The sequence below is a fragment of the Bradyrhizobium sp. Tv2a-2 genome (genome assembly GCF_000472425.1).
In the GTDB taxonomy this organism is placed as follows: domain Bacteria; phylum Pseudomonadota; class Alphaproteobacteria; order Rhizobiales; family Xanthobacteraceae; genus Bradyrhizobium.
The window spans coordinates 56,685-113,545 of the sequence record NZ_AXAI01000015.1 but is presented as its reverse complement, the minus strand read 5'-3'; the positions used below and the strand labels follow the sequence as shown (position 1 = coordinate 113,545).

The following is a 56,861-nucleotide window of genomic DNA, read 5'->3' as shown; positions in this document are numbered from 1 at the left end:
CTGGGCGGCCGCCGCCTTCTTCTCGACGATGCTGACCGCGATGATCGAGCCCTCGTAGAGCGCGAGCAAGGGAATCGCCAGCGAAGATTGGCTCAGCACGTCGGGCGGGGTCAGGACAGCCGCGATCACGAAGGCGATCACGATGAAATAGCGTCGCTTTTCGCGCAGCATTTTCGAGGTGATGATGCCGACGCGCCCGAGCAGGGTCAGAATCACGGGCAGCTGAAAGGCGATGCCGAACGCAAAGATCAGGGACATCATCAACGACAGATATTCGCCGACCTTGGGCAAAAGCGCGATCTGCGCGGTCTCGGGTCCGGCCATCTGCTGCATGCCGAGCGAGAAGCGCACCAGCATCGGCAGCACCACGAAATAGACCAGCGCAGCCCCCATCACGAAGAACACGGGGGTTGCGACCAGATAAGGCAGGAAAGCGTTACGCTCGTGCCGGTACAGGCCGGGCGCCACGAATTTATAGATCTGGGTCGCAATGATTGGAAACGAGATGAAGCCGGCACCAAACAGCGCGAGCTTGAGCTGGGTGATGAAGTATTCCAGCAGCGCGGTGTAGATGAATTTCGAATTCTCCGGCCCCGCCACCCAGACGAAGGGCCAGACCAGCACGTTGTAGATCTGCTTGGCGAAGAAGAAGCAGAAGATGAAAGCGATGCCAAAGCCGAGCAGCGACTTGATCAGCCGCGCGCGCAGCTCGATCAGATGGTCGAGCAGCGGGGCCTTGCTCGCTTCGATGTCGGCGTCGGTCATGACGCTTTGGCGTCCTTGAGGCCGTCAGGCGTGGGCGCAATCTCCTCCGCAACGGCCGCCGGTTGATTCTCGCTGACGACAGCCAGCGGCTCGGCCGCCACATGGGTCTCGGCTTCCACGAACGTCTGCGGCGTCGGCGCTTCAGGCTCGGTTGGCGTCGCCGGCGGCTCGATCGCTGGCGCCGCAGGTGTCTCCGCCGGCTTGTTGATGTCGTCGATGCGCAGCGAGTTGGTGACGTCCCTCTGCAGCGACGAGATCAGATTGCCGCCGGAAAGGCCGGATGCCGCCTCTCGCACGTCGTCAAAGCTCTTCTTCAGGTCAGCCATCTCGGCTTCGCGCATGGCTTCCTGGAATTGGCTCTGAAATTCGGCGGCCATCTTGCGCGCCTTGCCCATCCATTGCCCAACCGTGCGCAACACGCCCGGCAGCTCCTTCGGGCCGATGGCAATCAGCGCGACAACCGCGATGAGGACGAATTCACTCCACCCGATGTCGAACATTCATATTTCCGCTTACGCGAAACCGTCTCGCGCCCTGCGTCAGAACAGGATGGGACCGGCTTATGGTCGCGTGGTGGCCTTTAGACCGCCTTGCTGCCGACGTCCGACCGCGCAGCCGGTGCCTGCGAGGCGGTGTGATCGATGCTCTTCACCGGCTCGGACTTGTTGTCGGCGACCTTGTCGTCGTCCTGCATGCCCTTCTTGAAGGCCTTGATGCCCTGCGCGACGTCGCCCATCAGGTCGGAAATCTTGCCGCGGCCGAACAGCAGCAGGACGACTGCGATCACCACGATCCAGTGCCAAATGCTAAGTGAACCCATCCTGCAACCTCCAAAACACGAAATGGCCTGATATGGCCTGATCTTGCCGCAAACGTAGGCTTGGCGGATGTCAAAAACAAGGACTTGGCCTACGTCAAATCGCGGTTGACGCTCACCTATTTGGCCTACCGTTAATCTACGGGAACGGCTTCCTTGATGCCCTGTCATCCTGAAGCGCGCGCAGCCGGCCCGGAAGGATGAACGATCCCGGTCGCGCCGTCTCCGTCGAGATAGCCGCTTTGCGGCCTCTACAGAATGACGGTTCGAGGTCGGCGTGTGCTTCGCCTTAGCTCTCGCCGCCCGATTCCGGCTCAGGGTCCGGCGTGGGCGCCAGCGTGAGTTCCAGATCGCCCGGCTCAAGCGGGTCCTCGTCCTCGCGCAAGGTCGGGTCATCCGAGGGCGTTGGAACGGTGAAACCGGTCGGCAGCCGCGTATCCAGCATGCCGGTGCCCTTGAGTTCCTCCAGGCCCGGCAGGTCGCCGAGCGCCTCCAGGCTGAATTGCCCCAGGAAGCCCTCGGTGGTGCCGAAGGTCAGAGGACGCCCCGGCGTCTTGCGCCGGCCACGCGGACGGATCCAGCCTGTTTCCAGCAGCACGTCGAGGGTCCCCTTGGAGGTGACGACGCCACGGATCTCCTCGATCTCGGCGCGCGTCACCGGCTGGTGGTAGGCGATGATCGCCAGGACCTCGATCGCCGCGCGCGACAGCCGCCGCGTCTCGGTGCTCTCCCGCGTCATCAGCCAGGCAAGGTCGCCGGCGGTCCGAAAGGTCCATTTGTTGGCGATGCGGACGAGATTGACCCCGCGCGACGCGTAATCCGCTTGCAGTTGGACCAGAGCCGCCTTGACGTCAACGCCCTCGGGCATGCGCTTTGCCAGTGTTGCGGTGTCGAGTGGTTCTGCGGAGGCGAACAGCAGCGCTTCGAGCAGCCGCAATTCTTCCGGCCGCGCCGCCGGATCGGCCGCCGCCGGCTCCTCGGCGATGGCTTCGCGTTTTTCCGCCAAGCTTGCCATGGCTGGGTCTCCTTCTTCGAACACTTCAACTACTCGACTGTCACATCGCCCGCAGGAGCCGCAGACGGCGGCTGTGGCGGGCGCTTACGGAAGTAGATCGGCGCGAACGCCTGTTTCTGGTTCAGTTCGAGTTCGCCTTCACGCACCAGTTCCAGCGCGGCTGCGAAGCTCGATGCAAAAACGGTGGCGCGTTGCGACGGTTCGGCGACATAGCGCACCAGATAATCGTCGAGGCAGCCCCAATCCTCGGATTCGGGCAGGCCGATCAGCCGTTCCAACGAGGCGCGCGCCTCCGCGAGTGACCACACTGTGCGTCTGGCAAGGTGGACCGAGGCCAGCACGCGCGACTGGCGCTGCGCGGCGTAGGCGGTCAACAGATCGTAGAGCGTTGCGGTATATTTGGGATGGCGAATCTCGGCGATCTGCTCCGGCTCGCCGCGCGGAAAGATGTCGCGCTGCAATTGCGCCCGGTTCATCAGCCGGTTGGCCGCCTCGCGGATCGCTTCCAGCCGGCGCAGCCGGTTGGCGAGCGCGGTTGCCATTTCCTCGGCGCTCGGACCCTCCTGGGACGGCGGCTCCGGCAGAAGCAGCCGTGATTTCAGGAAGGCTAGCCAAGCCGCCATGACGAGATAGTCGGCGGCTAGCTCAAGCCGGATCTTTCGCGCAGCTTCGATGAACTGCAGATACTGGTCGGCGAGCGCCAGGATCGAGATCTTGGCGAGATCGACCTTCTGCTGCCGCGCGAGCGCGAGCAGAAGATCGAGCGGCCCCTCATAGCCCTCGACGTCGACCACCAATGCCGGTTCACTGTCGGACAGCTCGGCAGGGCGTCCGGTTTCAAAGGACAGGATTTCCGCAGTCATACGCCAGCCGTTCCTGCTTGCACGATCAGTCCGTCGAGTTCAGTCCACGCTTTGCCTCGATCGAACGGCTTTGGCGAACGGCGCGCGGCAAGCGCAGCATCGGCGCGGGTCTTCGCCAAGCCTGACAGTTCGGGCGTGTTGGCGGCCACGTCGCGCATCTCATTGAGCTTGCCATTGCAATGCAGGACCATGTCGCAGCCGGCGGCGACAATAGCTCGCGTCCGCTCGGCCAACGATCCCGCCAGCGCATTCATGGACACGTCGTCACTCATCAATAGACCTTGGAACCCGATTACACCGCGAATCACCCGTTCGATCATTGTCGCAGAAGTCGTCGCCGGATGGGCGGGGTCGAAGGCGCTAAACACAACATGTGCAGTCATCGCCATCGGCAGGTCGTTGAGCGGCCGAAACGCTGCAAAATCGGTGCGTTCGAGCTCGTCTTTGCCCGTATCGACCACCGGAAGGCGAAAATGGGTGTCCGCAGTCGCCCGGCCATGGCCGGGAATATGCTTCAGGACCGGTAAAATACCGCCCTCCTCCAGCCCCTCGGTCACAGCGCTGGCGATGCCCGCTACCTTATCCGGCTCCGTACCGTAGGCGCGGTTGCCGATGACCGCGTCGGCGCCGGCGACGGGCACGTCGGCGAGCGGCAGGCAGTCCACCGTTACGCCGAGCTTCGCCAGGTCATCGGCGATCAGGCGCGCGCTCAAATGCGCCGCTCGCAGCCCCAAAGCCGAATCGATGTCGTAGAGCTGACCGAATACGGCCCCCGACGGATAGACCGGCCAATGCGGCGGCCCGAAGCGCTGCACCCGGCCGCCTTCCTGGTCGACCAGCACGGGAGCGTCCGGCGCATCCGCAGCTTTACGCAATTCCTCAATCAACGAAACAACTTGAGCCGGGGTTTCAATGTTCCGTTTGAACAGGATGAATCCCCAAGGGCGCTCAGCCGCGATGAAGGCGCGTTCGTCGTCGCTCAGCGTGAGCCCGGCAACTCCTGTGATGAAGGCCTTGGTCATATCAGGCCGAATAGCCCGCCCTGGATCGAGGGGTCAAGAAAGGGCTGTCAGTTCTTCACCCTTAAGCACTGGCCGCCAGCGCTCCTGTAGTTGTTGCAGAACTGGTCGGCCTCCTCCTGTGAACCGAATGGGCCTACCATCGCGCGGTAGACGGTGCCCTTCTCGCCCAGATCGGCGCGCCGGATCACCGGCGTCTGCGAGCCCAGGACCGTCGGGAACTTGCTCTGCAGCGCCCGGAACGAAGACTGTGCATCCGCTTCGCTTCGCTGCGAGGAGACCTGGATCAAGTAGCCGCCGCTACCGCTCGCCGGTGCGCTCGGCACGACCTGGGCCGGGTTGGTCGCGGCGATCTGGGTGCCGGTTTCCACCGGCTGCCCCTGCGGCGACAGCGACAGCGGCCCGTTGGCGCTGGCATTGGCCTGGCTGGGCGGCGTCCGGGCCGCCTTCGCATTCTTGGCTGCCGTCGCAGGCGGGGCAGCTTGTGGCTGGGCGTTGACTGGCAAGGCGGACGGATCGGGCTGGTCGCCCTTCACCGAAAAGGTCTTGATCTTGCGCGGCTCGCCGTTCGGCAACGTGCCGCCCGGAGCCGCCCCGGCCGAGCCAGGCGGTGGCGCGGCCGGCATGGCGGTCGGCGCCACGCTCGCGACCGGCGGCGGATTGGCGTTCTGGTTCAAGGGCGGAAACACCACGCGCGGACCGACATTGCGGGAGTTTACGTCGACCGGCTGCTCCTCGCGCGACACCATCTTCTCTGTGCCGTCGCCCGTCACCATGCGGTCCGGCACCTTGGCGCCCGAATCCGATTGCTGGGGCACGATCTTGGTCGGACTGTTGTCGGCCTTGATGATCGGGATCTCGCTGGAGCGGGTCGAGCCGACATAGCTGTGGTAGCCGTAGGCCGCTGCCACCCCAAACACGCCGAGCGCCAAAACTGCGGCAACCTTGAGCGGCAGGCCGCGGCGCTTTTGGGGCTCGTCCAGTTCCTCGTCATACTCGCCCTGATAGGCGTAAGGGTCGTCCGGATAGGCCGGATCGCGCTGGAAGTCCTGTGCGCCGTTCTCGATCTGGCCATAGAGCGCATCGTCATAGCGCGACGCATCGGTTTCCTGTTCGGCCTCCACATAAGCCTGTGGATCGTGCTGATAAGCCTGCTGGTGATAGGCTTGGTGCTGATGGGCCGGCTGCTCGTCGTAATAATCGTCCGGCTGCGGCGGCGCGACCTGCGGCTGCTGTGCATAGCGGTGCAGCGGGTGTACGGCGCTGCGGTAGTCATCGCGTTCCGGCTCAGGCTCCGGCGGCAGAGCGCGCGGGTTATCTCGCGCGACCACTCTCGGTGCCTCACGCGGCATATCGCGCCGTATATTGGCGCGCTGCATCCAGGCAGGCGGCCCCGCAGGCACAGGCGGCGGCTCCGGTTCCGGCTGCCTGTAATCGTCTTCGCTGTAGTAGTCCTGCTGGTGCGGCTCGTGTCGCGGCACAGGCTGCTGTGCCGATCCGCCTTTGCCCAAATTGCCGAGCGAATCGGTCTGACCGATCAGCCGCGCGAGTTCGGCCAACGGATCGCTCTCGCCGCGGTCAGAATCATGTTGGTCGCCGCTGCGACTGTGGCCTGCGTAAGCTCTGTCCTGATATCGATCAGCCATCGTGATGCTGCATTTCCCTCGAGAAGGCCGCCCCCGTCTCGTAACTAAATGCTGGCCGGCTTGTGTCGTGATACGTCCACCGGTCGCCCAACCCAACCTGGGCGCACTCCACCAGAACTAACGCATTTCGTCCGGTGCGTGGACGCCCAAAATGGCAAGCCCCGATGCCAGTACCGAGACGACCCCCTGGACCATGGCCAGCCGTGCCATGGTCAACCCTGCATCATCAGGGATAATGAAGCGTAAATACGGCAAATCGCGCCCCTTCGTCCAGAGCGCGTGGAACTCGGATGCTAAATCATAGAGGTAAAACGCAATTCGGTGCGGCTCATGGCTGGCCGCCGCCGATTCGACGGTGCGGGGGTAAAGCGCGAGCTGCTTGAGCAGGCTGAGCTCGGCCGAGTCGGTCAGCCGCTCGACCGGCGCTTTGGCCAGATTGGCCAGGCGCGCGGCGCTCTCCTCGGGGCGCACCGGCAGGTCAGGAACCACCTCCCGCGCGTTGCGGAAGATCGAGTAGCCGCGAGCGTGCCCGTACTGCACATAGAACACCGGATTGTCGCGCGACTGCTCGATCACCTTGGCGAGGTCGAAATCCAGCACCGCATCGTTCTTGCGATAGAGCATCATGAAGCGCACGGCGTCGCGGCCGACCTCGTCGACCACCTCGCGCAAGGTGACGAAGTCGCCTGAACGCTTCGACATCTTCACCGGCTCGCCGTTGCGGAGCAGCTTCACGAGCTGCACGATCTTGACGTCGAGCACGGCCTGCCCGGCGGTCACAGCCTTCACCGCTGCCTGCATGCGCTTGATGTAGCCGCCATGGTCGGCGCCGAACACGTCGATCAGATCGGCAAAGCCGCGATCGAACTTGCTCTTGTGGTTAGCGATGTCGGAGGCGAAATAGGTGTAGGAACCATCCGACTTGATCAACGGACGATCGACATCGTCGCCGTAAGCGGTGGCGCGGAACAGAAGCTGCTCGCGGTCTTCCCAATCCTCCACCGGCGCGCCCTTCGGCGGCGGCAGGCGGCCCTCATAGACATCGCCGCGCTCGCGCAAGAAATCGATGGTCTCGGCGACCTTGTTACTGCCGCCGGAGACAAGCGAGCGCTCGGAGAAGAAAACGTCGTGATGGATGTTGAGCGCGGCGAGATCGCCCTTGATCATCTCCATCATCATCGCGATCGCCTCGTCGCGCGCGATCGGCAGCCATTCGGCTTCGCTCATCGTGCGCAAGCGATCGCCATATTCGGCGGCCAGGGCCTGCCCGACCGGCTTCAGATAGTCGCCGGGATAGAGGCCTTCGGGAATGCTGATCGTTTCGCCCAGCGCCTCGCGATAGCGCAGGAAAGCGGAGCGGCCGAGCACATCGACCTGGGCGCCGGCGTCGTTGATGTAATACTCGCGCGTGACATCGTGACCGCCGAAGGCGAGCAAATTGGAGAGCGCATCGCCAAACACCGCGCCCCGGCAATGGCCGACATGCATCGGCCCGGTCGGATTGGCCGAGACATATTCGACGTTCACTCTTGCGCCTCCGCGCGGCGTGCTGCGGCCATACGCCTCACCCTCGGACAGCACGGTGCGCAGTGCATCGGCCCAGGCTTCCGGCTTCAGCGTCAGATTGATGAAGCCGGGACCGGCGACGTCGACCCTGGTGACCAGCGGATCGGCGGAGAGCCGCGCGGCGATCTTCTCGGCGAGCTCCCGCGGCTTGTTCTTCGCCTCCTTGGCCAGCACCATCGCGGCATTGGTCGCCATGTCGCCATGGCTGGTCTCGCGCGGCGGTTCCACCACCACACGCGAGAAGTCGATGTCCTCAGGCCAATTCCCCTCCTTGGCCAGCGCAGCACAAATTGCGTGCACGCGAGCGAGCATGTCGGCGAAAAGATGTGGGGTTGCGGGGGTCTCGGCCATGGCCGCCGCCTAACGCAAATCCGGTGTCGAGTCAAAAAGCCTTTGGTGCTCGGTCAGCGCGAAACGATCGGTCATGCCGGCAATGAAATTACCGATCCGCCTCGCCCGGGCCGCGCCGGTCACGCCCCGTGTGCCTTCCCGCCATTCCTCAGGCAAATCATCGGGGTCCTGCGCATAGCGGGCAAAGAGGTCTAAGACGATCCGCTCGGCATCCCCCATGATGCGCATCACCCGCTCATGGCGGTACATGTGCTCCCAAAGAAAGGCCTTGATGGCGGCCTCAGTGCTTGCGACCTCCGGCGTGAACGCGATCAGCTGCCGGCCGGCGTTGCGGACCTCATCGACCGAAGCGGGCCTCACTTCGGCCAAAAGCCGCTCGGCCTCCGTCACCACCGCATTGATGAAATAGGAAATCAGCTCACGCACCAGCTCTGCGCCGCGGCGATCCGCATCGAGGCCGGGATAGCGGCGGTCGATCGCAGCGATCATGGCCTCGGGCACGGGCATCGACCTGAGGTCGTCGATCGAGAACAGCCCGGCGCGCAGGCCGTCGTCGATGTCATGCGCATCATAGGCGATATCGTCGGCAACCGCTGCAACCTGTGCCTCCAGCGAGGCAAAGCTCCAGAGCTCGAGATCGAGGATTTTAACGAAATCGGCGATCCCGACCGGGATGCCGCGCTCGCGGTAGCGCGGCAGCGGCGTGTCGTCGTGCGCAGTCAGTGGGCCGTTGTGCTTGACGATGCCCTCCAGCGATTCCCAGGTCAGATTGAGCCCATCGAAGCCGGGATAGCGGTGCTCCAGCGCGGTGACGACGCGGAGCGACTGCGCGTTATGGTCGAAGCCGCCATGGTCCTTCAGGCAGGCGTCCAGCGCCCGCTCGCCGGCATGGCCGAACGGCGGATGGCCGAGGTCGTGGGCCAGTGCCAGCGTCTCCGTGAGATCCTCGTCCAGGCCGAGCTGGCGGGCCAGCGCGCGGGCAATTTGGGCGACCTCGAGGGAATGGGTGAGCCTGGTGCGGTAATGATCGCCCTCGTGGAACACGAAGACCTGGGTTTTATGCTTCAACCGCCGGAATCCGGTGGAGTGAATCACCCGGTCGCAATCCCTGCGGAAGGCACTGCGGGTGCGGCTCGGCCGCTCGTCATAAAGCCGCCCCCGGCTTTTCTCGGGATCGCAGGCATATAGCGCGCGGGGGGCAGCCATTCCGACTGACACGGGTTTTTAGTCCCTATCCATTTGATTCCTTGGGTCTCTGTACTTAACTATGGCGGGCGCGGGATACCAATGAATTGGTCATGACGCGCAGAGAGCCGAGAGAGATATGAAGATGAAAGCAGCCGTGACCATCAGCGAGCGCGCCGCCCGCCGTATCGGCGAGATCCTGAAGGGCGAAGGCGCCGGTGCCATGTTGCGCATCTCGGTGGAAGGCGGCGGCTGCTCCGGGTTCCAGTATAAATTCGACGTTGACCGCGCCAGGGCCGAGGATGATCTCGTGATCGAGCGCGAGAATGCAGTGGTGCTGGTCGATTCGGCCTCGGTGCCGTTTCTGGCAGGCTCGGAGGTCGATTTCGTCGACGACCTGATTGGCGCGTCATTTCGCGTGCATAACCCCAACGCCACCGCGTCCTGCGGCTGCGGCACTAGTTTTTCGATCTGATAATTCTGGCTATAAAATCGCTTAGCCGCTGCGAACTCGGTTGACTCTCCCCGTGGGAGAGGTCGGATCGCATCGAAAGATGCGATCCCGGTGAGGGGTTATGTCCCTCGATCGAACTGCGGCTCCTCACCCGGCGCTTCGCGCCACCTCGTCCCTCGTTTTTTTGCTCATCCAGCGGCTGGAATTCTCATGCGCATCGCCACCTGGAACGTCAATTCGATCAGACAGCGTATCGAGCACCTCACGACCTGGCTGACCGAGTGCGAGCCCGACATCGTCTGCCTGCAGGAAATCAAATGCACCGACGACGCCTTCCCGCGGCTGGAGGTCGAGGCGCTCGGCTATAACGTCGTCACCCACGGCCAGAAGACCTTCAACGGCGTGGCGCTACTCTCGAAGCTGCCATTCGATGAGACCAAGTCGGGGCTCGCCGGTGACGACGAGGACGCCCATGCCCGCTTCCTCGAGGGCGTCGTGACCCACAAGGGCGGCGCGCTGCGCATCGCCTGCCTCTATCTGCCCAACGGCAACCCGGCCGACAGCGACAAATACCCCTACAAACTCAAATGGATGTCGCGCCTTCTCGAGTACTCTCGGGAGCGCCTCAAGGCAGAGGAGCCGCTGATCCTCGCAGGCGACTTTAACGTGATCCCGGCGGCCGCCGACGTCTATAATCCGCCCGCCTGGGTCAACGATGCCCTGTTCCGGCCCACGACCCGCGAGGCCTTTCAGTCCCTGCTCGGCCTTGGGCTGACTGATGCGGTGCGCGCCGTGACCGATGCACCCGGCCAATACACCTTCTGGGACTATCAGGCCGGCGCCTGGCAGAAGAACTGGGGCCTGCGTATCGACCACCTCCTGCTCTCGCCACAGGCCAGCGACCGCCTGATCGATGTCGGCATCGACAGTTATGTGCGCGGCTGGGACAAGCCGTCGGACCATGTGCCGGTGTGGGCCGATCTGGATCTGGAGACGGCGTGAGGCGCGGTTAGGAGCGCAAAGTGAAAATTCGCGACGCAAGTCCGGCGGATGCCGACGCCGCCTGTGCGGTTTTGCGGGCGTCGACCCCGTACTGCTGGAGCGGTGGCTCGCCAACAAGCAGCCGGACATCGTCGCGGGCTGGATCCTACCCCGTCGGCCTCAATCCCGCTTGCCCTGGACCCAGTGCTCAAGCATCTGCAGCGCCATGGCGCGGTCGTCGTCGTTCGCCTTGGCAAAAGCGCGGTTGTAGCTTTCCTTGATCCAGGTCTCATCGGGACCGGCGCTGTCGCGGGCAAGCGTCAGCCACATCAGGCCGCGCGCGGCCTGCTTCGGCAGGCGGTCGCCGTTGAACAGCATCTGCCCGAGCAGTGCCTGCGCCTCGTGCTGGCCCTTCTGCGCAGCGAGGCCAAGCCAGCGCGCGCCGTAGCGGAAATTGTCGGGCGAAGCGTCAGGCGCCTTCAGATAAAGCCGCGCAAGATCGTATTGCGCGTCAGCATTGCCGAAGTAGGACGCCGCGTAGGAGAACATCTCGCGCGCCCGGTCCGGGTCCGCCTTGACCTTGGAGTTCGGGATGCCGTTCAGATAGTAGCGCCCGAGTGCGACAAAGGCATTGGCCACGATCTGGGCCTGCGGTGCCGACGGGCTGTCCTCGGCATGCGCGTTGGCGATCTTGCTGAAATAGTCGAAGGCGCGCACATCGTCCTGTACGACGCCGTCGCCATTGGCATACATGCGGCCCAGCTTCCACTGCGCGATGGGATGCCCGCCCTCTGCAGCATATTGCAGCGCGGTGAGCGTGGTATCCTGCGCCTGGGCCGCGGCTGCGCCCTTCTTCAGCGCAGCAGCCGCGCCGGGCTGGCCCGACGCTACAGGAAGGACGGGGTCCTGGTTGACCGGTGCGCCATCGAAGGCGAACGCCGGCAGGGCGATCCACCACGCCCCGACCATGAATGCGATGATGATACGCTCAGATGTTCGCATAGCATTGCTTCTCGTGCGCACCACCCGGATGGGTTACGGCCCCTCCGATTGCCGGCCCAACCTGCTGGGCATACTTCCAGAGAGCCCCTGATGTGTGATTCGTCTCTCGGGGGCGCCACTTGGTTTTGCGATTGGCAAGCTCTTCGTCGCTCAATTTCACGTTAAGAGTCCCGACCACTGCGTCGATCTCGATGATGTCGCCGTCCTGCAACAGTCCGATCGGTCCACCTACCGCCGCCTCCGGGCCGACATGGCCGATGCAGAAGCCGCGGGTGGCGCCGGAGAAGCGGCCATCCGTTATCAGTGCGATTTTACCGCCCATGCCCTGCCCGGTCAGTGCCGCAGTCGTCTGCAGCATTTCGCGCATGCCGGGGCCGCCGCGCGGCCCCTCGTAGCGGATGACGATGACTTCGCCTTCTTTGTAGGTGCGCTTCTGGACGGCCTCGAAAGCGTCCTCCTCGCGGTCGAAGCAGCGGGCCGGCCCGGTAAAACGTAGGTTCGACATGCCCGCGACTTTCACGATCGCCCCTTCTGGCGCGAGGTTTCCCTTCAGCCCGACCACACCGCCAGTGACGGTGATCGGGTTGTTCGCTTCCCGCACGACATCCTGGTGCGGATTCCATTTCACGCTTTTGAGATTGTCGGCGATCGTACGGCCTGTGACGGTCAAGCAATCGCCGTGCAGATGGCCATGGTCGAGCAATGTTTTCATCAGAAGCGGAATGCCGCCAGCTTCAAACATGTCTTTGGCGACATAACGACCGCCGGGCTTCAAATCCGCGACATATGGTGTCTTTTTGAAGATTTCGGCGACGTCGAACAGATCGAACTTGATGCCCGCCTCGTGGGCGATCGCCGGCAGGTGCAGTGCGGCATTGGTCGAGCCTCCGGATGCTGCAACGACGGCCGCAGCATTTTCCAGCGCTCTGCGGGTGACGATGTCGCGCGGACGAATGTTGGCCTTGACCAGCTCCATGACCTGCTCGCCGGCAGTCATGCAGAAAGCGTCTCGGATCTCATAAGGTGCCGGCGCGCCGGCCGAGTAAGGCAGCGCAAGGCCCATCGCCTCGGAGACCGTCGCCATGGTGTTGGCGGTGAATTGTGCACCGCACGCACCCGCAGACGGGCATGCCACGCGCTCGATCTCGTCAAGATCGGCGTCCGACATGGCGCCGACCGAGTGCTTGCCGACGGCCTCGAACATGTCTTGGACCGTGACCTGCTGGCCCCGGAAATTACCCGGCAGGATCGAGCCGCCATAGATGAAAATCGACGGCACGTTCAGACGGATCATGGCCATCATCATGCCCGGCAGCGACTTGTCGCAGCCGGCTAGCCCGACCAGCGCGTCATAGGCGTGGCCGCGTACGGTCAATTCGACCGAATCGGCGATGCATTCGCGCGACGGCAGCGAGGAGCGCATCCCGTCATGGCCCATGGCCATGCCGTCGGTGACGGTAATGGTGCAGAACTCGCGCGGCGTGCCGCCGCCGGCCGAGACGCCCTTCTTCACGGCCTGGGCCTGGCGCATCAGCGCGATGTTGCAAGGGGCGGCTTCATTCCAGCAAGAGGCAACGCCAATCAGAGGCTGGTGAATCTGCTCGGTGGTCAGCCCCATGGCGTAGAGGTAGGAGCGATGGGGCGCGCGCGCAGGACCTTCCGTCACATGACGGCTCGGAAGCCTGTCCTTGATATTGGTCTTGGCGTCCATCGCGAAGCCTGCTCCATCAGGCCCCGCAGTCCCGAACAGCAAACCTCAAGAGCTGGGGTTTGGTTCCGCCTCTGCCGTGGCCATCAGCCTACAAACTCATCATTACATGGAGGGGTGTGGCTAAAAAGCGGCGGGGGCAAGAGCGGACTGCGGCGCGAGCCAAATGTTCGAAAAATGTTGCCCGAGCGCAACAAACGTGGCCTGCAGGCAACCTTTTTAAACAAAGTTCGAACGCTGAAAGGCCAAAAGAGCTATTTGGCTCTCAGTCAACACTCACATGGGCGGCCTTGATCATCGGCCACCATTTCGCGATTTCGGCCTTCTGCCAGTCGCCAAGCGACTCAGGGGTCAATTTTTCAGCAGGCGGCATCTGCAACCCGAGGTTCTCGAGCGCCTTGCGAACGTTCGAATCGTTCAGCGCCTCGACCGCCGCGACGTTCAGCTTGGCCACGATCTCCTTCGGCGTGCCCTTCGGCACCCACAGCCCGGACCACAAGGTCATGTGCAGGCCAGGCACGCCGGCCTCGTCGGTGGTCGGGATTTCCGGCGCGGATTCGGCCCGCTTGTCGTCGGTGACGGCATAGCCGCGGATAGTCCCGGCGCGAACCTGGTTGATGGAGTTGGAGAGCTGATCGACGATGATGTCGATCTGGCCGGCGACCAGGTCGTTCATGGCAGGCCCCGTGCCGCGATATGGCACGTATTGCAGCTTCACACCCGTGGTGCTCTCGAAATAGAGCCCGGCGATATGACTGCCGGAGCCGGCACCTGCTGTCCCGGCCGCGGCCGGCTCGGGTCGCGATTTCAGCCAGGCAATCAGCTCGGGAAGCGTCTTCGCCGGCACCGCGTTCTTCGAGACGATGATCATCGGGTTGCTCGGCAGCAGCACCACCGGCTCGAGATCGGCGACGAGATCGTAATTCAGCTTGTAGATGGCGCCATTGGCAACATGGGTTCCGAGATGGCCGAAGCCGACTGTGTAGCCATCAGGCGCCGCGTGCACGACGCGGGCGACGCCGATCGAGCCGCCGGCGCCAGTGGTGTTCTCGATCAGCACGGGTTGGCCGAGCGACAGCTTCATGCGCTCGGCCAGAATCCGCGACATCGCATCCGATGGTCCGCCGGCCGCGAACGGCACCACGATGGTGATGGGACGCGAGGGATAGCTGTCGGCGAAAGCGCTGCCGCAGAATGCCAGCAGCGCGAAGATGGCGACCAGAACTGTCCTGCGCATTACCACTTCCTCACGCCGCTGGAGCGAGTCAGAACTGCGTATAATCGATCGGCTTCAGGCGATCGAGCGTGCGATGAACCGCCGGCAACGGGTATTTAAGACCCGTCGCGCAATTGAACAGCATCACGCGATCATTTTTGCTGACGCGCCCATCTGCAAGGCTTTGCTGATAGGCGGCATAGGTCGCGGCCCCTTCGGGGCACAACAGCAAGCCCTCCTCGCGCGCCACGTCGTTGAGCGCAACGGAAATCTTCTCGTCGGACACCGCGATCGCAAAGCCCTTGCTCTCGCGCACCGCGCGCAGAATAAGAAAATCTCCGATCGCCTGCGGCACGCGAATCCCCGATGCGATGGTGTGCGCATCCTCCCAGCGCGGCGCATGCTCCACGCCATTCTCGAAGGCCCGCACCATCGGCGCGCAGCCCTCCGCCTGCACCGCGACCATGCGCGGCCGCTTGGAGCCGATAAAGCCGATGGCCTCGAGCTCGGCAAAGGCCTTCCACATGCCGATCAGGCCGGTCCCGCCGCCGGTCGGATAGAAGATCACGTCTGGTACGTCCCAGCCGAGCTGCTCGGCGAGCTCCAGCCCCATCGTCTTCTTGCCCTCGATCCGATAGGGTTCCTTCAGGGTCGAGGTATCGAACCAGCCGACCTTCGCCTTACCCTCGCCGACGATCTTGCCGCAATCGTCGATCAGGCCGTTGACGCGGTAGACGGTCGCGCCCTGCAGCTCGATCTCGCTGACATTCACTTCAGGCGTATCGGCCGGGCAGAAGATGGTGGTCTTGATGCCGCAGGAGGTCGCATAGGCCGCAAGCGCTGCGCCTGCATTGCCGTTGGTCGGCATCGCCATGTGCTTGATGCCGAGCGCCTTGCCCATCGACACCGCCATCACGAGCCCGCGCGCCTTGAACGAGCCGGTCGGCAGCCGGCCCTCGTCCTTTACAATGATCTCGCCGCCGCCGAGCTTTTTCGCAAGCTTGGGCAGGCGGATCAGCGGCGTGGTGACTTCGCCAAGGCTAACAATGTCCTTGCATTTGCGCACCGGCAAGAGCTCACGATAGCGCCACATGTCGGCAGGGCGCGCAGCCAGTGCCTCCTTGCTCAGCGCCTTCCTGACGCCCGCGAGGTCGTAGCGGACCAGCAACGGCTTGCCGGCCTTGGACAGGTTATGGACCTGGTCGGCGGCATAATGGTCGCCTTCCATCGCGCATTCGAGATGGGTAACGAATGTTGGGCGTTCGATGGTGAGATTGTCGTTGTCTTTCAAAGGCGTTTCTTTCCGGCTTCTTGTTGTTCTCAGATGTTGAGCACGCGCCCATAGGCGTCGAGCACCGCTTCCTTCATCATTTCCGACAAGGTCGGATGCGGGAACACGGTGTGCATCAGCTCTTCCTCCGTCGTCTCCAGGTTCATGGCGACGACATAGCCCTGGATCAGCTCGGTGACCTCGGCCCCGATCATGTGCGCGCCGAGCAGTTGTCCGGTCTTCTTGTCGAAGACCACCTTCACCAAGCCCTGGTCCTCCCCAAGCGCGATCGCCTTGCCATTCCCGACAAAGGGGAAGCGGCCGACGCGGATCTCGCGGCCGCCTTCTTTTGCCCTGGCCTCGGTGAGACCAACGGAGGCCACCTGCGGGTTGCAATAGGTGCAGCCCGGAATGAGATTCTTGTCCATTGGATGCGGGTGCAGGCCCTTGATGCCCTCGACGCAGATCACGCCCTCATGCTCGGCCTTGTGCGCGAGCATCGGGGGACCTGCGACGTCGCCGATGGCGTAGATGCCGGGAACATTGGTCTTGCAGAGACCGTCGATCACGACGCAGCCGCGGTCGGTTTTGACGCCGAGCTTTTCCAGGCCGAGATTCTCGATATTGCCGACCACGCCAACCGCCGAAATCACCCGCTCGAACTCGACCGCCTGCGGCTGCTTGCCGTCATCGATGGTCGCGACGACGCTGTCCGCCTTCTTTTCAAGCTTGGTCACCTTGGCGCTCGTGATGATCTTGATGCCCTGCTTTTCGAAACGTTTGCGCGCAAGGCCAGCGATCTCGACGTCTTCCACGGGGAGAATCTGCGGCAATACCTCGACCACAGTGACGTCGCTTCCCATGGTGTGGAAGAAAGAAGCGAACTCGATGCCGATCGCGCCCGAGCCGACCACCAGCAGCGATTCCGGAATCCGCTCCGGTACCATGGCCTCGAAATAGGTCCAGACCAACTTCTTGTCCGGCTCTAGCCCCGGCAACACGCGCGGCCGCGCGCCGGTCGCGACGATGATGTGCTTTGCCTGATAGGCGCCCTCGCCCAGCGCGCCCTTCGGCCCCTCGACCGCGGACTTCTTCACCGTGACCTTGCCGGGCGCGTCGATCGATGCATCGCCCCAGATTACCGTGACCTTGTTCTTCTTCATCAGGAAGCCGACGCCGTCATTGAGGCGTTTTGACACCCCGCGCGAGCGCTGCACCACGGCCTTGGCATCGAAGCCGACCTTCTCGGCGGAGAGGCCGTAATCCTTCGCATGCTGCATGTAGTGATAGATTTCAGCTGAGCGCAAAAGCGCCTTGGTCGGGATACAGCCCCAATTCAGGCAGATGCCGCCGAGATAGGATTTTTCGACGATCGCCGTCTTGAACCCGAGCTGCGCTGCGCGGATCGCGGTGACATAGCCTCCGGGTCCGGAACCGATGATGATGATGTCGAAGGATGTGTCGGCCATTCTTGTTTCCGCCTCACTCAACCAGCTCTCATGCCGCGGGAGCGGCGTTCTGCAAGATCGGCACCGTATCCGTGCCGCCTACACCATCATCATCACGGGGTTCTCGATCAGCCGCCTGAAGGCGCCGATTAGTTCCGCTCCCAGCGCACCGTCGATGGCGCGGTGATCGCAGGAGAGCGTCACGCTCATGATATGGGCGATCTCGATCTTGCCCTCACGCACGACCGGCCGCTCCTCGCTGGTGCCGACCGCGAGGATCGTCGCATGCGGCGGGTTGATGACGGCGGTGAAATCCTTGATGCCGTACATGCCGAGATTGGACACCGCGGTGGTGCCGCCCTGATATTCCTCGGGCTTGAGCTTGCGGGCACGAGCGCGTGCGGCAAAATCCTTCATCTCGTTGGAGATCATCGAAAGCGATTTGGTCTCAGCCTTGCGGATGATCGGCGTGATCAGGCCGCCAGGCATCGCCACCGCCACGCCGACGTCGGAATGCTTGTGCTTGACCATGCCGCCGTCGGTCCAGCTCACATTGCAGTTCGGGATCTGCTGCAACGCGACCGCCATCGCCTTGATGACGAAGTCGTTGACCGAAAGCTTGTAGAGCGGCTTCTTCTCCTTGTCCTTCGGCGCGGCCGCATTGATCTGCTCGCGCGCGTCGAGCAGGCGGCCAATGTCGCAATCGATGGTGAGATAGAAATGCGGCACGTTCTGCACGGAGGCCGTCAGGCGCTGCGCGATGGTGCGACGCATGCCGTCATGCGGGATGATGTCGTAGGAGCCCGGCTCGAACAGCGCCAGAATCTGCTTGTCGGACATCGACGGCGCCAGCGCAGGTCCGGCAGCAGGTGCAGCCGCCGGTGCCTTCAGGCCCTTGCCGGACTTCGCCTCTTCGACGTCGCGCGCAATGATACGGCCATGCGGCCCCGTGCCCATGACGCGCGAGATATCGATGCCGGCGTCCTTGGCGAGACGGCGTGCGAGCGGCGACGAGAAGATGCGGCCATGGCCGTTGGCCTGCGCCGCAGACGCGGCGGCCGGCTGCGGCGGCGGTGCTGCGGCGGGCGCAGGAGCTGGGGCCGCGGGAGCCGGCGCAGCGGCGGCGGTCGCCGGAGCCGGTTTCGGCGCGGACGCCTCCGCAGCGGGCTTGGGCGGCGCGGTGGCACCGGCCGCAGCGCCGGCCGCCTTCACGTCCTCGCCGTCACCGGCGAGCACCGCGATGACATTGTTGACCGGCACGTCCTGCGTGCCCTCCGGTACCAGGATTTTCGCGAGCGTGCCTTCATCAACCGCCTCGACCTCCATGGTCGCCTTGTCGGTCTCGATTTCGGCAATGACGTCGCCGGACTTGACCTTGTCGCCCTCTTTCTTGAGCCACTTGGCCAGGTTGCCCTTCTCCATCGTCGGCGACAGCGCAGGCATCAGGATGTTGATGGGCATGCTGACCTCACAAAGCTAACTCTCAAGTTGTAATGATCTTGCTCGACGGCCAAGGTCAGTGACCCTTTTGCGAGCGCGGTGTGGTGGTGCCCATATCCGTGGGACGTTCGAGCTCAGCACTGAACATCTCGAGGATCCGGTCCAGCGCCTCTTCCTCGCTGTAGTCGCTCTCGCGGGAATAGGCGCGCGCGGCGTGACGAGCGATGTCGACCAGCAAGAGCCCCCACATCTCCGGCTCCTCAAAGGCGCGGGTGAACGCGATGGATAGCCCGCCGTCGAGCACGAAAGCGCGCAGCACCTCGGTTGCGTCCTCGCGGCCAATCACATCAGGCGGTAGCGGCTGCTCCTTGGGACCTGCCATGGCTTTACCGGTAGCATACTGCTTTGACAGCCTGCACCACCTCGGCAACGGAGGGCAGCGCGAGCTTTTCCAGATTCGCCGCATAGGGCATCGGCACGTCCTTGCCAGACACACGCAGCACCGGCGCGTCGAGATAGTCGAAGGCGTGCTCCATGATGCGCGCGGCGACTTCGGCGCCGACACCGCTCTGCTGCCAGCCCTCTTCCACCGTGACCGCACGCCCGGTCTTCTTCACCGATGCAATGATGGTCTCGCTATCCATCGGGCGTATCGTGCGCAGGTCGATCACCTCGGCCTCGATGCCTTCCTTGGCAAGCTCATCGGCGGCCTTGAGTGCATAGGACATGCCCATCGACCAGGAGACGAGTGTTACATGGCTGCCCGGCCGCGCGATGCGCGCCTTGCCGATCGGCACGATGAAATCGTTGAGCTTTGGTACCTCACCGGTGTGGCCGTACAGCATCTCGTTCTCGAGGAAGATCACCGGATTGGGATCGCGGATCGCGGCTTTCAGCAGACCCTTGTAGTCGGCGGCCGAGTACGGCGCGATCACCTTCAGGCCAGGTATCTGCGAATACCAGGCGGAATAATCCTGGCTGTGCTGGGCGGCAACGCGCGCGGCGGCGCCGTTGGGGCCGCGGAACACGATCGCGCAGCCCATCTGGCCTCCGGACATATAGAGCGTCTTCGCCGCCGAATTGATGATCTGGTCGATCGCCTGCATGGCGAAGTTGAAGGTCATGAACTCGACGATCGGCTTCAGCCCCGTCATCGCCGCACCGACACCGACGCCGGCAAAGCCGTGCTCGGTGATCGGCGTATCGATCACGCGCCGGTCGCCAAACTCCTGTAACAGACCCTGCGTGACCTTATAGGCACCCTGATATTCCGCGACCTCTTCGCCCATGATGAACACATCGGGATCACGTCGCATCTCCTCGGCCATGGCGTCGCGCAGCGCTTCGCGGATGGTCTGAGTAATCATCTCGGTTCCCGCTGGCACCTCTGGATCGGGCGCAGCGACAGCCTGAGGTGCCGCAGGCGCTGCCGGCGCAGGCGCTGGGCCCTTGGCCTCGACAGGCGGCGCGGACTCCGCGGGCTTCTCCTGTTTTGCGGGCGCAGGCGGCACTTTGGCGAGGTCGGCAGCGCTCTCGCCGTCAGCGAGGATGGTGGCGATCGGCGTGTTGACGGCAACGTCGGCTGTGCCTTCGGGAATCAGGATCTTGCCGAGCGTGCCTTCATCGGTCGCCTCGACCTCCATGGTCGCCTTATCGGTCTCGATTTCGGCAATGACGTCGCCCGACTTGATCGGCTCGCCTTCCTTTTTCAGCCATTTCGCAAGGTTGCCCTTTTCCATGGTGGGCGACAGCGCAGGCATCAGCACTTGAATGGGCATGGGAACTCCGAAAAATGCAGCTTGCGTGCGCTAGTGGCGGTAGACGTCGGTGTAGAGCTCGGACGGATCGGGCTCGGCATCGTGCTGGGCGAAGTCGGCCGCGGCGTTCACGATCTCGCGAACCTCGGCGTCGATCTTCTTCAGATCCTCTTCGGTGATCTTGGCCGCCAGGAGACGATTGCGCACCTGCTCGATCGGGTCGCTGTCGTGACGAACCTTTTCCACCTCCTCGCGGGTGCGGTACTTCGCCGGATCCGACATCGAATGGCCGCGATAGCGATAGGTCTGCATCTCCAGAATGTAGGGGCCCTTGCCGGCGCGGCACCAGGCGATTGCCTTGTCGCCCGCGGCCTTGACGGCGCGGACGTCCATGCCGTCAACCTGCTCGCCCGGAATGTTGAAGGAAACGCCGCGCTTGGAGAAATCCTGCTGCGCCGAGGCACGGGTCACCGCGGTGCCCATGGCGTAACGGTTGTTCTCGATCACATAGACCACCGGGAGTTTCCAGAGCTCGGCCATGTTGAAGCTCTCATAGACCTGGCCCTGGTTGGCCGCGCCATCGCCGAAATAAGTCAAGCTGACGAAATCGTTACCGCGATAGCGGTTGGCGAACGCAAGCCCGGTGCCGAGCGAGACCTGCGCGCCGACGATGCCGTGACCGCCGTAGAAATTCTCGGCCCTGCTGAACATGTGCATGGAGCCGCCCTTGCCCTTGGAATAGCCACCGCGGCGGCCTGTCAGTTCGGCCATCACGCCCTTGGGGTCCATGCCGCAAGCGAGCATGTGGCCATGGTCCCGGTACCCGGTTATGACCTCATCGCCCTTCTTCAGGGCCATCTGCATGCCGACCACAACGGCTTCCTGGCCGATGTAGAGATGACAGAAGCCACCGATGGCACCCATGCCGTAGAGCTGGCCGGCCTTTTCCTCAAAACGCCGGATCAGGAGCATGTCGCGCAGCGCCTTCAGCTCCTGCTCTTTCGTGAACTCCGCTATCGAACCGTTGCCCGTCTCTGCAGTGGGTTCTTTCGCTGCGCTTTTTTTGGGTGCGGCCATGACAATTCCGGCTTCAGGAGGGGTTATCGAGCCCTCTCTAACCCAACTCAATCCGGCGTGGAAGGATTGGCTTGATGCTACGGATGTTTTTGCAATGCCGCAATGCAGCGCTGGTGAAAGTTTCGCAAAGCGCGGCACCTGATCCAATTACTCAAATTACGCGGGCACCCCGCCCACAAAAAGAAAGGCGGCACCGCGCTCGCCGCGCCGTGCCGCCAACTGCGTGGTCGACTTTCAAGTCCTCAGAAGAAGCCGAGCTTCTTCGGACTGTAACTGACCAGGATATTCTTGGTCTGCTTGCCGCTCCATGAAGCGGTCGTAGATCGCCGCGATTGCGCGGCTGACGCGAGCACCTTGGCCGCGGCAGAGACATTGCCGTAGGGCACCCTGCCCAGCCCCGTTTGATCTCGGTCAAATCTGGAGGCACCGACTTCCCTGAACGCATGCGCTCGCCAGCGCCGCCGGAGTTTCTCGAAGGTAGCTTACTTCGGATGGACCATCCGCACCAGATCATGCGGATTGACATAATCAAGCTGGAACCGGGCGCGCTCGTCCAGGATGTCCGGATCGACCCGGTCGGAGCGGAGCAGCGAGACGCGCTTTTCACCTTCGGCCCGCTCCTGCTTGAGCCGGGCGAGCTCGGAGGTCAGCGCGACGATTTCCTGGTCGAGCTCCTGCTGCGCATTGAGGCCGTAGCGGCCGGTGTAGGCGTTGACTCCAAAATAACCGATCATGGCCGCCGCCATGGTGTAGAGGGCAAGGCCGGTCAGGAAGGATTTGAGACGCGAACGCGTAACCATGCGCCGCAGCATGCGCGGTTCGAGTTAACGGACCGCTAAGGATGCGACCGCGCCGATTTCGGCCTCGACCTACTTGCTGTATTGCTCGACGTGGGCTGCGAAGGCGTTGAGATATTGCTGGAGCACCGTCTTGAGTGTCTCCTTGCTGCAATCGCCACTGGGGTCGAAGGCGTCGCCAACGGCGTTCAGATAGGTCTCCGGCTGCTGCATGATCGGCCCGGCAATTCCCGGGAGGATGTTCTGCAGATGCTTGGCCGCGCTGACGCCGCCGAGCGGGCCTGGTGAGTTGGAGATGATGCCGACCGGCCTGCCAATGAACGAGCTCTTGCCATAGGGACGCGAGGCCACGTCGATGGCGTTCTTGAGGGCGCCCGGGATCGAGCGGTTGTATTCGGGCGTGACGAAGATGACGCCGTTGGATTTTTGGACCTTTTCTCGGAAAGCGACCCAGTCCGCCGGCGGGTTCGCCTCGAGATCCTGGTTGAAGAAGGAGATACCGGCTGGAGTGACCACCTCAAGCTTGAGCGAAGATGGCGCGAGCTTCGCCAGCGTATTGGCGATCTTGAGCGAGAAGCTCTCCTTGCGCAGGCTGCCGACGAGGGTGAGAACGTTGTAGGCCATAGGATGTCCTTCTGGGAGGTGGAACGGGTTGCGGCGGCACTTAAACTGCGGCCCGATAAACATGCAAGTGCATGGACCGCGCGAATTGGGAAACGCAGCGTTCGCAAAAACGATCGCTTCTAACGCAAAACGGGCCGCCCCGGGAGGCGGCCCGTCCGCAAGCGCTTCAATTGCGCGGTCAGATGGTCGGATTCCACGCCGACGGAATCAGCCGGTACTTGGCGCCGTCCTTCTCGACATGACCGATCGAGGGGAAGGTGAAGTGGAAGCCGACAACCGTCGCCTTCTCGGCCGCCGCCATATCGTAGAACTTGTGGCGGGTCTGTTGCGCGAGGTCCGGCTCGGTGTCGTAGACGACATGCCAATCCGGATTGCGCAGGAAGAACTCGGGAATGTTGGTGACGTCGGCCTGCAGCAGCACCTTCGAATTGCCTGACGCGACCACGAATGAGGTGTGCCCCGGCGTATGGCCAGGTGTTGCGATCGAGGTGATGCCGGGCGCGACCTCCTTGTCCCAGTCGTATTTGGTCACCTTGGATTCGATGCCGGCATAGATCTTCCGCACATTCGCAAAGTAGTTCTTCATCATGTCGTTCGGCGCCTTGGCGGCGTTCTCGTCGCTCATCCAGAACGCCCAATCCTTGGCCGGCACCATGATCTCGGCATTCGGAAACGCCATCGAGCCGTCGGCCGCACGGATGCCGTTGGTGTGATCAGGATGCAGATGCGACATCAGGACGATGTCGATGCTCTTGGGATCGACGCCAGCGGCCTGCAGGTTCATCAAGGTCCGCCCGACGGCGCCCTTGGTCGGCTCATAAGTGGCAATGCCGTTGCCGCAGTCGATCAGGATCAGCTTGCTGCCGGTGTTGATGAGCTGAGGATTGAACGGCACCGTCACCATGCCCTGCGGCATGTAGGCGGCCTCCGCCGCTGCCGTGGCCTCAGCCTTCGGGACGTTGGTCACGAAATTATCCGGCATCGGAAAGGAGCGCGCACCATCATTGATGGAGGTGCATTCATAAGCGCCGACCTTGTACCGGTAGAAGCCGGGCGCCTGCGCGCCTGCAGGCGCTACGCCGGCCTCGGCGCCGGGTATTTCACATTGTGAGATGGCGGCGGCGGCAGCGACGGTGGCAGCGCCTGCAAAAAGCTGGCGGCGATTGAGTTCAATCATGGCGAGGTCTCCCCTACTCCTTGAGAGCCGGCTGGCGCCGGCGCGCGGATCATCTTCACCCACGCGGACCGGCGCAACCCTGCTTTGGTCGGTGAAACCCCGCTTCGCCTTGCTTCATCCCGCCTTGTGTGGGTCGATCAGGAATTTTTCGCCGGTGGCACGCCTGGCATAGACGGCGAGATTTGAAGGATCGAGCACTTCGGCTAAGGACACGACCTTGGTGTAGTGACTGGCGAAGGTGGTCTTGAGCTCGCTCGCAACGCGCTCGCGCAGGCGCTGCCGGTCAGCTGCGCTGATCTTCATCAGGAACGGAGTCAGCAGCCAGCCGCCGACGCCCCAGATCATGCCGAAGGCGCGGGTGAGCTCGAGCGGTCCCGGATCGAGGCTGCCATAGATATAGACCTGCTTGTGCACGCTGGAGCCGTAGCGGCTGTAGACCTTGGCGTCACGATTGATCGCGACTTCCATGCAGGTGAGAATTTGGCTTGCGAGCTTGCCGCCGCCGATCGCATCGAAAGCAATCGTCGCGCCCGTTTCGGCCAGCGCATTGGTCAGATCATCCATGAATGCGGGCGAGGACGAATCCACCACATATTTTGCGCCGATCTTGCGCAGTATCTCCGCCTGCTCCGGCTTGCGGACGATATTGACCAGCGCAATGCCGTCCTTGATGCAGATCTTGTTCAGCATCTGCCCGAGATTAGAGGCGGCAGCCGTGTGCACCAGCGCCTTGTGGCCTTCGCGGCGCATCGTCTCCGTCATACCGAGCGCTGTGAGGGGATTGACGAACCAGGAGGCGCCCTCGGCCGCGGTCGTTCCCGCCGGCAGCGCCAGGCAGTCGGACGCCTTGACGGTGCGATATTGCGAATACATCGCGCCACCGATCATCGAGACGGTCCTGCCCATCAGCGCCTTCGCAGCTTCCGATGAGCCGGTTTTGACAACGACGCCGGCGCCCTCATTGCCGACAGGCAGCGACTGATCGAGCCGTGCCGCCATTGCCTTCATCGCGGTTTGCGGCACCTTGGCGGTGATAACCGGCATCTGCTTGCTGCCTGAGGCCTTGGCGGTTGAGAGATCGGCGGGGCCCGTGAGCAGGCCGAGATCGGACGGGTTGATCGGGCTCGCCTCGACGCGGACCACCACCTCGTCATCGGCCGGCTCAGGCGTCGGCACGATCTGGAGTGAAATCTCAAGTTCGCCGCCGCCCTTGATGAGCGAGCGCAGTTGCAGCCCGGTCGCGCTTTCGGAAGCCATTATCAATCCTCCCTGCTTTACATCTGGTCGCCCTCAATTAGGTTCCTTGACGACCACGAGCAAGGGTCTGCAGCAGCGCGAGCTGCGGAACATCGCGGTGCTTGAAACAAAAAAGCGGTCGCGTGGCGCGACCGCTTTAAGTTGGAGAGATCAGGCCAGAAGGTGGAGAGATCAGGCCAGCGCCTTCAGCGCTGCCTTGCCTGCATATTTCGCCTGTTTGCCGAGCTCCTGCTCGATGCGCAGGAGCTGATTGTACTTCGCGGTGCGATCCGAGCGCGCCAGCGAACCCGTCTTGATCTGTCCGCAATTGGTGGCAACTGCGAGGTCGGCAATCGTGGAATCTTCCGTCTCGCCGGACCGATGCGACATCACGGCGGTGTAGCCGGCCTTGTAGGCCATCTCGACCGCGGCGAGCGTCTCGGTGAGCGAGCCGATCTGGTTGACCTTGATCAGAATGGAATTGGCGCGGCCGTTCTTGATGCCATCGGCAAGCCGCGTCACATTCGTGACAAAGAGATCGTCGCCGACCAGCTGGCACTTGCCACCAATCATGTCGGTCAGTTCCTTCCAGCCCTCCATGTCGTCCTCGGACATGCCGTCCTCGATCGAGACGATCGGATAGCGGGATACGAGATCGGCGAGATATTTGGCCTGCTCGGAGCGCGAGCGGGTCTTGTTCTCGCCGCCATAGACATAGTTGCCGTCCTTGAAGAACTCGGTCGCGGCGCAGTCCAGCGCCAGCATGACATCGCCGCCCGCCTTGTAGCCAGCTTTGCCGACGGCGCTCATCACGAACTCCAGCGCGGCATCTGCCGACGGCAAATTCGGTGCAAAGCCGCCCTCGTCGCCGACATTGGTGTTGTGGCCGGCCTTCTTCAATTCGCCGCGCAGGGTATGGAAGATTTCCGAGCCGCAGCGCAGCGCCTCGGCAAAGGTCGGCGCACCGACCGGCATGATCATGAACTCCTGGAAATCGATCGGGTTGTCGGCATGTACGCCGCCATTGACGATGTTCATCATCGGCACCGGTAGCGTGCGCGCCGAAGTGCCGCCGACATAGCGGTAGAGCGGCATGTCAAGGGAAACCGCCGCCGCCTTGGCGCAGGCCAGCGACACGCCGAGAATGGCGTTCGCGCCCAGTCGGCTCTTGTTCGGCGTGCCATCGAGATCGATCATGGTCTGGTCGATCAGGACCTGCTGCTCGACCTCCATATCGGCCAGCGCCTCGTAAATCTCGCCATTGACGGCCGAGACGGCCTTATGCACCCCCTTGCCGAGATAGCGGGTCTTGTCGCCGTCGCGCAGTTCGACCGCCTCATGGGCACCGGTGGAGGCGCCCGACGGCACGGCGGCGCGACCCAATGAGCCGTCCTCCAGCACCACGTCGACCTCGACGGTCGGATTGCCGCGGCTGTCGAGAATTTCACGGCCGATGATGTCGACGATGGCGGTCATGACTACCTCATTGAGTGCTGGACTTTTGGGATCGCGAGCTTCTACCGCACTGCGGGGAAACGGAAAAGGCCGGGTGACGGAAAGAATTGGATTGGGTAAGAGGCCCGCCAAGGAGAGACCCATGTTGAAGCGAACTGAGCCGAAGAAACCCCGGAAGCCGGCACGATCGGGCGAACTGCAGCTTGGCCGGGCCGTGGAATGGCCCCAGACGCCCGAAACCGCCCAGCTCGACCGCGTGCCCAATCCGCAAAGCGACACCGATTACCTGGTGCGTTTTACCGTGCCGGAGTTCACCTCGATCTGCCCGGTCACGGGCCAGCCGGACTTTGCTCATCTCGTGATCGACTACGCACCCGGCCAGTGGCTGCTGGAGTCGAAATCGCTCAAGCTCTATGTCGCGAGCTTCCGCAACCATGGCGCCTTCCACGAGGACTGCACGGTCATGATCGGCAAGCGGATTTCGGCCGAGATCAAGCCGAAATGGCTCCGCATCGGCGGCTATTGGTATCCGCGCGGCGGCATCCCGATCGACGTGTTCTGGCAGACCGGCAAGCTGCCGAAGGGGCTGTGGGTTCCTGAGCAGGCCGTGGCCCCATATCGGGGACGAGGTTAGCGCCTGCGCCCAATTACGGTTTTACGTCCGGCCGCGCGGCCGCATCTGCCGGCGGCCGCGGCCGCAGGAACTGGGCGCAGACGAGACCGAGCGCGACCATCACCGCTGCCGCGGCAAACAGCGTTGGTGCCTTGCCGGCGTGCGAGAGGCCAAAGCCGTAGGCAATGGGCCCTGCCGTCTGCCCCATGAAAAAGAAGAAGGAATGCAGTGAGAGCGCCGTCGCGCGGGCTTCCACCGACAGCTCGCTGGCAAACACCTGCAGGCAGCCGTGGCACATGTAGAAGCCCCAGCCCATCAACAGCAGGACGAAAAACTGGACTTTCCACCCAGGTCCAAAGCCGATCGCAACCAGCTGCAGTCCGACCAGCGTCGCGCCTGTGATCATCATGCCGCTCATGCCGAGCGCGGGCAGAAAGCGCGATACGGTGAGGGTGTAGAACAATCCACCAATGGCAAAGCCAGCGATCACGATGCCCGCGACCGACAGCGAGGTTTCGCCGAGATCGAACAGGAACGAGGCGATATAGGGAAACAGCCCGAGCACGCAGCAGCCCTCGACGAACACGGCCGAGTAACAGAAGCGCGAATTGGGATTGCTGAAGATGGTGCGGTAGCCGGTCTTCAGCGCCGCAAGATTGGTGCGCGGCGGACGCTTGAGCTCCGCGCCGCGGAAGCCCGCGGCAACCGCGACGGCGGCGATCACCACCAACATGCCGAGCGTCGCCAGCACGCCACGCCAGCCCAGGAAATCGCCGATCAGGCCGGAGGCCGACGCGCCCAGGAGGTTTCCGGTCATGGAGCCCGCCAGCGTCCGCCCGATCGCGATCTGGCGTTTTTCAGGGCCGACAAGATCGCTAGTCAGGCCGAGCGCCACCGGAAACACCCCGCCCGAGCCGATGCCGGCCAGGATGCGCGTTGCAAACAGCAGCGGAAACGAGCCTGAGAGCGAGCCGAGGATATTGGCAAAGCCGAGCAGCACGAGGCAGGCAATCATCAACCGCGCCTTGCCGAAGAGATCGGCGGCCGCGCCGATCAGCGGCTGGATGGCGGCAAAAGTAAAGGCGAACACCGCCGCAAAGCTCGCGGCGGTCGCGATGCTGATCGCAAAATCCTCCGCAACATGCGGCAGCACCGGATCGAGCGCGCGAGCCGAGAGGCTGGCCGCGAAGGTTGCAAGCGTGACGATGTTGAGCGCCGGGGGCAGACGCGCGTCTTGCGGCCGCGACACGATCTGGTGCATCAGTCGGCTTTGGTTTTGGCGAGCGCGTCGAACGCCATCAGTTTTCGCACCAGGCCCTCGAACGTATCGAGCGGCACCATGTTCGGACCATCGGATGGCGCGTGATCAGGATCGGGATGCGTCTCGATGAAGACGCCGGCGACACCGACCGCAACCGCGGCACGTGCAAGAACGGGCACGAACTCGCGCTCGCCGCCCGACGAAGTCCCCTTCCCGCCTGGCTGCTGCACCGAATGGGTGGCGTCGAAGATGACTGGCGCGCCGGTGGTGCGCGCCAGGATCGGCAGCGCGCGCATGTCGGAGACCAGGGTGTTGTAGCCGAAGGACGCGCCGCGCTCGGTCACGAGCACATTGGCGTTGCCCGCGGCGGTGATTTTCGCGACCACATTGGCCATGTCCCACGGCGCCAGGAACTGGCCCTTCTTCACATTGACGATCTTTCCGGTCGCCGCGGCCGCGAGCAACAGGTCGGTCTGGCGGCACAGAAAGGCCGGGATCTGCAGCACATCGACCGCTTGCGCGACCTCGGCACATTGCGAGGCCTCGTGCACGTCGGTGAGTACGGGCAGACCAAGCGACGAGCGGATTTCGGCAAAGATCGGTAGCGATTGCGCAAGACCAAGACCGCGCGCGGCCGATGCACTGGTGCGGTTGGCCTTGTCGAAGGACGTCTTGTAGACGAGCCCGATCTTCAGCCGTCCTGCGATCTCCTTCAGCGCGGAAGCCACCTCCAGCGCGTGCGCACGGCTCTCGAGCTGGCACGGGCCGGCAATGACCGAGATCGGCAGGTCATTGCCGAATTTGACCGGCCCTGCACTCACCACCGGGTTAGCGGAATTTTTGGCGTCCACGATATTCGCTTCCTTTCGGAGGGGACCATACGGCCCCTCCGCGGCGGATCAACCCCATTTCGACGGGCGTTCGAATATCAGCCCAGCTGCCCACGCCGCCGGGTGCTGAACTCACTTTACGGCGGAGAACGGCGTTGGCGTGAGCAATTGGCTCGTGATGTTGTCCACGATCTGGCCATCGGCTTCGGTCTGTGCCCGCGCCGATATCCAATCCGGATCGGCCTGGAAGGCGGTCCATTTCCTGTCGCGGTCGGCAAGCGAGTCCCAGGCCAGGAAATAGGTCAACTCCTGGTTGGACTGCCCGATCAAAGTGGTGAAGAAGCCGGCCTGCTTGATCCCGTGCTTTTCCCAAAGCTTCAAAGTGATGGTGTCGAAGCGCTTGAGCAGCGCCGGCAGGCGACCAGGCACACAACGATAAACGCGCATTTCGTAGATCATCAACATCTCTCCCCTGTTCTTGTTGTCGCTCAAGGCGGGGAGGTTTTGTCGCAACAATTTCAGCCGCCGTCAAAGGCAGCTGGCGCAGATCACACCAGCCGGCTCTGCACAACCGCGGCCTGAACAAAGGACGCGAACAGCGGATGCGGTTCGAAGGGCCGAGATTTCAGCTCGGGGTGGAACTGCACACCGACGAACCAGGGATGGTCCTCATATTCGACGATCTCCGGTAGCACGCCGTCGGGCGACAACCCTGAGAACTTCAGGCCGTGCTGCTCGAGGCGGTTCTTGTAGGCCATGTTCACCTCGTAGCGGTGACGGTGGCGCTCGGAAATCTCGGTCGCATCGCCATAGACCTGCGACACCCGGCTGCCGCGCTTGAGCATCGCAGGATAGGCGCCGAGCCGCATGGTGCCGCCGAGGTCGCCGCTCTCTCTGCGCTTCTCCAATTCATTGCCGCGCAGCCATTCCGTCATCAGACCGACCACCGGCTCGGCGGTCGGGCCGAACTCGGTCGAGTTGGCCATCTCGATGCCGACCAGATTGCGCGCGGCCTCGATCACCGCCATCTGCATGCCGAAGCAGATCCCGAAATACGGCACGTCGCGCTCGCGAGCGAACTGCGCCGCCTTGATCTTGCCTTCCGCGCCGCGCTGGCCGAAACCGCCGGGCACCAGGATGCCGTTGACATGTTCGAGGAACGGCGCGGGATCCTCGTTTTCGAACACCTCGCTCTCGATCCAGTCGAGATTGACCTTCACCTTGTTGGCGATGCCGCCATGCGACAGCGCCTCGATCAGCGACTTATAGGCATCCTTCATCCCGGTATATTTGCCGACGATGGCAATGGTGACATTGCCTTCGGGATTGCGGACGCGCTCATTGATGGTGTGCCAGCTCTGCAGCGCCGGCGGAATCCGCGGCTCGATGCCGAACGCCGCCAGCACCTCGTCGTCGAGGCCGGCGTCGTGATAGGCCTCAGGCACAGCGTAGATGTTGTCGGCGTCGCGCGCCTCGATCACCGCGCTCTCGCGCACATTGCAGAACAGGCCGAGCTTGCGCCGCTCCTCCTTCGGGATCGGCCGGTCGGTGCGGCACAACAGAATGTCCGGCTGGATGCCGATCGAGCGCAGCTCCTTGACGGAATGCTGCGTCGGCTTTGTTTTCAGCTCGCCCGCGCTCGGGATGTAGGGCAACAGCGTCAGGTGGATGTAGATGGCGTGATCGCGCGGCAGCTCGTTCTTCAGCTGCCGGATTGCCTCGAAGAACGGCAGGCCCTCGATATCGCCGACCGTGCCGCCGATCTCGACCAGCACGAAATCATACGCCTCGTTGCCGTCGAGGATGAACTCCTTGATCGCGTTGGTGACGTGCGGCACGACCTGGATGGTCGCGCCGAGATAGTCGCCGCGCCGCTCCTTGGTGAGGATGTCCTGGTAGATGCGCCCGGTGGTGATGTTGTCGGCCCTGGTGGCCGGACGCCCGGTGAAGCGCTCATAATGGCCGAGATCGAGATCGGTCTCGGCGCCGTCATCGGTTACGAACACTTCGCCGTGCTGATACGGCGACATCGTTCCCGGATCGAGGTTGAGATAGGGGTCGAGCTTGCGAAGCCGGACCTTGTAACCGCGAGCCTGCAACAGCGCGCCCAATGCTGCTGAAGCCAGACCCTTACCGAGCGATGAAACCACGCCGCCGGTGATGAAGATATACCGCGCCATGGGACTCAACCTTTAACGCCGTTAACGCGATTCGCAAAACGAATCGCGGCTCGCGGCCAATTTCCGCCGCGGCTGTGGGTGAATTAAAAAACGAGAGTGCAGTCAGTACCTTGATGGCGATTTCGGATGCCGGATAGTAGCCGTCATCCTGCATGGCCACCCTGCTTTATTGCGAGCGCGGTGGCTGCGGCACGGCCGGGGCCTGGTTCTGCTGCTCGTCGGCCTTCTTCAACGTATCGAGCACGCCACCGCCGCCGCTGGTCGGCGGCACGACTGGCGCCGCCCCACCCGGCTGGCTCTGCGATGCGGGCTGGCTGCCGATGATCGAGGTCGGCTTGCGGTCGAGGCTTGCAAGCCATGACAGGAGCAGGCTGGTGGCAAAGAAGCCGACCGCCAGGATCGCCGTCGTACGGGTCAGGAGATTGGCGGTGCCGCGGCTCGACATGAAGCCGGCGCCGCCGCCCATGCCGAGGCCCCCGCCTTCGGATTTCTGCAGCAGGACCGCACCGATCAGCACGATGACAATCATGAGATGAATGACAACAACGACAGTCTGCATCTTAACCTTCCGTCACGGGCACAGTTCGCGGCCCGGCGCGGGCTCAAGCAAGGCGGCTTGCGGGGTTCAATGGAGTTGCGCGGGTGTTACACGAACGGAGGCGGCAAAGCCACCCCGAACCGCTGCACCTTTTAGCTAGGGACACCCTTGCGCAATCGCAAGGAAATCGGCCGCCTTCAGGCTGGCGCCGCCCACCAGGGCACCATTGACGTTCGCCACCGCCATCAACTCAGCCGCGTTGGAAGGCTTGACCGAGCCGCCATAGAGGATGCGTACCCTGGCTCCCTCCCCCTTGAACCGCTCGCTGAGAAAATCCCGGATAAACTTATGAATTTGCTCAACATCTGAGGCGGTAGGCGTGCGGCCGGTGCCGATCGCCCAGATCGGCTCATAGGCTACGACCAGATTATCGGCCTTTGAGCCCTCCGGGAGCGACAGCTCGAGCTGGCCGCGCAGGATATCCAGGGTTTGGCCCGCGTTGCGCTGCCCCTCGCTTTCGCCGACGCAAACGATGGCCACGAGGCCAGCGCGCCACACGGCTTCTGCCTTCTGGCGGACCAAATGGTCGCTTTCGCCGTGATCAGCCCGGCGTTCGGAATGGCCTACAATGACGGCTTTGGCGCCGGCATCGGCCAGCATCTCGGCCGAAATGTCGCCGGTATGCGCCCCCGACGGCTTGGGGTGGCAGTCCTGCGCGCCCACCGCAACCGCTGTCCCGCGGGCCTTCTCGGCAAAGGCTGCAACCAAGGTCGCAGGTGGGCAGACCAGCAGATCCGCCTTGGCTGCAACGCCAGGAGCACCCGCCATCATGGCCTCGAGCTCCCCCATGGAGGCCTTCAGCCCGTTCATTTTCCAGTTTCCGGCGATCAGCGGCCGGATGGCATTGGTCATGGCGGTGTCCCCAAAAACGATTTTCTCATGCGCTAGCAGAGGAGCAAGCCCAGTTCCAGATCGCAAGCTGACCCAAATCGAATTCTCAAGGACTTAACGCGGATCATCCACCTTGAGCCCCAAGGTTGCAGCAGCCGCCTCACGTCTTTATTATGCCTCATCAATTCGGTGACGCCCTTTTGCAGCATCCGCTATAAGCGGGGCCACCGGTTCCCCTTTAAGACAAGTTGGATCTCATGCTTCGAGGATTGCGTAAGGCCTCATCAAACTGGCTCGGCAAAACCATTATGACGGTCGCGATGGGGGCGCTGATCGTCAGTTTTGGCATTTGGGGCATTGCCGACATCTTCAGGGGCTTTGGGCAATCAACGCTCGCCACGGTGGGCAGCACCGAAATCTCGGTCAACGAATTCCGCCAGCTCTACACCGACCGGCTGCAGCAGCTTGGGCGTCAGTTCGGCCGTCCGCTGACCCAGGAGCAGGCCCGCGCGTTCGGCTTCGACCGCCAGCTGCTGGAGCAGACGCTTGCGGAAGCTGCCCTGGATGAGGAGGTGCGCCGGCTCGGGCTCGGACAGTCCGATGCCGAGACCATGCGCGTGATCCTGTCGGATCCGAACTTCAAGGGCGTCGGCGGAAAATTCGATCCGCAGCGCTTCCAGTACATGATCCGCCAGTTCGGCTTCACCGAAGCGCGGTATATCGCCGATCAGCGGCGCGTATCGTTGCGGCGCCAGCTCGCGGGCACCCTCTCGGCCGGCCTCGAACCATCGAAGACACTCCTGGAAGCAACGACCCGTTTCCAGAATGAGCAGCGCACGATCGAGTACATCAAGCTCGGTGCCGCACAGGCCGGCACCATCGATCCGCCGTCGCCGGAGGCGCTGGCCGACTTTTTCGACAAGCACAAGGCGCAATTCCGGGCGCCCGAGTATCGCAAGATCGTTTTCGTCGTGCTGACGCCGGAAGAAATCAGCAAATGGTCTGATGTCTCCGACGAGGATGCCAGGAAGCTCTTTGACCAGCGCAAGGAGCACCTGGGAACACCGGAGAAGCGGGAAGTGTCACAGATGGTGTTCCCGAACATGGACGAGGCGACGGCCGCCCGCTCCCGCATTGCCTCGGGCACACCGTTCGACGACCTCGTCAAGGAGCGCAAGCTCGCTCCTGCCGATGTCGATCTTGGCCTGGTGAGCAAATCCGGCATTCTTGATCCCGCCTTTGCGGACGCCGCTTTCTCGTTGCCTTCGGGCGAGGTCAGCCAGCCGGTGCAGGGTCAATTCGGCGTGGCGCTGATCATGGTCGGCAAGATCCAGCCGGCCGAGCAGCCGAGCTATGAGAGCCTCGCGCCTCAGATCAAGCGGGAGATCGCAACCGCCCGCGCACGCGACCAGGTTGCGAGCCTGCGTGACAAGTTCGAGGACGAGCGCGGCGGCGGCGCGAGCGTGACCGAGGCGGCCCAGAAACTCGGGCTAACCGCAACCACGATCGACGCGGTCGATCGCTCGGGCAACCAGCCCAATGGCCAGCCAGCCAACGTCCCACAAGGCCTCAACGTCGTTGCCCAGGCTTTTAGCAGCGATGTCGGCGTCGACAACGAGCCGATCTCCTACCACGGCGGCTATGTCTGGTACGACGTGCTCGGCATTACCCCGCCACGCGACCGTAGCCTCGACGAGGTGAAAGACCAGGTCGAGGCGCGCTGGCGCGAGGATCAGGTCGCAAGCCGGCTGCGCACCAAGGCGGCCGAGCTCGTGCAGAAGCTCGGCCAGGCGGGCAACCTCGCCGACGAAGCGACAAGCCTGAGTGTGAAGGTAGAGACGGCCAGCGGATTGACGCGCGGCGGCTCGGCCGCCGGCCTGCCCTCCAACGTGGTCGCGGCGGTCTTCAAGACCGCCAAGGACGGCGTTGGCCAGGCGACAGGTAACAGTGATAGCGAATGGGTGGTGTTCCGCGTCACCGACATCACGGTGCCACCGGTCGATTTCGCCTCTGACGAGATCAAGAAGCTGAAGGACACCCTGCAGCGCAGCTTGGGCGACGAGCAGCTTGCAGCTTACGTCACCAAGCTGGAGAAGGACATCGGCACCAAGGTCAACGAGGAAGCCTTCGCCCAGGCGACCGGCGCCAGCAGCAACAACTAGGTCATGTTTGAGTTACGCGATGGACGACTTTAAATCGATTATTGGCAAAGTCGCCACCGGCGCCACCCTGACTCGCAAGGAAGCCGCTAGCGCTTTTGACAGCATGATGTCGGGCGAGGCTACGCCATCGCAGATGGGCGGCTTGCTGATGGCACTGCGGGTGCGCGGCGAAACGGTGGAGGAAATCACCGGTGCGGTTTCGGCGATGCGCGGCAAGATGCTTGGTGTCACCGCCCCGGCCGAGGCCATCGACATCGTCGGCACCGGCGGTGACGGCTCTGGCTCGGTCAACGTCTCGACCTGCGCCGCTTTCATCGTCGCCGGTACCGGCATCCCCGTTGCCAAGCACGGCAATCGCGCCCTCTCCTCCCGCTCGGGGGCAGCCGACGTGCTTGCATCGCTCGGGGTGAAGATCGACCTTAAGCCGGAAGACGTCGGCCGCTGCGTGCACGAAGCCGGGATCGGCTTCATGTTCGCGCCCGCGCACCACCCCGCCATGAAGAATGTCGGCCCGACCCGGGTCGAGCTCGCCACCCGTACCATTTTCAACCTGCTGGGACCCTTGTCCAATCCGGCCGGGGTGAGGCGGCAGATGGTTGGAGTGTTCTCGCGGCAATGGGTGCAGCCTTTGGCGCAGGTGCTGCAAAACCTCGGCTCTGAATCCGTCTGGGTGGTGCACGGCTCCGATGGCCTGGACGAGATCACGCTGACCGGCCCGACCTTTGTTGCGGCACTGGAGAACGGTGATATCCGAACCTTCGAGGTCACGCCGGAACAAGCCGGTCTCACCCGTTGCGGCAGCGAGGGTTTAAAGGGCGGCGATGCCGACGCCAATGCGGTGGCGCTGCAAAGCGTGCTCGACGGCAAGCCAAGCCCCTACCGTGATGTCGCGCTGTTGAATGCAGCGGCGGCCCTGGTCGTGGCCAGCCGTGCCAAAACTCTCAAGGAAGGCGTCGAGATCGGCAAGAAGTCGCTCGACAGTGGGGCAGCGGCGGCGCGGCTGAAGCACCTGGTCGCGGTCTCCAACAGCTGAGCCGAGGCATCGCGATGTCCGATATCCTGACCAAGATCGAAGCCTATAAGCGCGAGGAGATCGCGAGCGCCAGGCGCGCACTACCACTTTCCGAAGTCGAGGCACGCGCACGAAGCGCTCCGCCCCCTCGCGGCTTTCTCAGCGCCATCCGCAGGAAAACAGCGGCCGGCGATTATGCTTTGATCGCTGAAATCAAGAAGGCCTCCCCTTCCAAGGGCCTCATCCGCGCCGACTTCGATCCGCCGTCGCTCGCCAAGGCCTATGAGGCCGGCGGCGCGGCCTGCCTGTCGGTGCTGACGGATACACCGTCGTTCCAGGGCCATCTGGATTTCATGGTGGCCGCGCGCGCGGCTACCAACCTGCCAGTGCTGCGCAAGGATTTCATGTTCGACCCCTATCAAGTGGCGGAAGCCCGTGCGCATGGGGCCGACTGTATCCTGATCATCATGGCCGCTCTCGTCGATGGCGCGGCGCGCGACCTCGAAGCTGCGGCGCTCGCCCATGGCATGGACGTGCTGATCGAGATCCATGACCGGAACGAGCTCGAGCGCGCACTCAGGCTCCGCTCGCCGATGATCGGAATCAACAATCGCAACCTGCGCACCTTCGAGACGACATTGGGGACCAGCGAGGCGCTGGCGCCGTTGATTCCGAACGACCGCGTGATCGTCGGCGAGAGCGGCGTATTCACGCCTGCCGACATGGCGCGGCTCGCCCGCGTCGGCATCTCGACCTTCCTGGTCGGCGAAAGCCTGATGCGGCAGGCCGATGTGACGACGGCAACGCAGGCGCTGCTCGCGCGTGCGCCGGCGGTTACGACCGGAACTCAGTGATGACCCGCAAAGCCTCGCCATTGCCCGCCCTCACCCATATCGACGCCGCCGGTGAGGCGCGCATGGTCGACGTGTCGGAAAAGCCGGCTACCGAACGGCAGGCCGTGGCGGAAGGTCGTGTCGTCATGAGCCAGTCGACGCTGGACTTGATCGTCTCGGGCAACGCCAAGAAGGGCGACGTTCTGGGCACCGCGCGGATAGCCGGGATCATGGCCGCGAAGCGAACGGCGGAGCTTATTCCGCTATGCCATCCGCTAACGCTCTCGAAAGTCACCGTCGACATTGCCCCCGACGCCGCCCTGCCCGGCTGTCTTGTGCGCGCCAGCGTCAAGGTGACCGGGCCGACCGGCGTCGAGATGGAGGCGCTGACGGCGGTATCTGTCGCGTGTCTGACGATCTACGACATGATCAAGGCCGTCGAACGCGGCGTCCACATCGAAGGCATCCATCTCGTGGAGAAGATCGGGGGCAAGTCCGGCCATTACCGAGCCTGACTTCACCGCGGCCTCAGGATTTCCCACCGATTGATCGGAAGAAGATCGCATGTGCGGTGTTGTTCTCGCAGGCGCTCGGCACTTTTCCATCACGGAGATGACGTCATGTCGCTGCTCAGGCCACTCGGCGCGCTTGCGGTACTCTCGACCTCCGTCCTGATGCCTGCACAGGCGCAACAGGCGATGTCCGAACCCGCCTATTGCGCGTTTTTCTATCCAGGCGCGAACTGCCAGAACAAGGGTCCCGGCAATCCCTATACGGACCCCAACTACCGGCGCTACGGCGGACAAAGCTCGGGACAATGGTCCAACAATGAGACCGTCGGCGTCGCTCCGAAGCGGACACGCCATCCCCAAAGGAGGATGCAGTGAACGCCGCTCAACGCAGCGAGGCGTTGACCGACGTGAGCTAGCTGATGAGCTTGGTCGCGATTCCGTTGATGACAGCGATGATCGGCAGCGAAAAACAAGTTTCCAGCACAGCCGTATGAAGCCGGCAATTTTTCCTATTCCGATGCTGGAACCCGTCGTCACTGTGTGGCGCGTTGTCGCGCGCGGTAAGCCCTGGTCTTGATGCGGTTGCCGCACAGCGACGACATGCACCAGCGCCGCGTCGCGGGTTTCGATCGGTCGAAGAATAGCCGCCGACACTCCTCAGCCGCACACATCTTGAGCCGGTCAAGCGAACCACTCTGCATCCCGTCGTAGAGGTCAGCGACCAGCGTTGAAATTCCCGCCAGCGCATCATTGCGCGCAGGGCGCAGCAGCGCCTTGCCCGTGCCGCCGAGCTCGGCAACCAGAGGAAACGCCGCAATGGCCTCGTTCAACGCGCGCGCGACGCTGCGCTGGCGCCGGCTTGGCGGGTCATGCTGCAGATAATCGCGCAAGGCCCTGCGAAAGCCCACCGCCGTATCGAACATCGCAGGCGTGATTTTCGTATCCGCCTGCAGCATCCCGCGCGCAGCCATCCAGGATGCGAGATCCTGCGGAGCCTTCAACTCATCCCCTTGCGGATGCGCCACCCCGTGATGGGTGAAATGCCTGAGATCGAGCGTGTTGGCGAAATCGTACAGATTCGCCAGCGCGTCGGGGACCTGGAACTTGCGCGACTCTTTCGACATGCAACACCATTTAATCACCTTTACCGGTTGACGACAATAGACACCATTATAATATCTTTAGAAGTGTCGCTAAAAAATGGAGGTCGTCATGCCTGGGCAAGCGACAGAGGCCCCCCGCATCTTCTACGGCTGGCTTGTGGTCGCCGCCGCATTCGCGATTACTTTCATCGGCTTCGGCTGCGCCTATACTTTCAGCGCGTTTCTCGAGCAGCTCCAGCATGATTTCGGCGCCTCGCGCGGCTCGGTGTCGTTGGTCTTCTCTCTTGCCGGCTTTCTCTATTTCGGGCTCGGCATCATCAGCGGTCCCCTTGCCGACCGCTTCGGCGCGCGACCGCTTGTGGTGACCGGCATGGTTCTGCTCGGCGTCGGGCTCGCATTGGCAAGCGTCGCCCGCAGCCTTCTCGAGGTTTATGCGGCCTATAGCCTGGGCGTAGGACTTGGTGTCGGCTGCGCCTATGTTCCGGCGATCGGCGCGGTTCAGCGCTGGTTCGTGCGACGTCGCGGCTTTGCCTCAGGCCTTGCCGTCAGTGGCATTGGGGTCGGCACGCTGGTGATGCCACCGGTGGCCTCGTTGCTGATTGCCGGCGTCGGCTGGCGCGGCGCTTACCTCGCGCTCGGTGCGTTTGCACTCGTGCTCGGCGGAGGGATGGCGCTGCTTGCCGACAACGATCTGCGGACTCGCGGGCTTTACCCTGATGGCGAGGCTCAGCCGCCTCAAGGCGGAGGCGCCAGCGGCGAAGGCTCCAGCGTTCGCGAGGCCGTCCGCTCCGGCCGTTTCGTCGGCCTCTATGCGGCCTGCCTGATCTGCTCGTTTGGCGTGTTCGTGCCCTTCGTCCACCTCGTGCCATTCGCGCGCGATCACGGCATCGCCACAGCACAGGCGACGCTGCTGTTGGGCGTGATCGGCATCGGAAGCACCGCCGGCCGCTTTTTCCTGGGCGGTATCGCCGATCGCATGGGCCGCGAGCGCTCGCTGCTTCTGATGTTCGCAGGAATGGCGGTGTCACTCGTGCTCTGGGCCGTCTCCGACCACCTGTGGTCGCTGGCGGGCTTTGCATTCATCTATGGCATCTTCTATGGCGGCTGGGTTGCCGTGCTACCGTCCGTGGTGATGGATTATTTCGGTGGACGCAACGTCAGCGGCATCATCGGCGTGCTCTATACCAGCGTCGCCTTCGGCACGCTGATCGGCCCGAGCGCTGCGGGCTTCGCCTTCGATCTCAGCCACAGCTACGAGCTGCCGATCATCGCCAGCGCGGCGACCAATATCGTCGCCGCAGCCATCGTGGCCCTAAGCTCGAGATCGGCCGGGCGCAGCGCCGGGCCGCTGTTCCAGCAGTGACTCGGCAGGGTCGCCACCTATTCCGGAGGCGGCGCGTTGCAGCAACAACAAGGGCGGCCGCAAGGCCGCCCTTTGATCTCACTTATATAGCCTCTGTATATAGCCTCTCCTGGCCCGTTCCGAGCCGGCTAGTTTGGCACCGCCTTGGCGGCGGCGGGCGCATCGGCATTGACGGTGACGCCGCGCAGCAGGTCGTAGGCCGCGTGCAATGCCTTGTCGTCCTTCTCATCCGGCGGCACGTAGGACTGCGAGCCGGACTGCTCCTTGCCTTCGGCCGACAGATGCCCACGCATCGAGGCTTCGCCCTTGGTGTCGGTGCGGCCTTTCAGCTCATCCGGCACGCTCTGCAAAACTTCAATGTCGGGCGTGATGCCCTGGGCCTGAATCGAGTGCCCCGACGGCGTGAAGTAGCGCGCCGTGGTCAGGGCCAGCGCGCCATTGCCGGCGCCGAGCGGAATGATGGTCTGCACCGAGCCCTTCCCGAAGGAGCGCGTGCCGATCAGGGTCGCGCGCTTGTGATCATGCAGGGCGCCGGCGACGATTTCCGACGCCGAGGCCGAGCCGCCATTGATCAGTACCACCAGCGGCTTGTTCTTGATGAGGTCGCCACCGCGCGCGGTGAAGCGCTGGGTTTCCTCCGGATTGCGGCCGCGGGTGGACACCACCTCGCCATATTTCATGAACGAGCTTGACACCGAAACGGCCTGGTCGAGCAGGCCGCCCGGATTGTTGCGCAGGTCGACCACAAAACCGGCGAGCTTTTCGGCCGGGATCTGCTTCTCGATATCACTGATCGCCTTATGCAGGCCGTCGGTGGTCTGTTCGTTGAAAGAGGTGATGCGGATATAGCCGATATCGCCGCCCTCGGTGTGGTAGCGCACCGGCTTCACGCGGATGATCTCGCGGGTGATGGAGACGTCGAACGGCGCCTCCTTGCCCTTGCGGATGATGGTGAGCTTGGTCTTGGTATCGGCCGCGCCCTTCATCTTGTTGACAGCCTGCTCCAGCGTCAGGCCCTGCACCTGCTCGCCGTCGATTTGCGCAATGAAGTCGCCGGACAGAAGCCCCGCGCGCGCTGCCGGCGTGTCGTCGATTGGCGCTACGACCTTGACCAGGCCGTCTTCCATCGTGACCTCGATGCCGAGCCCGCCGAACTCGCCGGACGTGGTCTCCTGCATCTCGCGCCAGGCCTTGTCGTTCATGTAGCGCGAATGCGGATCGAGCGCGGTGACCATGCCGTTGATCGCACCCTCGACCAGCTTGGAGTCGTCGGGCTTCTCGACATAGTCCGCGCGCACGCGCTCAAAGACCTCGCCGAACAGGTTGAGCTGCGAATAGGTGTCCGAGCCGGCCGCCGTCGCACGCGCGATTAGGTGCGCGCTCTGCGGACCCGTCACCAGCAGGGTCACGCATACGCCGGTCAGAGAACCCATCAAGAAAAGCCAATTCTTCCGCATTGCCGCCGCCGCCTTCCGCGCTTGAGCTGATCCTGTGCCGCCCGGTGGGATCAAATATGATCGAAGTTCGATCCTCACAATACCTTTCTGGTTTCTTCAAGGCCGATCTGCCAAGTTGACGGTTTTGTGCCAAAGCCGCGCCGTGCCCGCACCCCCAGCCAATAGCCGAATTGCGGGGGCACGTTCCGGAACACGCTTCCATCGCCCAATTTCAGGGCAGCATCCATCGCCCAATTGGGATTGTTGAGGATTTCCCGCCCGACGGCGATCAGATCCGCCTTTCCATTTTGTAAGATTTCCTCGGCCTGGTCGCCATGGATGATTAGGCCGACCGCCATGGTCATGATGTCGGCATGCTTCCGGACATGGTCCGACAGCGGTACCTGGTAGCTGTATTTGATCTCGTTGCCGAGAATCGGCGCCTGGTCGGTAATCCCCCCCGAGGAGCAATCGATGACGTCGACGCCCCTGGCTTTGAGGATCTTGGCAAGGCGCGCGCTGCTCTCCGGCCCCCAGCCGGCGTGATCCTCCACCGACAACCGGACGAACAACGGCTTGGTTTCCGGCCAGCGGGCGCGGACGGCCTCCGTCACCTCGATCAGGAAGCGCATCCGGTTCGGTTCCGAGCCGCCATATTCGTCGGTGCGCTGGTTGGACAGCTCCGAGAGGAACTCGTGTACGAGGTATCCGTGCGCGCCGTGCAACTCCAGCACCTCGAACCCGGCTGCATGAGCGCGCCGCGCCGCCTCGCCCCACGCCTGCACCAGATCCTTGACCTCGCCCCGTTCCAGCGCCCGCGGCACCGGCCATTTGTCGCTATGGGCGATGGCGCTGGGCGCGACCGGCGTCCATGCGTCCCAATCCGTAACCTCTGCTTCGATCTCCGGCGTGTGCCGCAGCGGGCCACCGCCTTCCCATGGCCGGGAGGCGCGCGCCTTGCGCCCGGAATGGCCGAGCTGGATGCCCGGCACTGCGTTCTGCTGCTTGATGAAGTCGGTGATCCGCTTGAGCGGCACCACGAACGCGTCGTCCCAGATGCCGAGATCGCCGATCGTACCGCAACCGCGCCGTTCGACCTTGGTCGATTCGACGATCACGAGCCCCGCGCCGCCGGCTGCGAACTTGCCGGCATTGACCGTGTGCCAGTCGGTCGGGAAGCCCTTCACGGCCGAATATTGATGCATCGGCGGCACCACCACCCGGTTCCGCAAGGTGACGTCCCGGATCGACAGCGGCGTGAACAAGAGTGGCTCGGTCATCAAGTCTCCTTGCGGTCTCTTGGAGGCCCCGTCGCGGCGCTTTTCTGAGTCAGCTGCAAGCCCGCAAGAACCTTACGCCCGGCTTCGCGCGCAAGCCATGCAAAATTGGGATGGCACGAAGCCTCCCGACGCGATACGCGAGAGGTACAAGCATGCAGCACAAATCCGGGAGGAAATTCATGAACGACGCGACCCCGCAGCCGCCAACCCGGAATGTCGAGCTCGGGGCGAGCAACGAACCCTTCCAGAACCTGCACGAGTTCATCGGCAAGGCCCGCGCCAATCTCAACCAGAATGCGTGGGACTACATTATTGGCGCTGCGGAGACCGAGACCACGCTGCGCCGTAACCGGATGGCGCTGGACGAGATCGCCTTCCGGCCGCGGGTGCTGCGTGATGTCTCCAGGGTCGATGCGTCGGTGGAGAGATTCGGCCGCAAGATGCGGCTGCCGGTGATGATGGCGCCGGTCGGTGCGCTGGAAATCTTCGAGCCCAATGTAGCCGCCGCCGCGGTCACCAGGGCGGCCGGCCGGTTTGGTGCTGCGCATATGCTGAGCTCGGTCTCCGAGCCGGGCCTTGAGAAGGTCGCCGAGGCCGCGCCCGATGCGCTGCGCATCTTTCAGCTCTATGTCCGCGGCGACGACGCCTTTGTCGAGGATATCGTCAGCCGCAGCATCGCCAACCGCTACACCGCGTTCTGCCTGACCGTCGACACCGCGCATTACAGCCGCCGAGAGCGCGACATCGCCAAGCGTTATGTGCGCGAGAGCCGGCTGCGCTCCACCGGCGGCGATTACCAGAAGGCGCTGAACTGGAAGACGGTGAAGCTGATCAAGGACAAGTACAAGATCCCGCTGATCATCAAGGGCATCGCCACAGCCGAGGATGCGCAGATCGCGATCGATCACGGCGTCGAGTGGATCTACGTTTCCAACCATGGCGGCCGCCAGCTCGATCACGGCCGCGGCGCCATGCATGTGCTGCCGGAGATCGTGGACGCGGTGAAGGGCCGCGCGAAAATCATGGTCGATGGCGGCTTCTGCCGCGGCTCGGACGTGGTGAAGGCGATTGCGCTCGGCGCGGACATCGTCGGCATCGGCCGCCTGCAATGCTGGGCGCTGGCGGCTGCCGGCGAGGCAGGCGTGCTGCGCATGCTGGAACTGCTGGAGGACGAGGTGATCCGCACCCTCGGCCTGCTCGGCGTCACGTCTTTTGCCGAGCTCAACAAGTCCTACCTGCATGCGGCCATCGCGGCCAATGCGCCCAGCGTGTTCAGCGCGTACCCGCTGCTCGACATCGAACCGTATCGCTATTGAGCTATAAGGGCGGGCATTCGCCAGTCTCCTAGACGAGCCGTCATGACCCTTGCCCGCCCTGTTGCCCGCCTCTCGCCCGGCGCCGCCGATGCGCTCCTGTTCGATCTCGGCCGCGTCGTGATCAATATCGACTTCGGCAAGGCGTTCGCCTGCTGGGCCGGCCACGCCGGCTGCGCGGTCTCCGATCTTGCCACGCGCTTTGCGCCAGACGACTCTTATCGGCACCATGAGACCGGCAAACTGAGCGACGCCGAATATTTCGCGGCGCTGCGCACTTCGCTTGGCATCAGCATTTCGGATGCGCAGTTCCTGGAAGGCTGGAACGCCATCTTCGCAGGCGAAATGCCGGATATCGCCAACCAGCTCGCACGCGCGGGCAAGCATCTGCCGCTTTACGCCTTCTCCAACACCAACCGGCCGCATGTCGAATATTTCTCGTCTGCCTATGCCGACGTGCTCAAGCATTTCCGCGAGGTGTTTTTGTCCTCCAGCATCGGCCTGCGCAAACCCGATGCAGCCGCCTACGATCATGTCGTGAAGGCGATCGGCGTCCCCGCCTCGCGCATCGTGTTCTTCGATGACGTCGCCGATAATGTCGAAGGCGCCCGCGCCGTCGGCATTCATGCGGTGCAGGTGAAGTCGCCGGCGGATATTGCGGATGCGCTAACGGCGTTGGGGATCTGACGCCATACTGCCTCGTCGTCCCGAAGCAAATAGCTCTGAATTGTTTCGTCGTTGACGCTTCTCGCAATGACGGCCGAGACGTCACTTCGCATTCTCGCGACCGAATTCGCCCGAGCCGCGCATATCTTCACCCTCAGCGAGGGTGCAGGGAAGGCCGGGTGGCCGCACGCACCCGAGGCTCCCCGCGCAAAAGAAATTTGCGCGAGCGCGCGACGGGCACGTAACGCAGAATTTCAACAACAGCTTCTTCGACCATTGAGCGAGGGGCGGTCATGGAGAAACTGCAATCGCTTTGAGCGGGCTCCTATTCGCTCAACGTCTGGCAGAGAAAGCGGTAGCGAGCCGTATTGATTTAAATCAATAGCGGCCCGAAGGAGTCTCTCACATTATCCGTTGCAAAGCCGGTGCCCATCCGAGGGAGGGTCTGATGACCGTTCGCGAATTCGTTGCGGCACTGCTGTTGGCCTCAGCCTTGACGTCGTCCGCGATGGCGCAGCAGACGCAACAGGCTACGCCACCCCCCGGTTCACCGGCCGCAACGACTACCATTCCCGGCGATCAGCTCCCGCCGGCGCCGCAGAAATTTGAGGGCAAGATCGAGCGCGACGCCAAGGATTCCAGGCCATTTTGGCCGGCGCGCATCGTGCCACCGAAAGGCGCGCCGAATGTTTTGCTGATAATTACTGATGATGCCGGATATGGCGTGGCAAGCACGTTCGGCGGCGTTATTCCGACACCGGCGCTTGATCGCATTGCCAACAATGGCTTGCGCTATACGAATTTCCATTCGACTGCGTTATGTTCGCCGACTCGAGCAGCGTTGATCACCGGTCGCAATCATCATTCCGTTGGCTACGGTGTCATCGCGGAGCAAGCGACCGGATATCCGGGCTACGACAGCATCATCACCAAGGATAAGGCGACGATCGGCCGTATCCTGACGGACAACGGCTACCACACCGCATGGTTCGGCAAGAACCACAACACGCCGGAATACCAGGCGAGCCAGGCCGGTCCGTTCGACCAGTGGCCGACCGGCATGGGCTTCGAATACTTCTACGGCTTCATGGGCGGCGACACCAACCAGTGGGAGCCGGGGAATCTCGTTCGCAACACCACGCCGATCTACCCCTATGAGGGAAAGCCCGGCTGGAATCTCATGACCGCAATGGCGGATGATGCGATCGAATACATGAATCGCATCAATGCACTCTCCCCCGACACGCCGTTCTTGATCAAGTTCGCGCCAGGCGCAACGCATGCGCCGCATCATCCGACTCCCGAATGGGTCAAGAAGATCAGCGACATGCATCTGTTCGATCAGGGCTGGAATAAGCTGCGTGACCAGATCTTCGCAAATCAGAAGCGCCTCGGGGTCATCCCGCAGACGGCCAAGCTGACACCCTGGCCGGATGATCTCATCAAGAGCTGGGACAAACTCACGGACGATGAAAAGAAGCTTTTCATCCGGCAAGCGGAGGTGTTCGCGGCCTACGCTGCCTATGCCGATCATGAGATCGGTCGCGTGATCCAGGCAGTCGAGGATATGGGAAAACTCGACAACACGCTGATCATCTATATCGAAGGCGACAACGGTACCAGCGCCGAGGGCCAGCCGAACGGCACGCCCAATGAAGTCGCAATGTTCAACCAGGCCAATCCGTCTGTAGAAACGCAGCTAAAGTATTTCTACGACCTATGGGGTACGGACCGCACTTACAACCACATGTCGATCGGTTGGGCCTGGGCATTCGACACCCCGTTTTCCTGGACCAAGCAGATCGCATCCCATTTTGGAGGAACGCGGCAGGGAATGGCGATCTCGTGGCCTGCCGTCATCAAAGACATGGGCGGCATCCGCAGCCAATTTCACCACGTCATTGACGTGGTGCCAACCATCCTGGAAGCAGCCCACATCCAGCAGCCAAAGGTGGTCGACGGCATTCCGCAAAGCCCGATTGAGGGCGTCAGCATGATGTACACGTTCGACGCGAAGAATGCCAATGCACCCTCGACACATACGACGCAGTATTTCGAGATGTTCGCCGATCGCGCGATCTATCACGACGGCTGGATTGCCAGCACCAAGGTGCTGCGGGCCCCGTGGGTGACGGTCGCCAAGCTGCCGGATCCGTTCGATTACCCGTGGGAGCTATATGATCTCGGCAGTGACTGGACCCAGTCGGATGACGTCGCGGCGAAATATCCGGACAAACTGAAGGAGCTACAGGCGCTGTTCCTGAAGGAGGCGGAAAAATACCAGGTCCTTCCGCTCGATTCGTCCGTCGTGACGCGCATCATTGCGCCGCGGCCGAGCCTCAGTGCAGGCCGCACGTCCTTCACCTGGACCCGACCGATGACCGGCACGCCGAACGGCGATGCGCCGAGCATTCTCAACGCCTCCTACAATTTCAAGGCGGACGTCGAAATTCCGCAAGGCGGCGCCGAAGGCATGCTGATCACGCAGGGCGGACGCTTCGGTGGCTACGGGTTTTATCTCGTCAAGAGCAAACCGGTGTTCACCTGGAATCTGGTCGATCTGAAACGTGTGCGCTGGGAGGGGCCTGAGCTCGCACCCGGCAAGCACCAACTCGAGTTTGACTTCAAATATGACGGTCTTGGACCCGCGACCATGGCGTTCGGCAACTTCAGCGGCATTGGCGCCAGTGGGACCGGCGTGCTGAAGGTCGACGGCAACACTGTCGCAACCGAGAAGATGGAGCATACGATTCCCTTTATCCTGCAGTGGGACGAAGCACTCGACATCGGTTCCGACACGGGTACGCCCGTCAACGACGATGACTACAGCACGCCGTTTACATTCACTGGCAAGCTGGAGAAGATCACACTGAATATCGATCGGCCGAAATTGAGCGCCGACGACATCAAGCGCCTACAGGAAACCGCACGGGCCGCCGGCGACGGACCGTCGGCCGATGCGGGGAAAGCTCCGGCCGAGGTGGCAACGCCGGAAGTATCGGGCGGTGTCGGCCTCAGCCTGGCGCAAAAGGTCGACCTGCAGATGGATAAGCTTGAGAGTTGTCGCAAAGAAGCAATCGCGAAGAACCTCGGGCTTGTCGAGCGGATCAGCTTTGTGCTCAGCTGCATGCATTAATCCCAATAAGAAAGAGCACGCGCGTCCTACGCGCTCAGATCGTTGGGCGACCCGTATCGCGCTTCACACCATGACCTGTACGTGTGAGCCTTGAGCAGGCGGACGCCTCCGGTTCGCGATCCCTGCGCGTCCGGCTCGAGGGCTCTTCCATGGCTGGTTCGCGAGCTGTCGAGCCGCTCTGTCTCTGAAATGCCGATATCCGGACAGTTCAATTGCTGCCTGGCGGCGGGACAGTTTGTTGTGGCTTCAGGTCTTCGATACGCTTGGCCTCGGCGACATCGGCAATTGAAAGCACTCCGGTGCGTACCGATGGTCTTGTCGAGCATTCTAGTCTAGCCTGGAGCTTGGACGGCATTTGAACTCAATCCCGTAGGGACGGCGATCGTGCGGTCCGACCGCGAAGCTCCCACTTGCATGACGGGGCGCCCCGCCTCCTTGGGCGGCGTCAGGTCCCCATGGGCCATACTGGCGTGGGCCGCGCTGCTGGTCGCGATCGTCGTATCGTTCAGACCAGCGGTTCCGGTCGTCTGGGGCGACACGCCCCCCTTTGTGGAATCTGCGTTTCGGACGCTTGAAACCGGCAGGCCGACAGTAGCCGGTGGGCGGGATCCGGGTTATCCGACTTTTTTGGCCGTGACGTTCGCGTTCGGAGGTGGCCTGCGGACGATTGTGTACCTGCAGCAGGCTGCGTGGGCCGTTCTAATGCTTGCGATTGCAGCAACGGCCCAGGTGGTGACACGCAATGCCGGTGGGCTCGTGCCGATAATCCTCGTGGCGACATATCCGGGACTGCTCCTGTTCCGGAACGTTCTTACCGCAGAGCTTCTCTTTGCTGTCTTCCTTAATCTCGCGGTGGCCGGATTGCTCGTTGCGACCTGCGTCGGCAAGACGGCGCGGTGCTGGCTGGTCGCGACGGCTATCCTGTGCGCGGCGGTTGCGGCGTGCCTCAGATCGCAGGGACTCCTGATCCCAATAGCTGCTGTCCTGCTGGCCGCCGGAATCGTCGGGCGAGACACACCGGTGCGCGTTACCGTGATTGCCATCTCCGTCGCCGCGGCGTTCGCGCTTCTCGCCGCCGGCTCCCGGTTCGGGGCCTCCAATTCCGACCAAGCCTCGGCGGTGTTCGTGTCCAAAACACTGTTCTGCAATCACCTGAATATTGTCCTTGGAAGCGATGCAGCGCGGCGCGAGCTCGCCTTGGTGGCCGGCGACCGCGCCGACGCCGCGATGGCACGGCTTACCGCTGACTTCGCCGCGGAGCCGGGTCGCTGGCCGGTGCTCGGGTTCTTCGGCGACGCGTGTCTGTTCGACGCCGCATTGGATCGAGATGTCGCCGGGGATAACGGGAATGTCGGCGCGACCGCAGCCTATTGGCGCATCTTCCTCACGGCCGTGCGTGACAGGCCGCTGGCCTACGCGGGCAAGTTCGTCCGTCAGATGGCCTACGGCGCGTCCGTCGCATGGCCACCTTACGGACTTGCCCCTGTCATCCCGGTGTCGACCGATGACGTGCCGCACGTGTCCGATATTCTGACCCGGCATGGCTGGGCGTCTCGGTTGATCGACCTGCGAGGCGGACCAGTTCAGATCGGGCTACTGTCCGATTTCCCAAGCGTCTCCGCATATCTGTTCAGGGCGTTATCCACCGTCTTCGTGATCGCCATCGTATTTTGGACAGTGACGGCTGCGCGGCGGTCCAACTTCGCGACGCGCGCGGGTATCGTGATCGCGATGTGGGCGGCTTCGATAGTCCCCGCTGCCGCCGCCCACACCCTTGACGTCGTGCGGTATCTGATTCCCGCGGTGCCGATGGTGGGTCTGATGCTGTCCCTTTTCGCGCGCGAATTGACCGAAACGATAATGGCCGATCACCTCTCACCGGCGATCAAACGCCCGCGGTGAGGCGACCGGAGACCGCGGGAATAGGCGGATCTTCTCGAACTGCTGTGTCGAGCCTATTTGCGGAGCTTCTCCTGCAACCTGGCAGCTACGCGAGGGGCGATTGCTGCGCAAGCGCTCTTGTCGATAAGGCCATTGAACAGTCCTACATCCACCGCGTTTCCAGCAATCCCTTGAGATGCGGCTCCGAGCTGGATCGACACTCCGGCGCCACATTGCACCAGCCACGGAGATGAGACCGGGAGCATATAGGCGTTAATGCCGGATTCCTCCGTGATGAGGATGAGACCGCCCTCCACATGAATCTTGTGATCGAGCGTCGTCAGGATCAAAGGCAGTACAGCCTGCGGATCGCTGACACGCTGGCTTGGGAGAGCAATTTTGCCGATCTTCGGTAGCTCGTTTCTGACTGAAAGCAACATATAGCCGAGAAAGCTTGCGCCAGCGAGGACGAGGGAAAGGCTGAAATAGTCTCGCTTCACTTGGTTATGTCCCGAGACGCCTTGTTAAAGTATCGGGTACGCTGCTTGCGTCAAGGCTGCGGCGCGCAGCTCAGCTGCCGCAATGATTTTGAGCAGAAAGCAATCAGATGAGCGAATGCAGAGCCTTGACAGCGGCCTCGCGGCTCTCCACGGGAACAAATAGACTTACCGAATGCGGCGACAAGACATATTTGTCGGCGATAATCGCGTGATTTTGCAGAATCTGAATCGCCCTGAATGGCAGGTCTGTCGAAACGCCACCGAAGCAAGTGAGGCTCACCGAGCTTAAAGTCTCACGATGTTTGCGCAGATCCTTACTGCTTGTCAGCGTGCGCAGCAGAGTGTCGAGCGACTCCGAATCGGAGGTCAACATAATCCGCGTTGTCCCGGCGGTGAAAGCCGAGGCGAGGAGCTGCGGCCAAGACAAGCCGTTTTGCTTGAGATGCTGGGCGAATTTCTCAAAGCCCTGACCGAGGTCGGCCGAATCGATCTCCACGTGCTCAATGCGAGCCAGCGAATTGACGGCTAAAACTCTTCCGTTTTCCATCCCCATAACCTCTTTCACCACTTGCGTGCTGTGTTCGGTGCCGCCCCATTTTTTTAGGACCAGGGGCACATTCTGGCTCTGTGCCAGCTCCACACTGCGGAAATGCAAAACCTTCGCGCCCCAAAAACACATTTCGGATAACGATGCAAAATCGAGCTGTCGCAAGGGTTTTGAGTTTGCCACGATGTTCGGATCGGCCGTGCAAACTCCGTCGACCTCTTTGATAATCTCACAGCACTCGGCTTGTAGCGCTGCAGCCATGGCGACCGCAGTGGTGTCGCTGCCGCCCCGCCCCAGCGTGGTAATTTCTTTGGTCGCCGGATTCACGCCCTGAAAGCCCGCTAAAACCACGATCCGCCCGCGATCGAGTTCTTCGCGTACGCGAATGGGCCGCACATCTAAAATCCGCGCGGAGGAGTGGGACTCGTCGGTCATCACCCCGGCTTGACTTCCGGTAAAGCTTATTGCCGGCACGCCGAAATCGGACAGCGCCATGCTTACCAAGGACATGCTGATGCGCTCGCCGGTGGTTAACAACATGTCGAGTTCACGGCGACTGGGTTGTCGGCTCACTTGATAGGCCATCCGAACGAGTTCGTCGGTGGTCTTACCCATCGCTGAAACGATCGCTACAATGCGATGACCGCGCCCATACAAATTGGCGAGGTTGCTCGCGACCGCGCGGATTTTTTCCGGCGTTGCGAGACAGGCGCCACCGTATTTTTGCACGATAATGGCATCGTTGCGCATTCAGCTTACCGAAGTCGACGCCAAGGGCGGCCGAGACGTTAGCGCGAATAATTGCAATCGTGTCCGCGCGGTATTGAAATGCTTGAATCGGGTCAGATCGTTCTTTGCTTCGATGATCTTGCGGTTTTTGAGCGTTTCCCGACGTTGTGACTGTCCCGCACAGCTAGCCGGCTGCGCTTTTTGGATCCCTCGTGTCGGGCTTCCGTCCCGCGGTGGTGAGCGGCATATTCGGTACCGTCGATCGGTGCCACATGTGGCGGATCCCTATCAAGATACGGTCGCCCGATTCCAAATTCTTCCCCGTGTGCATCAATCCACTTCCAGAGGGCTTCACTGGAACCATATCGCTGGTCCCTTGTCTCGCCCTTGACGCTCACGACATCGGCTGCAAGTCCGTGGCCGTAGCCGCCGCGAAAGCTGCCGCCATGATACGATCTGTCAGTCGCCGCTTTCAGGCCGCTCGCGAGCGATTGACGATAGTTGTCGCGGAACGCGCTGGTTATGCCCGGAGACAGCCCGGCCTCGTCTGCCGCGCGGAGTGCATGAAAGAGCTTCACCTTGAAGCTCCGATCCATGCCTCCGATCACGTAATCCATCATCGGCATGCCGGCTTTTTCTGCCGCCTTTGGATCCTTCCAGGTGAAATCCTCATCGAGCAGCTTGGTAAAGCTCTGGGTGACAGTCACCCTTTTACCCTTCTTCTTGACGACCACTTTCCGCTGCTCATTCACCTTAATGGTATCCTCCTTGGGCGTCCGTCGGTAGAGCGCCCACAGATATTGGTCGATGCAAACGTCCCCTTCCTGGCACGCGTCGGGAATTTCGATGGAACCAACGGCCCTGTTGGCCTCGATAGGCAACGGATCACTCGTGCTCGCCGTCGCGACTTGCACGGGCGGTGTATCCGGCGGCTGCGTGGGTGCAGCGGTCGGTGGTGCTGCCTCGGCGATCGGTTCCGGCTCATCCTGCGCCGCCGTCGTGTTGGTGGTCGTCTCCGGCACGGCGGCGGCCGCGGCCACAACAGTGTTGGCGCCGCCAGCCTTGCCCGTTGCTATTGCCTGCGGCGCGTCCGCTGGGTCGACATCGGCGGTAAGAGGCGGTGCGCGGCGGTCCACGATTGGCGCTGCACCGATGTTATCGACACCGGCCGAACCGAGGTCAGCAAGCCAGGCGACTGCACAACCCGCCACGACGACCGTGAGCGCGGTAGCCACGGTCGCAAATCGCTGCGGGTTCATGATCGGAGCCTTCACAGGTTTCACCTGAGCGAGATTCCACGGCCAAGCATGCGACGCCGCTCATCTTCGGATCACTATTTGGACGTGCAATGGCGAAATCTGCTGGTTACCATTTTTTCCAAGAAGTGTTGCCTGAGCGCAACGGGATTCGGCGAGCTGTAGTCCTCGCTGACGGCCGAGCCTGTATCCATACGGGTCATCGCAGCTCCCGCCGGCAGCTTCTCTGCGCTTTTCGACCGATCACCTGTAGCATCAGGCTCTGCTGCGCCGGCTGGTTCGCTTGTTGCCAATCTCAATTCCGATTTTGCTGGCGGAGTCCGAGCGGCTCTTCACGTGATCGATGAAGGCACGCAGCTTCGGCATCATTTGCCGGTTGCCGGGATAGTAGAGAAATACACCCGGCGCCATCGGTGCGAACGGTTCCAACACGCTGACGAGTTTCCCCGCTTTCACCGCATCGGCCGCGACCGGCGCGGGCACCTGGGCCAGGCCCAATCCTTCGACGGCCGCGCCAAACATTGTGGGAATGTCGTTGGCGATAAAAGGCCCTGAAACGATGACTTCGACTGCCTCGTTGCCGTTGACGAACGACCAGGGCGCGATCGCCCCGTTCGAGCGGCGCCGGCGCAGGCAGGCGTGTTGACGCAGATCGTCGATGCGTTCCGGCCGCGGCCGCCGGCGCAGATAGTCGGGGCTGCCGACCACAGCCAGCGGGAACGACGGCGTCAGACGCATCGCGATCATATCGGCCTCGATGAACTGGCCGAGCCGGATGCCGGCGTCAAATCCTTCGGCCGCGATATCGACCGAGTCCGGGCTTGCGGCGATCTCCACCTCGACCTCGGGATAGACTTGGCAAAAGGATGCGATCAGCGGATCCAGCAGGATCGGCACCACCGCGCGCGGCACCGTGAGGCGCAACAGCCCGGCCGGCCGCTGTCCGAGGTCTCGCGCGACCTCGCTTGCGGCGACGAGTTCCTCGAAGGCGGGCTTTGCGCGCGAAAGGAAGCGTTGGCCGGCCTCGGTCAACCCCACACTGCGAGTGGTGCGTATGAAGAGCACGGCGCCGATGCGCGCCTCGAGTGCGCGCACTGCCTGGCTGATCGCCGATGGGGTCACCCCGAGTTCCGCGGCCGCCCGCCGAAAACTGCGGTGCTGGGCAACGCTCAGGAACGCCTCCACTCCGTCGAGGGCCCCTTGTCTGACTGTGAAGTTCTGCTTCATAGCCCGTCAATATTACAACGAATAGTCGCTCGCCGGAAGCGGTCCTAAATCTGGCTTGCAAATCGGGAGTGACGCCGACGTCGAGGCCTAGGGACGCGCGAGCACCTGCACAGACTGAACGAGGTGAGCCGATGAAACTCATAGTCCCATTTCTCGTTGCATCGCTTCCGCTAGCGGCCGTTGCGCAATCACAGTCCGGGCAAGCCCCAGGCGCATCCGCGGTGGTGCTGCCTGTAACCACCGAAGTGATGGTCATTCTGACCGCCAAGCAGGGCGTAACCCGCCAACAAATCATGGCCATCATGCCGTCCGAGATTCGGGAAACCGTGAAGCTCTATCTCGATGGGAAAATCCGCCAGTGGTATTCGCGGGGCGATGGTAACGGCGTCGTCTTCTTCATCGACGCGAAGACCAGGGAGGAGGCGCAAGCGATCATGGAAACTCTTCCGCTCTCAAAGGAGCATCTGATGGATTACGAGTACATTCCGGTCGGCCCCTTGATGCCGCTAGTGGGATTGATAGGCGCAGGAGCGCGGCAGTGACCCTCCAAACGGCCGCCCCGCCCGAGCAGCCGCCTCCCCTTCAAATTGGACAGACACTGCGTGACGCCCGGCAGCCCTGAAAGCAGCAAGTATATCGCCTCCTGGGGCAAGAGACTGACCCGTGCGCCCAGGGTGGCCAGCATCGGTACATCGCGGACGAATTGAAGCGCGTCTCCCAAACCTTCATGGCGCAGATCTAAATGGTCTTGCCAGCGATACTCCGCTCATGTCGCGCCTGAATGATGGAACCTGCCTGATCCCGTCACCGATTTATCGGCTCGCTGGCAGCGGATAGCATGGCCTCAAAAAATTATCGTTTCAGCCCGGAACGTATCGCAACCTTCTGCGTTTGATCGCCGTGCCGTGCCAGCCCGCGGCTCAACCGTCCGGACGGCCCTGACCCATGACCGGGTTGGGGCCGTAGCGTCTGTAAGCCGGCCCTTGATCGATCAGGCACATCCCTTCATCCACGTGGCGTCCTGTCGGAGCACGGGGTGTTTGACATGACCAAAGACCTCTCCGACGTCTATCGAAGCTACATTGCCTGCCTGAACAGGCGGGACTGGCCGGGTCTGGAACAATTCGTCGATGCGGATGTGTCCCACAACGGCCGGCAAATCGGCTTGTCAGGCTATCGCGCAATGCTGGAGAAGGACTTTCACGACATACCGGACCTTCATTTCGAGATTGAATTGCTGGTTTCGGATGCGCCCTATGTCGCGAGCCGGCTCGGCTTCGACTGTTCTCCAAAAGGGAGATTCCTCGGCCTCGACATCAACGGGAAGCACGTGTCCTTTGCCGAGAACGTGTTCTACCAGTTTCGGCAGGACAGGATCGTGCGCGTCTGGTCGGTCATCGACAAGGCGGCGGTCGAAGCTCAGATTAAGTAGCACTGGCTCAGCGCCGCGAGATCGCCTGGGATGAATGAAAGGTGGCGGCCGATCGCCCTTTGTCTCTACCTTCGCGTCAGCCACACGAACATGGCCGAGGCCAGGACGAGCGCGAGGACTAGCACCATCCAGTTCTGAAACGGGATGCCCCAAATGGGAAGTTGCGCGACAAGCCACTTGTCCATCCAGCGAGCTTAAGCCCACGACCTGACGAGGGCCAGATCCCGGCCTGAAAAGCCGTATCCGGCCCCTCTTTCGTTTGACGCGCGAAAGACGATCTGTCCTGAGGAGAGAAGCCCGGCTTTGCCTCCCCGTCCCTACTCGGCTAGAACGCCGCGAACCGACGGTCCCGACGGGGACAATAGAAAGCGGAGTTCGATCCCTTGGCCCTGATGCCGGTTGCCGATGCGCTTGCCGCGATCTTGAAGGACAGCGAGCCACTCGATGAGGAGATGGCCGCACTCGATGCTGCCCACCACCGTACGCTGTCACGCGACGTCGCGGCACGGCGTACCCAGCCGCCGCAGGCGATGTCGGCGATGGATGGATATGCAGTGCGCGCCGCCGATGCCGCGGCGGTGCATGCCAAACTCAGGGTGATCGGCGAGGTCGCGGCTGGCCGTCCGTTCGGCCGCGCCATTGGGCCAGGCGAAGCGGCGCGCATCTTCACCGGCGGCGTCATTCCCGATGGCGCCGATGCGGTGGTGATCCAGGAGGATACGGTCGCCGACGGCAATGCCATCACCGTCACTGAAGCTGCCGTCACAGGGCGGCACATCCGCCCCGCCGGGGTCGATTTCCGCCAGGGCGACGTGCTCCTGAAAGCCGGCAACCGCCTCACCGACCGCGACCTGTCGCTGGCCGCGAGCATGAACTATCCGGAGCTGCCGGTGCGCAGGCGACCCAGGGTCGCGCTGCTTGCAACCGGCGATGAGCTCGTCATGCCCGGCAACGAGCCCGGACCCGGCCAGATCGTCTATTCCAACGGCTATGCGCTGCGGGCATTGATGCGACGCGAAGGCGCCGAGACGATCGACCTCGGGGTCGCTGCCGACACGATGGCGGCCACCACCGCGGGCATCAGGGCTGCGCGCGAGGTCAAAGCCGACATCCTCGTCACCACCGGCGGCGCCTCCGTCGGCGACCATGACCTTGTGAAGAAGGCGCTCGACGCCGAGGGCGTTGCGATAGCGTTCTGGAAGATCGCGATGCGGCCGGGCAAGCCGATGATGCACGGCAGGCTCGGTTCCATGCGCGTGGTCGGCGTGCCCGGCAATCCCGTCTCCTCCTA

The 56,861-nt window shown here is 62.8% G+C and carries 53 protein-coding genes (2 of these 53 cut by a window edge); 16 read left to right on the top strand and 37 right to left on the bottom strand.

Annotated elements, in window-relative coordinates; translation table 11 throughout:
* The 9 genes from tatC to A3AI_RS0128250 form a co-directional block, all read right to left on the bottom strand.
* On the bottom strand, nt 1-765 hold the 5' portion of the coding sequence (tatC, locus tag A3AI_RS0128290; protein WP_024518817.1) for a twin-arginine translocase subunit TatC. It extends 42 nt beyond the left edge of the window; the window shows 765 of its 807 coding nt (coding positions 1-765); its start codon is at nt 763-765; the stop codon falls past the left edge of the window.
* Nucleotides 762-1,265 carry a Sec-independent protein translocase protein TatB gene (gene tatB / locus A3AI_RS0128285; protein WP_024518816.1) on the bottom strand — a complete coding sequence of 168 codons (504 nt, stop codon included), beginning with the start codon at nt 1,263-1,265 and terminating at the stop codon, nt 762-764. The genes tatC and tatB overlap by 4 nt, the downstream gene beginning before the upstream one ends.
* 80 nt (nt 1,266-1,345) lie before the next feature.
* Entirely contained in the window at nt 1,346-1,585 is a 240-nt protein-coding gene (locus A3AI_RS0128280; protein WP_024518815.1) for a twin-arginine translocase TatA/TatE family subunit, read from the bottom strand.
* Between the two features lie 286 nt (nt 1,586-1,871).
* On the bottom strand, nt 1,872-2,597 hold the full coding sequence (gene scpB / locus A3AI_RS0128275; RefSeq protein ID WP_024518814.1) for an SMC-Scp complex subunit ScpB: 726 nt from the start codon (nt 2,595-2,597) through the stop codon (nt 1,872-1,874).
* A 29-nt stretch (nt 2,598-2,626) separates the two neighbouring features.
* Nucleotides 2,627-3,460 (bottom strand): segregation and condensation protein A, encoded by an 834-nt coding sequence (locus tag A3AI_RS0128270; protein ID WP_024518813.1) that lies wholly within the window; start codon nt 3,458-3,460, stop codon nt 2,627-2,629.
* Complete coding sequence (gene nagZ / locus A3AI_RS0128265) at nt 3,457-4,482, bottom strand: beta-N-acetylhexosaminidase (protein WP_024518812.1); 1,026 nt, start codon at nt 4,480-4,482, stop codon at nt 3,457-3,459. The genes A3AI_RS0128270 and nagZ overlap by 4 nt, the downstream gene beginning before the upstream one ends.
* A 47-nt stretch (nt 4,483-4,529) precedes the next feature.
* Nucleotides 4,530-6,038 (bottom strand): SPOR domain-containing protein, encoded by a 1,509-nt coding sequence (locus A3AI_RS0128260; RefSeq protein ID WP_349509705.1) that lies wholly within the window; start codon nt 6,036-6,038, stop codon nt 4,530-4,532.
* 204 nt (nt 6,039-6,242) lie between these two features.
* Nucleotides 6,243-8,042, bottom strand: coding sequence for an arginine--tRNA ligase (gene argS, locus A3AI_RS0128255; protein ID WP_024518810.1), 1,800 nt, complete (start codon nt 8,040-8,042; stop codon nt 6,243-6,245).
* Between the two features lie 9 nt (nt 8,043-8,051).
* Nucleotides 8,052-9,248: a deoxyguanosinetriphosphate triphosphohydrolase gene (locus A3AI_RS0128250; protein WP_036049839.1), complete on the bottom strand. Its 1,197-nt coding sequence runs from the start codon at nt 9,246-9,248 to the stop codon at nt 8,052-8,054.
* A gap of 124 nt (nt 9,249-9,372) precedes the next feature.
* On the opposite strand from A3AI_RS0128250, the gene erpA reads away from it, so the two are divergent.
* On the top strand, nt 9,373-9,702 hold the full coding sequence (gene erpA / locus A3AI_RS0128245) for an iron-sulfur cluster insertion protein ErpA (protein WP_024518808.1): 330 nt from the start codon (nt 9,373-9,375) through the stop codon (nt 9,700-9,702).
* A 189-nt stretch (nt 9,703-9,891) separates the two neighbouring features.
* A complete protein-coding gene (gene xth / locus A3AI_RS0128240; RefSeq protein ID WP_024518807.1) occupies nt 9,892-10,683 on the top strand; it encodes an exodeoxyribonuclease III in 792 nt (263 codons plus the stop codon).
* A 159-nt stretch (nt 10,684-10,842) separates the two neighbouring features.
* Here xth and A3AI_RS0128235 read toward each other — a convergent pair whose 3' ends face one another.
* From A3AI_RS0128235 to eno, 15 genes are all read right to left on the bottom strand, one after another.
* A complete protein-coding gene (locus A3AI_RS0128235) occupies nt 10,843-11,664 on the bottom strand; it encodes a tetratricopeptide repeat protein (RefSeq protein WP_024518806.1) in 822 nt (273 codons plus the stop codon).
* Nucleotides 11,651-13,375, bottom strand: coding sequence for a dihydroxy-acid dehydratase (gene ilvD / locus A3AI_RS0128230; protein WP_024518805.1), 1,725 nt, complete (start codon nt 13,373-13,375; stop codon nt 11,651-11,653). The genes A3AI_RS0128235 and ilvD overlap by 14 nt, the downstream gene beginning before the upstream one ends.
* Before the next feature lie 262 nt (nt 13,376-13,637).
* Nucleotides 13,638-14,609, bottom strand: a complete 972-nt coding sequence (locus A3AI_RS0128225) for a tripartite tricarboxylate transporter substrate binding protein BugD (protein WP_024518804.1) — start codon at nt 14,607-14,609, stop codon at nt 13,638-13,640.
* A 28-nt stretch (nt 14,610-14,637) separates the two neighbouring features.
* A complete protein-coding gene (locus A3AI_RS0128220) occupies nt 14,638-15,879 on the bottom strand; it encodes a threonine synthase (protein WP_024518803.1) in 1,242 nt (413 codons plus the stop codon).
* A 29-nt stretch (nt 15,880-15,908) separates the two neighbouring features.
* Nucleotides 15,909-17,327, bottom strand: coding sequence for a dihydrolipoyl dehydrogenase (lpdA, locus tag A3AI_RS0128215; protein WP_024518802.1), 1,419 nt, complete (start codon nt 17,325-17,327; stop codon nt 15,909-15,911).
* Between the two features lie 78 nt (nt 17,328-17,405).
* Nucleotides 17,406-18,767, bottom strand: coding sequence for a pyruvate dehydrogenase complex dihydrolipoamide acetyltransferase (locus tag A3AI_RS0128210; RefSeq protein WP_024518801.1), 1,362 nt, complete (start codon nt 18,765-18,767; stop codon nt 17,406-17,408).
* 55 nt (nt 18,768-18,822) lie between these two features.
* Entirely contained in the window at nt 18,823-19,128 is a 306-nt protein-coding gene (locus tag A3AI_RS0128205) for a DUF5076 domain-containing protein (protein ID WP_024518800.1), read from the bottom strand.
* Between the two features lie 4 nt (nt 19,129-19,132).
* Complete coding sequence (locus tag A3AI_RS0128200) at nt 19,133-20,524, bottom strand: pyruvate dehydrogenase complex E1 component subunit beta (protein ID WP_024518799.1); 1,392 nt, start codon at nt 20,522-20,524, stop codon at nt 19,133-19,135.
* A 30-nt stretch (nt 20,525-20,554) separates the two neighbouring features.
* Nucleotides 20,555-21,580 carry a pyruvate dehydrogenase (acetyl-transferring) E1 component subunit alpha gene (gene pdhA / locus A3AI_RS0128195; protein ID WP_024518798.1) on the bottom strand — a complete coding sequence of 342 codons (1,026 nt, stop codon included), beginning with the start codon at nt 21,578-21,580 and terminating at the stop codon, nt 20,555-20,557.
* Between the two features lie 242 nt (nt 21,581-21,822).
* Nucleotides 21,823-21,966, bottom strand: a complete 144-nt coding sequence (locus tag A3AI_RS48000) for a hypothetical protein (protein ID WP_156927977.1) — start codon at nt 21,964-21,966, stop codon at nt 21,823-21,825.
* Between the two features lie 96 nt (nt 21,967-22,062).
* Nucleotides 22,063-22,380, bottom strand: coding sequence for an FtsB family cell division protein (locus A3AI_RS0128185; protein ID WP_024518797.1), 318 nt, complete (start codon nt 22,378-22,380; stop codon nt 22,063-22,065).
* A 69-nt stretch (nt 22,381-22,449) separates the two neighbouring features.
* On the bottom strand, nt 22,450-23,001 hold the full coding sequence (locus A3AI_RS0128180) for an NADPH-dependent FMN reductase (RefSeq protein WP_024518796.1): 552 nt from the start codon (nt 22,999-23,001) through the stop codon (nt 22,450-22,452).
* Nucleotides 23,002-23,179: 178 nt separating this feature from the next.
* A complete protein-coding gene (locus A3AI_RS0128175) occupies nt 23,180-24,178 on the bottom strand; it encodes an MBL fold metallo-hydrolase (protein WP_024518795.1) in 999 nt (332 codons plus the stop codon).
* A gap of 114 nt (nt 24,179-24,292) precedes the next feature.
* Entirely contained in the window at nt 24,293-25,435 is a 1,143-nt protein-coding gene (locus A3AI_RS0128170; protein WP_024518794.1) for a zinc-binding dehydrogenase, read from the bottom strand.
* A 171-nt stretch (nt 25,436-25,606) separates the two neighbouring features.
* Nucleotides 25,607-26,890: a phosphopyruvate hydratase gene (gene eno, locus A3AI_RS0128165; protein WP_024518793.1), complete on the bottom strand. Its 1,284-nt coding sequence runs from the start codon at nt 26,888-26,890 to the stop codon at nt 25,607-25,609.
* 121 nt (nt 26,891-27,011) lie between these two features.
* Here eno and queF point away from each other — a divergent pair, with 121 nt between their 5' ends.
* Nucleotides 27,012-27,503, top strand: a complete 492-nt coding sequence (gene queF / locus A3AI_RS0128160) for a preQ(1) synthase (RefSeq protein WP_024518792.1) — start codon at nt 27,012-27,014, stop codon at nt 27,501-27,503.
* A gap of 13 nt (nt 27,504-27,516) precedes the next feature.
* Here queF and A3AI_RS0128155 read toward each other — a convergent pair whose 3' ends face one another.
* The 6 genes from A3AI_RS0128155 to tpiA all read right to left on the bottom strand — a co-directional run bounded on the left by A3AI_RS0128155 (nt 27,517) and on the right by tpiA (nt 33,203).
* Complete coding sequence (locus A3AI_RS0128155; RefSeq protein ID WP_024518791.1) at nt 27,517-28,743, bottom strand: MFS transporter; 1,227 nt, start codon at nt 28,741-28,743, stop codon at nt 27,517-27,519.
* A complete protein-coding gene (gene kdsA / locus A3AI_RS0128150; RefSeq protein WP_024518790.1) occupies nt 28,743-29,594 on the bottom strand; it encodes a 3-deoxy-8-phosphooctulonate synthase in 852 nt (283 codons plus the stop codon). The genes A3AI_RS0128155 and kdsA overlap by 1 nt, the downstream gene beginning before the upstream one ends.
* 111 nt (nt 29,595-29,705) lie before the next feature.
* Nucleotides 29,706-30,032, bottom strand: a complete 327-nt coding sequence (locus A3AI_RS0128145; RefSeq protein ID WP_024518789.1) for an NIPSNAP family protein — start codon at nt 30,030-30,032, stop codon at nt 29,706-29,708.
* A gap of 89 nt (nt 30,033-30,121) precedes the next feature.
* Nucleotides 30,122-31,753, bottom strand: a complete 1,632-nt coding sequence (gene pyrG, locus A3AI_RS0128140; RefSeq protein WP_024518788.1) for a CTP synthase — start codon at nt 31,751-31,753, stop codon at nt 30,122-30,124.
* A 166-nt stretch (nt 31,754-31,919) separates the two neighbouring features.
* Nucleotides 31,920-32,312 (bottom strand): preprotein translocase subunit SecG, encoded by a 393-nt coding sequence (gene secG, locus A3AI_RS0128135; protein WP_024518787.1) that lies wholly within the window; start codon nt 32,310-32,312, stop codon nt 31,920-31,922.
* Nucleotides 32,313-32,447: 135 nt separating this feature from the next.
* On the bottom strand, nt 32,448-33,203 hold the full coding sequence (gene tpiA / locus A3AI_RS0128130) for a triose-phosphate isomerase (protein WP_024518786.1): 756 nt from the start codon (nt 33,201-33,203) through the stop codon (nt 32,448-32,450).
* 236 nt (nt 33,204-33,439) lie between these two features.
* Between tpiA and A3AI_RS0128125 the strand changes: the two genes are divergently transcribed.
* The 5 genes from A3AI_RS0128125 to A3AI_RS43535 all read left to right on the top strand — a co-directional run bounded on the left by A3AI_RS0128125 (nt 33,440) and on the right by A3AI_RS43535 (nt 38,076).
* On the top strand, nt 33,440-35,344 hold the full coding sequence (locus A3AI_RS0128125) for a peptidyl-prolyl cis-trans isomerase (RefSeq protein ID WP_024518785.1): 1,905 nt from the start codon (nt 33,440-33,442) through the stop codon (nt 35,342-35,344).
* Between the two features lie 19 nt (nt 35,345-35,363).
* Nucleotides 35,364-36,377: an anthranilate phosphoribosyltransferase gene (trpD, locus tag A3AI_RS0128120; RefSeq protein WP_024518784.1), complete on the top strand. Its 1,014-nt coding sequence runs from the start codon at nt 35,364-35,366 to the stop codon at nt 36,375-36,377.
* A gap of 14 nt (nt 36,378-36,391) precedes the next feature.
* Nucleotides 36,392-37,210: an indole-3-glycerol phosphate synthase TrpC gene (trpC, locus tag A3AI_RS0128115; RefSeq protein WP_024518783.1), complete on the top strand. Its 819-nt coding sequence runs from the start codon at nt 36,392-36,394 to the stop codon at nt 37,208-37,210.
* The gene (gene moaC, locus A3AI_RS0128110; RefSeq protein ID WP_024518782.1) at nt 37,210-37,704 is read left to right on the top strand and encodes a cyclic pyranopterin monophosphate synthase MoaC; all 495 of its coding nucleotides are present in this window, start codon (nt 37,210-37,212) and stop codon (nt 37,702-37,704) included. The genes trpC and moaC overlap by 1 nt, the downstream gene beginning before the upstream one ends.
* 105 nt (nt 37,705-37,809) lie before the next feature.
* Nucleotides 37,810-38,076 (top strand): hypothetical protein, encoded by a 267-nt coding sequence (locus A3AI_RS43535; protein WP_024518781.1) that lies wholly within the window; start codon nt 37,810-37,812, stop codon nt 38,074-38,076.
* Between the two features lie 158 nt (nt 38,077-38,234).
* On the opposite strand, the gene A3AI_RS0128100 is transcribed toward A3AI_RS43535, so the two are convergent.
* A complete protein-coding gene (locus tag A3AI_RS0128100; protein WP_024518780.1) occupies nt 38,235-38,825 on the bottom strand; it encodes a CGNR zinc finger domain-containing protein in 591 nt (196 codons plus the stop codon).
* A gap of 88 nt (nt 38,826-38,913) precedes the next feature.
* Between A3AI_RS0128100 and A3AI_RS0128095 the strand changes: the two genes are divergently transcribed.
* On the top strand, nt 38,914-40,167 hold the full coding sequence (locus A3AI_RS0128095) for an MCT family MFS transporter (RefSeq protein ID WP_024518779.1): 1,254 nt from the start codon (nt 38,914-38,916) through the stop codon (nt 40,165-40,167).
* Nucleotides 40,168-40,295: 128 nt separating this feature from the next.
* On the opposite strand, the gene A3AI_RS0128090 is transcribed toward A3AI_RS0128095, so the two are convergent.
* Nucleotides 40,296-41,624, bottom strand: a complete 1,329-nt coding sequence (locus A3AI_RS0128090; protein WP_024518778.1) for a S41 family peptidase — start codon at nt 41,622-41,624, stop codon at nt 40,296-40,298.
* Nucleotides 41,625-41,698: 74 nt separating this feature from the next.
* Entirely contained in the window at nt 41,699-42,883 is a 1,185-nt protein-coding gene (locus A3AI_RS0128085; RefSeq protein ID WP_024518777.1) for an NADH:flavin oxidoreductase/NADH oxidase, read from the bottom strand.
* A 179-nt stretch (nt 42,884-43,062) separates the two neighbouring features.
* Here A3AI_RS0128085 and A3AI_RS0128080 point away from each other — a divergent pair, with 179 nt between their 5' ends.
* From A3AI_RS0128080 to A3AI_RS0128065, 4 genes are all read left to right on the top strand, one after another.
* Nucleotides 43,063-44,199: an alpha-hydroxy acid oxidase gene (locus A3AI_RS0128080; protein ID WP_024518776.1), complete on the top strand. Its 1,137-nt coding sequence runs from the start codon at nt 43,063-43,065 to the stop codon at nt 44,197-44,199.
* 42 nt (nt 44,200-44,241) lie between these two features.
* Nucleotides 44,242-44,883, top strand: a complete 642-nt coding sequence (locus A3AI_RS0128075; RefSeq protein ID WP_024518775.1) for an HAD-IA family hydrolase — start codon at nt 44,242-44,244, stop codon at nt 44,881-44,883.
* A gap of 427 nt (nt 44,884-45,310) precedes the next feature.
* On the top strand, nt 45,311-47,998 hold the full coding sequence (locus A3AI_RS0128070) for an arylsulfatase (RefSeq protein ID WP_036049835.1): 2,688 nt from the start codon (nt 45,311-45,313) through the stop codon (nt 47,996-47,998).
* 702 nt (nt 47,999-48,700) lie between these two features.
* The gene (locus A3AI_RS0128065) at nt 48,701-49,900 is read left to right on the top strand and encodes a hypothetical protein (RefSeq protein ID WP_024518773.1); all 1,200 of its coding nucleotides are present in this window, start codon (nt 48,701-48,703) and stop codon (nt 49,898-49,900) included.
* Nucleotides 49,901-49,953: 53 nt separating this feature from the next.
* Here the strand turns inward: A3AI_RS0128065 and A3AI_RS0128060 are convergent, their stop codons facing one another.
* The 4 genes from A3AI_RS0128060 to A3AI_RS0128045 all read right to left on the bottom strand — a co-directional run bounded on the left by A3AI_RS0128060 (nt 49,954) and on the right by A3AI_RS0128045 (nt 54,138).
* Nucleotides 49,954-50,379 (bottom strand): hypothetical protein, encoded by a 426-nt coding sequence (locus A3AI_RS0128060; RefSeq protein ID WP_024518772.1) that lies wholly within the window; start codon nt 50,377-50,379, stop codon nt 49,954-49,956.
* Nucleotides 50,380-50,482: 103 nt separating this feature from the next.
* On the bottom strand, nt 50,483-51,676 hold the full coding sequence (locus A3AI_RS0128055) for an aspartate kinase (protein ID WP_024518771.1): 1,194 nt from the start codon (nt 51,674-51,676) through the stop codon (nt 50,483-50,485).
* A gap of 92 nt (nt 51,677-51,768) precedes the next feature.
* Entirely contained in the window at nt 51,769-52,929 is a 1,161-nt protein-coding gene (locus tag A3AI_RS0128050) for a M15 family metallopeptidase domain-containing protein (RefSeq protein ID WP_245286963.1), read from the bottom strand.
* Between the two features lie 237 nt (nt 52,930-53,166).
* A complete protein-coding gene (locus A3AI_RS0128045) occupies nt 53,167-54,138 on the bottom strand; it encodes a LysR family transcriptional regulator (RefSeq protein ID WP_024518769.1) in 972 nt (323 codons plus the stop codon).
* A 221-nt stretch (nt 54,139-54,359) separates the two neighbouring features.
* Here A3AI_RS0128045 and A3AI_RS43530 point away from each other — a divergent pair, with 221 nt between their 5' ends.
* From A3AI_RS43530 to A3AI_RS0128025, 3 genes are all read left to right on the top strand, one after another.
* Entirely contained in the window at nt 54,360-54,680 is a 321-nt protein-coding gene (locus A3AI_RS43530; RefSeq protein ID WP_245286962.1) for a hypothetical protein, read from the top strand.
* 503 nt (nt 54,681-55,183) lie between these two features.
* A complete protein-coding gene (locus A3AI_RS0128035; RefSeq protein ID WP_024518767.1) occupies nt 55,184-55,570 on the top strand; it encodes an ester cyclase in 387 nt (128 codons plus the stop codon).
* Between the two features lie 383 nt (nt 55,571-55,953).
* A protein-coding gene (locus tag A3AI_RS0128025; protein WP_024518766.1) for a molybdopterin molybdotransferase MoeA crosses the window boundary here: on the top strand, nt 55,954-56,861 show its 5' portion. Its footprint extends 304 nt past the window's final position; the window shows 908 of its 1,212 coding nt (coding positions 1-908); the start codon lies at nt 55,954-55,956; the stop codon falls past the right edge of the window.

Excerpts from the sequence above, each read along its gene's own strand:
- tatB (WP_024518816.1), bottom strand. The coding sequence starts at position 1,265 with ATGTTCGACATCGGGTGGAGTGAATTCGTCCTCATCGCGGTTGTCGCG.
- A3AI_RS0128280 (WP_024518815.1), bottom strand. The coding sequence starts at position 1,585 with ATGGGTTCACTTAGCATTTGGCACTGGATCGTGGTGATCGCAGTCGTC.
- scpB (WP_024518814.1), bottom strand. The coding sequence starts at position 2,597 with ATGGCAAGCTTGGCGGAAAAACGCGAAGCCATCGCCGAGGAGCCGGCG.
- A3AI_RS0128270 (WP_024518813.1), bottom strand. The coding sequence starts at position 3,460 with ATGACTGCGGAAATCCTGTCCTTTGAAACCGGACGCCCTGCCGAGCTG.
- nagZ (WP_024518812.1), bottom strand. The coding sequence starts at position 4,482 with ATGACCAAGGCCTTCATCACAGGAGTTGCCGGGCTCACGCTGAGCGAC.
- argS (WP_024518810.1), bottom strand. The coding sequence starts at position 8,042 with ATGGCCGAGACCCCCGCAACCCCACATCTTTTCGCCGACATGCTCGCT.
- A3AI_RS0128250 (WP_036049839.1), bottom strand. The coding sequence starts at position 9,248 with ATGGCTGCCCCCCGCGCGCTATATGCCTGCGATCCCGAGAAAAGCCGG.
- erpA (WP_024518808.1), top strand. The coding sequence starts at position 9,373 with ATGAAAGCAGCCGTGACCATCAGCGAGCGCGCCGCCCGCCGTATCGGC.
- xth (WP_024518807.1), top strand. The coding sequence starts at position 9,892 with ATGCGCATCGCCACCTGGAACGTCAATTCGATCAGACAGCGTATCGAG.
- A3AI_RS0128235 (WP_024518806.1), bottom strand. The coding sequence starts at position 11,664 with ATGCGAACATCTGAGCGTATCATCATCGCATTCATGGTCGGGGCGTGG.
- ilvD (WP_024518805.1), bottom strand. The coding sequence starts at position 13,375 with ATGGACGCCAAGACCAATATCAAGGACAGGCTTCCGAGCCGTCATGTG.
- A3AI_RS0128225 (WP_024518804.1), bottom strand. The coding sequence starts at position 14,609 with ATGCGCAGGACAGTTCTGGTCGCCATCTTCGCGCTGCTGGCATTCTGC.
- lpdA (WP_024518802.1), bottom strand. The coding sequence starts at position 17,327 with ATGGCCGACACATCCTTCGACATCATCATCATCGGTTCCGGACCCGGA.
- A3AI_RS0128210 (WP_024518801.1), bottom strand. The coding sequence starts at position 18,767 with ATGCCCATCAACATCCTGATGCCTGCGCTGTCGCCGACGATGGAGAAG.
- A3AI_RS0128205 (WP_024518800.1), bottom strand. The coding sequence starts at position 19,128 with ATGGCAGGTCCCAAGGAGCAGCCGCTACCGCCTGATGTGATTGGCCGC.
- A3AI_RS0128200 (WP_024518799.1), bottom strand. The coding sequence starts at position 20,524 with ATGCCCATTCAAGTGCTGATGCCTGCGCTGTCGCCCACCATGGAAAAG.
- pdhA (WP_024518798.1), bottom strand. The coding sequence starts at position 21,580 with ATGGCCGCACCCAAAAAAAGCGCAGCGAAAGAACCCACTGCAGAGACG.
- A3AI_RS0128185 (WP_024518797.1), bottom strand. The coding sequence starts at position 22,380 with ATGGTTACGCGTTCGCGTCTCAAATCCTTCCTGACCGGCCTTGCCCTC.
- A3AI_RS0128180 (WP_024518796.1), bottom strand. The coding sequence starts at position 23,001 with ATGGCCTACAACGTTCTCACCCTCGTCGGCAGCCTGCGCAAGGAGAGC.
- A3AI_RS0128175 (WP_024518795.1), bottom strand. The coding sequence starts at position 24,178 with ATGATTGAACTCAATCGCCGCCAGCTTTTTGCAGGCGCTGCCACCGTC.
- A3AI_RS0128170 (WP_024518794.1), bottom strand. The coding sequence starts at position 25,435 with ATGGCTTCCGAAAGCGCGACCGGGCTGCAACTGCGCTCGCTCATCAAG.
- eno (WP_024518793.1), bottom strand. The coding sequence starts at position 26,890 with ATGACCGCCATCGTCGACATCATCGGCCGTGAAATTCTCGACAGCCGC.
- queF (WP_024518792.1), top strand. The coding sequence starts at position 27,012 with ATGTTGAAGCGAACTGAGCCGAAGAAACCCCGGAAGCCGGCACGATCG.
- A3AI_RS0128155 (WP_024518791.1), bottom strand. The coding sequence starts at position 28,743 with ATGCACCAGATCGTGTCGCGGCCGCAAGACGCGCGTCTGCCCCCGGCG.
- A3AI_RS0128145 (WP_024518789.1), bottom strand. The coding sequence starts at position 30,032 with ATGATCTACGAAATGCGCGTTTATCGTTGTGTGCCTGGTCGCCTGCCG.
- pyrG (WP_024518788.1), bottom strand. The coding sequence starts at position 31,753 with ATGGCGCGGTATATCTTCATCACCGGCGGCGTGGTTTCATCGCTCGGT.
- secG (WP_024518787.1), bottom strand. The coding sequence starts at position 32,312 with ATGCAGACTGTCGTTGTTGTCATTCATCTCATGATTGTCATCGTGCTG.
- tpiA (WP_024518786.1), bottom strand. The coding sequence starts at position 33,203 with ATGACCAATGCCATCCGGCCGCTGATCGCCGGAAACTGGAAAATGAAC.
- A3AI_RS0128125 (WP_024518785.1), top strand. The coding sequence starts at position 33,440 with ATGCTTCGAGGATTGCGTAAGGCCTCATCAAACTGGCTCGGCAAAACC.
- trpD (WP_024518784.1), top strand. The coding sequence starts at position 35,364 with ATGGACGACTTTAAATCGATTATTGGCAAAGTCGCCACCGGCGCCACC.
- trpC (WP_024518783.1), top strand. The coding sequence starts at position 36,392 with ATGTCCGATATCCTGACCAAGATCGAAGCCTATAAGCGCGAGGAGATC.
- moaC (WP_024518782.1), top strand. The coding sequence starts at position 37,210 with ATGACCCGCAAAGCCTCGCCATTGCCCGCCCTCACCCATATCGACGCC.
- A3AI_RS43535 (WP_024518781.1), top strand. The coding sequence starts at position 37,810 with ATGTCGCTGCTCAGGCCACTCGGCGCGCTTGCGGTACTCTCGACCTCC.
- A3AI_RS0128100 (WP_024518780.1), bottom strand. The coding sequence starts at position 38,825 with ATGTCGAAAGAGTCGCGCAAGTTCCAGGTCCCCGACGCGCTGGCGAAT.
- A3AI_RS0128095 (WP_024518779.1), top strand. The coding sequence starts at position 38,914 with ATGCCTGGGCAAGCGACAGAGGCCCCCCGCATCTTCTACGGCTGGCTT.
- A3AI_RS0128090 (WP_024518778.1), bottom strand. The coding sequence starts at position 41,624 with ATGCGGAAGAATTGGCTTTTCTTGATGGGTTCTCTGACCGGCGTATGC.
- A3AI_RS0128085 (WP_024518777.1), bottom strand. The coding sequence starts at position 42,883 with ATGACCGAGCCACTCTTGTTCACGCCGCTGTCGATCCGGGACGTCACC.
- A3AI_RS0128080 (WP_024518776.1), top strand. The coding sequence starts at position 43,063 with ATGAACGACGCGACCCCGCAGCCGCCAACCCGGAATGTCGAGCTCGGG.
- A3AI_RS0128075 (WP_024518775.1), top strand. The coding sequence starts at position 44,242 with ATGACCCTTGCCCGCCCTGTTGCCCGCCTCTCGCCCGGCGCCGCCGAT.
- A3AI_RS0128070 (WP_036049835.1), top strand. The coding sequence starts at position 45,311 with ATGACCGTTCGCGAATTCGTTGCGGCACTGCTGTTGGCCTCAGCCTTG.
- A3AI_RS0128065 (WP_024518773.1), top strand. The coding sequence starts at position 48,701 with ATGCTTGCGATTGCAGCAACGGCCCAGGTGGTGACACGCAATGCCGGT.
- A3AI_RS0128055 (WP_024518771.1), bottom strand. The coding sequence starts at position 51,676 with ATGCGCAACGATGCCATTATCGTGCAAAAATACGGTGGCGCCTGTCTC.
- A3AI_RS0128045 (WP_024518769.1), bottom strand. The coding sequence starts at position 54,138 with ATGAAGCAGAACTTCACAGTCAGACAAGGGGCCCTCGACGGAGTGGAG.
- A3AI_RS0128035 (WP_024518767.1), top strand. The coding sequence starts at position 55,184 with ATGACCAAAGACCTCTCCGACGTCTATCGAAGCTACATTGCCTGCCTG.